Annotated in this window: 53 protein-coding genes and 1 tRNA gene (1 of these 54 only partly in view); 33 read left to right on the top strand and 21 right to left on the bottom strand. The window is 41.9% G+C overall.

Translation table 11 applies throughout. From position 1 onward, the window contains the following. From ACR5KR_RS33770 to pyrE, 3 genes are all read right to left on the bottom strand, one after another. A protein-coding gene (locus ACR5KR_RS33770; RefSeq protein ID WP_448265591.1) for an IS110 family transposase crosses the window boundary here: on the bottom strand, positions 1-68 show its start. It extends 1,327 nt beyond the left edge of the window; only the first 68 of its 1,395 coding nucleotides appear in the window; its start codon is at positions 66-68; the stop codon falls past the left edge of the window. 486 nt (positions 69-554) lie between these two features. Beyond that, positions 555-884, bottom strand: coding sequence for a hypothetical protein (locus tag ACR5KR_RS33765; RefSeq protein ID WP_445629516.1), 330 nt, complete (start codon positions 882-884; stop codon positions 555-557). A 16-nt stretch (positions 885-900) separates the two neighbouring features. After that, positions 901-1,524: an orotate phosphoribosyltransferase gene (gene pyrE / locus ACR5KR_RS33760; protein ID WP_094347288.1), complete on the bottom strand. Its 624-nt coding sequence runs from the start codon at positions 1,522-1,524 to the stop codon at positions 901-903. A gap of 106 nt (positions 1,525-1,630) precedes the next feature. Between pyrE and ACR5KR_RS33755 the strand changes: the two genes are divergently transcribed. Further along, the gene (locus ACR5KR_RS33755) at positions 1,631-2,065 is read left to right on the top strand and encodes a hypothetical protein (RefSeq protein WP_448269707.1); all 435 of its coding nucleotides are present in this window, start codon (positions 1,631-1,633) and stop codon (positions 2,063-2,065) included. A 161-nt stretch (positions 2,066-2,226) separates the two neighbouring features. Here the strand turns inward: ACR5KR_RS33755 and ACR5KR_RS33750 are convergent. After that, positions 2,227-2,299 (bottom strand) — tRNA-Ile (locus ACR5KR_RS33750). A 295-nt stretch (positions 2,300-2,594) separates the two neighbouring features. Here ACR5KR_RS33750 and ACR5KR_RS33745 point away from each other — a divergent pair. Both ACR5KR_RS33745 and ACR5KR_RS33740 read left to right on the top strand, forming a co-directional pair. Beyond that, entirely contained in the window at positions 2,595-3,296 is a 702-nt protein-coding gene (locus ACR5KR_RS33745) for a hypothetical protein (protein WP_322692395.1), read from the top strand. 124 nt (positions 3,297-3,420) lie between these two features. Continuing rightward, positions 3,421-4,818, top strand: coding sequence for a hemolysin family protein (locus tag ACR5KR_RS33740; protein ID WP_448269705.1), 1,398 nt, complete (start codon positions 3,421-3,423; stop codon positions 4,816-4,818). Positions 4,819-4,879: 61 nt separating this feature from the next. On the opposite strand, the gene queC is transcribed toward ACR5KR_RS33740, so the two are convergent. After that, the gene (gene queC / locus ACR5KR_RS33735; protein WP_448269703.1) at positions 4,880-5,557 is read right to left on the bottom strand and encodes a 7-cyano-7-deazaguanine synthase QueC; all 678 of its coding nucleotides are present in this window, start codon (positions 5,555-5,557) and stop codon (positions 4,880-4,882) included. A gap of 338 nt (positions 5,558-5,895) precedes the next feature. Between queC and ACR5KR_RS33730 the strand changes: the two genes are divergently transcribed. The 7 genes from ACR5KR_RS33730 to rdgB all read left to right on the top strand — a co-directional run bounded on the left by ACR5KR_RS33730 (position 5,896) and on the right by rdgB (position 13,378). Continuing rightward, the gene (locus tag ACR5KR_RS33730; protein ID WP_445629512.1) at positions 5,896-6,978 is read left to right on the top strand and encodes a Gfo/Idh/MocA family oxidoreductase; all 1,083 of its coding nucleotides are present in this window, start codon (positions 5,896-5,898) and stop codon (positions 6,976-6,978) included. Positions 6,979-7,691: 713 nt separating this feature from the next. After that, complete coding sequence (locus ACR5KR_RS33725) at positions 7,692-8,324, top strand: DedA family protein (protein WP_322673702.1); 633 nt, start codon at positions 7,692-7,694, stop codon at positions 8,322-8,324. A gap of 239 nt (positions 8,325-8,563) precedes the next feature. Continuing rightward, on the top strand, positions 8,564-9,730 hold the full coding sequence (locus ACR5KR_RS33720; protein ID WP_445629511.1) for a ParM/StbA family protein: 1,167 nt from the start codon (positions 8,564-8,566) through the stop codon (positions 9,728-9,730). Positions 9,731-9,735: 5 nt separating this feature from the next. Then, positions 9,736-10,215 carry a plasmid segregation centromere-binding protein ParR gene (locus ACR5KR_RS33715; protein WP_322713195.1) on the top strand — a complete coding sequence of 160 codons (480 nt, stop codon included), beginning with the start codon at positions 9,736-9,738 and terminating at the stop codon, positions 10,213-10,215. Positions 10,216-10,450: 235 nt separating this feature from the next. Continuing rightward, complete coding sequence (locus tag ACR5KR_RS33710; protein WP_448269701.1) at positions 10,451-11,149, top strand: hypothetical protein; 699 nt, start codon at positions 10,451-10,453, stop codon at positions 11,147-11,149. 128 nt (positions 11,150-11,277) lie between these two features. Beyond that, positions 11,278-12,714 (top strand): phosphoglucomutase/phosphomannomutase family protein, encoded by a 1,437-nt coding sequence (locus ACR5KR_RS33705; protein WP_448269699.1) that lies wholly within the window; start codon positions 11,278-11,280, stop codon positions 12,712-12,714. An 82-nt stretch (positions 12,715-12,796) separates the two neighbouring features. Then, positions 12,797-13,378, top strand: coding sequence for an RdgB/HAM1 family non-canonical purine NTP pyrophosphatase (gene rdgB, locus ACR5KR_RS33700; protein WP_445629504.1), 582 nt, complete (start codon positions 12,797-12,799; stop codon positions 13,376-13,378). Positions 13,379-13,517: 139 nt separating this feature from the next. Here rdgB and ACR5KR_RS33695 read toward each other — a convergent pair whose 3' ends face one another. The 3 genes from ACR5KR_RS33695 to thiD form a co-directional block, all read right to left on the bottom strand. Then, a complete protein-coding gene (locus ACR5KR_RS33695) occupies positions 13,518-13,856 on the bottom strand; it encodes a P-II family nitrogen regulator (protein WP_012410794.1) in 339 nt (112 codons plus the stop codon). A gap of 363 nt (positions 13,857-14,219) precedes the next feature. Next, on the bottom strand, positions 14,220-14,822 hold the full coding sequence (locus ACR5KR_RS33690; RefSeq protein ID WP_445629502.1) for a hypothetical protein: 603 nt from the start codon (positions 14,820-14,822) through the stop codon (positions 14,220-14,222). Positions 14,823-15,021: 199 nt separating this feature from the next. Next, on the bottom strand, positions 15,022-15,855 hold the full coding sequence (gene thiD, locus ACR5KR_RS33685; protein ID WP_445629501.1) for a bifunctional hydroxymethylpyrimidine kinase/phosphomethylpyrimidine kinase: 834 nt from the start codon (positions 15,853-15,855) through the stop codon (positions 15,022-15,024). A gap of 511 nt (positions 15,856-16,366) precedes the next feature. Here thiD and ACR5KR_RS33680 point away from each other — a divergent pair. Then, positions 16,367-16,528, top strand: a complete 162-nt coding sequence (locus ACR5KR_RS33680) for a hypothetical protein (RefSeq protein WP_445629500.1) — start codon at positions 16,367-16,369, stop codon at positions 16,526-16,528. A 231-nt stretch (positions 16,529-16,759) separates the two neighbouring features. Next, positions 16,760-19,645: a choice-of-anchor D domain-containing protein gene (locus ACR5KR_RS33675; protein ID WP_448269694.1), complete on the top strand. Its 2,886-nt coding sequence runs from the start codon at positions 16,760-16,762 to the stop codon at positions 19,643-19,645. A 336-nt stretch (positions 19,646-19,981) separates the two neighbouring features. On the opposite strand, the gene ACR5KR_RS33670 is transcribed toward ACR5KR_RS33675, so the two are convergent. Further along, a complete protein-coding gene (locus tag ACR5KR_RS33670) occupies positions 19,982-20,410 on the bottom strand; it encodes a hypothetical protein (RefSeq protein ID WP_445629498.1) in 429 nt (142 codons plus the stop codon). Positions 20,411-20,528: 118 nt separating this feature from the next. On the opposite strand from ACR5KR_RS33670, the gene ACR5KR_RS33665 reads away from it, so the two are divergent. Together ACR5KR_RS33665 and ACR5KR_RS33660 are read left to right on the top strand one after the other, a co-directional pair. Next, positions 20,529-22,379 (top strand): S8 family peptidase, encoded by a 1,851-nt coding sequence (locus ACR5KR_RS33665; RefSeq protein ID WP_445629497.1) that lies wholly within the window; start codon positions 20,529-20,531, stop codon positions 22,377-22,379. Between the two features lie 108 nt (positions 22,380-22,487). Continuing rightward, on the top strand, positions 22,488-22,721 hold the full coding sequence (locus ACR5KR_RS33660) for a hypothetical protein (protein ID WP_445629496.1): 234 nt from the start codon (positions 22,488-22,490) through the stop codon (positions 22,719-22,721). Here ACR5KR_RS33660 and ACR5KR_RS33655 read toward each other — a convergent pair. Together ACR5KR_RS33655 and recA are read right to left on the bottom strand one after the other, a co-directional pair. After that, positions 22,708-23,031 carry a thioredoxin family protein gene (locus ACR5KR_RS33655; protein WP_185580382.1) on the bottom strand — a complete coding sequence of 108 codons (324 nt, stop codon included), beginning with the start codon at positions 23,029-23,031 and terminating at the stop codon, positions 22,708-22,710. The genes ACR5KR_RS33660 and ACR5KR_RS33655 overlap by 14 nt on opposite strands. A gap of 206 nt (positions 23,032-23,237) precedes the next feature. Continuing rightward, positions 23,238-24,317: a recombinase RecA gene (gene recA / locus ACR5KR_RS33650; protein WP_292865143.1), complete on the bottom strand. Its 1,080-nt coding sequence runs from the start codon at positions 24,315-24,317 to the stop codon at positions 23,238-23,240. A 613-nt stretch (positions 24,318-24,930) separates the two neighbouring features. Here recA and ACR5KR_RS33645 point away from each other — a divergent pair. Next, complete coding sequence (locus ACR5KR_RS33645) at positions 24,931-25,524, top strand: restriction endonuclease (protein ID WP_445629495.1); 594 nt, start codon at positions 24,931-24,933, stop codon at positions 25,522-25,524. A 17-nt stretch (positions 25,525-25,541) separates the two neighbouring features. Here ACR5KR_RS33645 and ACR5KR_RS33640 read toward each other — a convergent pair whose 3' ends face one another. Together ACR5KR_RS33640 and ACR5KR_RS33635 are read right to left on the bottom strand one after the other, a co-directional pair. Then, positions 25,542-26,528: a DNA-methyltransferase gene (locus ACR5KR_RS33640; protein WP_445629494.1), complete on the bottom strand. Its 987-nt coding sequence runs from the start codon at positions 26,526-26,528 to the stop codon at positions 25,542-25,544. A gap of 50 nt (positions 26,529-26,578) precedes the next feature. Further along, positions 26,579-26,821, bottom strand: a complete 243-nt coding sequence (locus ACR5KR_RS33635; protein WP_445629493.1) for a helix-turn-helix domain-containing protein — start codon at positions 26,819-26,821, stop codon at positions 26,579-26,581. A 292-nt stretch (positions 26,822-27,113) separates the two neighbouring features. On the opposite strand from ACR5KR_RS33635, the gene xseA reads away from it, so the two are divergent. From xseA to ACR5KR_RS33610, 5 genes are all read left to right on the top strand, one after another. Then, complete coding sequence (gene xseA, locus ACR5KR_RS33630; RefSeq protein ID WP_448270417.1) at positions 27,114-28,382, top strand: exodeoxyribonuclease VII large subunit; 1,269 nt, start codon at positions 27,114-27,116, stop codon at positions 28,380-28,382. Continuing rightward, complete coding sequence (gene xseB, locus ACR5KR_RS33625) at positions 28,375-28,602, top strand: exodeoxyribonuclease VII small subunit (protein ID WP_099102361.1); 228 nt, start codon at positions 28,375-28,377, stop codon at positions 28,600-28,602. Before xseA ends, xseB begins: the two co-directional genes overlap by 8 nt. Before the next feature lie 319 nt (positions 28,603-28,921). Continuing rightward, positions 28,922-31,180 carry an ATP-binding protein gene (locus ACR5KR_RS33620; protein WP_448269691.1) on the top strand — a complete coding sequence of 753 codons (2,259 nt, stop codon included), beginning with the start codon at positions 28,922-28,924 and terminating at the stop codon, positions 31,178-31,180. Next, positions 31,177-31,650 (top strand): response regulator, encoded by a 474-nt coding sequence (locus ACR5KR_RS33615; RefSeq protein WP_445629491.1) that lies wholly within the window; start codon positions 31,177-31,179, stop codon positions 31,648-31,650. The genes ACR5KR_RS33620 and ACR5KR_RS33615 overlap by 4 nt, the downstream gene beginning before the upstream one ends. 833 nt (positions 31,651-32,483) lie before the next feature. Further along, on the top strand, positions 32,484-36,629 hold the full coding sequence (locus ACR5KR_RS33610; RefSeq protein WP_448269689.1) for a PAS domain-containing protein: 4,146 nt from the start codon (positions 32,484-32,486) through the stop codon (positions 36,627-36,629). A gap of 3 nt (positions 36,630-36,632) precedes the next feature. Here the strand turns inward: ACR5KR_RS33610 and ACR5KR_RS33605 are convergent, their stop codons facing one another. After that, positions 36,633-37,640: a chemotaxis protein CheB gene (locus ACR5KR_RS33605; protein WP_448269687.1), complete on the bottom strand. Its 1,008-nt coding sequence runs from the start codon at positions 37,638-37,640 to the stop codon at positions 36,633-36,635. A gap of 393 nt (positions 37,641-38,033) precedes the next feature. Further along, positions 38,034-38,237, bottom strand: coding sequence for a hypothetical protein (locus ACR5KR_RS33600; RefSeq protein ID WP_448269685.1), 204 nt, complete (start codon positions 38,235-38,237; stop codon positions 38,034-38,036). A gap of 201 nt (positions 38,238-38,438) precedes the next feature. On the opposite strand from ACR5KR_RS33600, the gene ACR5KR_RS33595 reads away from it, so the two are divergent. The 5 genes from ACR5KR_RS33595 (at position 38,439) to ACR5KR_RS33575 (ending at position 42,220) form a co-directional block, all read left to right on the top strand. Continuing rightward, entirely contained in the window at positions 38,439-38,954 is a 516-nt protein-coding gene (locus tag ACR5KR_RS33595) for a YfbM family protein (RefSeq protein ID WP_448269683.1), read from the top strand. Positions 38,955-39,094: 140 nt separating this feature from the next. Then, on the top strand, positions 39,095-39,853 hold the full coding sequence (locus ACR5KR_RS33590) for a sucrose-phosphate phosphatase (RefSeq protein WP_448269682.1): 759 nt from the start codon (positions 39,095-39,097) through the stop codon (positions 39,851-39,853). After that, positions 39,853-40,485, top strand: a complete 633-nt coding sequence (gene ruvA / locus ACR5KR_RS33585; RefSeq protein WP_099101282.1) for a Holliday junction branch migration protein RuvA — start codon at positions 39,853-39,855, stop codon at positions 40,483-40,485. The genes ACR5KR_RS33590 and ruvA overlap by 1 nt, the downstream gene beginning before the upstream one ends. 185 nt (positions 40,486-40,670) lie before the next feature. After that, positions 40,671-41,846 (top strand): 8-amino-7-oxononanoate synthase, encoded by a 1,176-nt coding sequence (gene bioF, locus ACR5KR_RS33580; RefSeq protein ID WP_448269680.1) that lies wholly within the window; start codon positions 40,671-40,673, stop codon positions 41,844-41,846. A gap of 245 nt (positions 41,847-42,091) precedes the next feature. Then, a complete protein-coding gene (locus ACR5KR_RS33575; RefSeq protein ID WP_445629485.1) occupies positions 42,092-42,220 on the top strand; it encodes a hypothetical protein in 129 nt (42 codons plus the stop codon). A 132-nt stretch (positions 42,221-42,352) separates the two neighbouring features. Here ACR5KR_RS33575 and ACR5KR_RS33570 read toward each other — a convergent pair whose 3' ends face one another. After that, on the bottom strand, positions 42,353-43,345 hold the full coding sequence (locus ACR5KR_RS33570) for an NAD-dependent epimerase/dehydratase family protein (RefSeq protein WP_448269678.1): 993 nt from the start codon (positions 43,343-43,345) through the stop codon (positions 42,353-42,355). A gap of 317 nt (positions 43,346-43,662) precedes the next feature. On the opposite strand from ACR5KR_RS33570, the gene ACR5KR_RS33565 reads away from it, so the two are divergent. Continuing rightward, positions 43,663-44,379: a molybdopterin-dependent oxidoreductase gene (locus ACR5KR_RS33565; RefSeq protein WP_448269677.1), complete on the top strand. Its 717-nt coding sequence runs from the start codon at positions 43,663-43,665 to the stop codon at positions 44,377-44,379. Between the two features lie 68 nt (positions 44,380-44,447). Here the strand turns inward: ACR5KR_RS33565 and ACR5KR_RS33560 are convergent, their stop codons facing one another. From ACR5KR_RS33560 to fusA, 4 genes are all read right to left on the bottom strand, one after another. Then, complete coding sequence (locus ACR5KR_RS33560) at positions 44,448-44,633, bottom strand: hypothetical protein (protein ID WP_448270448.1); 186 nt, start codon at positions 44,631-44,633, stop codon at positions 44,448-44,450. A gap of 59 nt (positions 44,634-44,692) precedes the next feature. Then, a complete protein-coding gene (locus ACR5KR_RS33555; protein WP_448269675.1) occupies positions 44,693-45,574 on the bottom strand; it encodes a GNAT family N-acetyltransferase in 882 nt (293 codons plus the stop codon). Positions 45,575-45,923: 349 nt separating this feature from the next. Then, positions 45,924-47,006 (bottom strand): acyltransferase family protein, encoded by a 1,083-nt coding sequence (locus tag ACR5KR_RS33550; RefSeq protein ID WP_448269673.1) that lies wholly within the window; start codon positions 47,004-47,006, stop codon positions 45,924-45,926. Positions 47,007-47,542: 536 nt separating this feature from the next. Further along, positions 47,543-49,546 (bottom strand): elongation factor G, encoded by a 2,004-nt coding sequence (fusA, locus tag ACR5KR_RS33545; RefSeq protein ID WP_448269672.1) that lies wholly within the window; start codon positions 49,544-49,546, stop codon positions 47,543-47,545. Positions 49,547-49,712: 166 nt separating this feature from the next. Here fusA and ACR5KR_RS33540 point away from each other — a divergent pair, with 166 nt between their 5' ends. The 7 genes from ACR5KR_RS33540 (at position 49,713) to ACR5KR_RS33510 (ending at position 56,379) form a co-directional block, all read left to right on the top strand. Continuing rightward, positions 49,713-50,312 carry a macro domain-containing protein gene (locus ACR5KR_RS33540; protein ID WP_448269670.1) on the top strand — a complete coding sequence of 200 codons (600 nt, stop codon included), beginning with the start codon at positions 49,713-49,715 and terminating at the stop codon, positions 50,310-50,312. A gap of 131 nt (positions 50,313-50,443) precedes the next feature. Then, positions 50,444-51,007, top strand: coding sequence for a hypothetical protein (locus ACR5KR_RS33535; protein ID WP_448269668.1), 564 nt, complete (start codon positions 50,444-50,446; stop codon positions 51,005-51,007). A gap of 27 nt (positions 51,008-51,034) precedes the next feature. Beyond that, positions 51,035-51,808 (top strand): nucleoside phosphorylase, encoded by a 774-nt coding sequence (locus tag ACR5KR_RS33530; protein ID WP_448269666.1) that lies wholly within the window; start codon positions 51,035-51,037, stop codon positions 51,806-51,808. 452 nt (positions 51,809-52,260) lie between these two features. After that, positions 52,261-52,824, top strand: coding sequence for a retropepsin-like aspartic protease family protein (locus tag ACR5KR_RS33525; protein WP_445629477.1), 564 nt, complete (start codon positions 52,261-52,263; stop codon positions 52,822-52,824). Between the two features lie 125 nt (positions 52,825-52,949). Beyond that, positions 52,950-53,807 carry a GH25 family lysozyme gene (locus ACR5KR_RS33520; RefSeq protein ID WP_445629476.1) on the top strand — a complete coding sequence of 286 codons (858 nt, stop codon included), beginning with the start codon at positions 52,950-52,952 and terminating at the stop codon, positions 53,805-53,807. Positions 53,808-54,364: 557 nt separating this feature from the next. Continuing rightward, positions 54,365-55,729, top strand: a complete 1,365-nt coding sequence (gene miaB, locus ACR5KR_RS33515) for a tRNA (N6-isopentenyl adenosine(37)-C2)-methylthiotransferase MiaB (RefSeq protein WP_445629475.1) — start codon at positions 54,365-54,367, stop codon at positions 55,727-55,729. Between the two features lie 29 nt (positions 55,730-55,758). Further along, positions 55,759-56,379, top strand: a complete 621-nt coding sequence (locus tag ACR5KR_RS33510) for a hypothetical protein (protein ID WP_448269663.1) — start codon at positions 55,759-55,761, stop codon at positions 56,377-56,379. Positions 56,380-56,475: 96 nt separating this feature from the next. Here the strand turns inward: ACR5KR_RS33510 and ACR5KR_RS33505 are convergent, their stop codons facing one another. Further along, positions 56,476-57,453 (bottom strand): bestrophin family protein, encoded by a 978-nt coding sequence (locus ACR5KR_RS33505; protein ID WP_448269661.1) that lies wholly within the window; start codon positions 57,451-57,453, stop codon positions 56,476-56,478. Positions 57,454-57,671 lie beyond the last annotated feature (218 nt).

The raw sequence follows: 57,671 nt of genomic DNA, 5'->3' as shown, positions 1-57,671 counted from the left end.
GGATTAAGCTTGGATGCGCCACCTAGAGATTGGCGATTCGGAACTGAAGACTTCTGTTTTTTCTTCATTTTAGTTCCCCTAGTCTCAAGCAATATCAAAGTTGAGAGTGTGCCTTGACCCAGGTTGACGGAATTATACAGTCTTCTAAACGGGATAGCGTCTCAACGCTTCACCAATGCCATCGCCGTCACAACCTAGAACCACGCTTTTGTACGGGCGAAGATGCACCATTGAGGGAACGGTCTTAACTGTCAAGACACAATGCGAGTATAAACTTTTTCCCTACTTTTTATTCCGTTTCTTTCATCCATCGCGGACATATCGTCCATCAACCGCTTTTGTTACTACAGGAAGCCGGAAAAAGTAATACCAATTTGAAAAAAAAATGCGACAAATAGACCATTTGTAGAGACGCGATTCATCGCGTCTTTACCCAAGAATGTGTTGCAATCATTAATTGAATTGGTATAATTACTACACAAACCCTCTTGAAACGTTTTTCAGGAGGGTTTTTTTAATTTATTTAGAGCGATCGCGCAAGCTCATTGCATTGGTTAATTCAAAGCATCAGCGATCTTAATCCCAAGGTGCTGCAATGCTTTTTCTTTGACAAATTCAGCTGCACTACGAGCCGATTCCGCCAAAATAGTATCGGTGTTTGGAGTCAGCTTCAGCGCTCCTCCCAGATATCCCAAAGCTTTGCAATAATAATCATTCAAGTTGGTAGATGCCAGTCTCTTTACAGTTTGATGATCGCCACTCTGAAAAGCTGTTAACGCTTTGTGGTGTAAATCATTTTCTGGCTTTCCTAGTACTTCAAGAATTGCGCTCACAGCTTTATCGACTTTTTCTTGTGTAAGTTCTGTGGATACTGTTGCTTGCATATTTATCTCCTTTTGTTCATGAATTTGCAAGTTGTCGGTAGCGTTCTTGAACTTCCTGAATCGAAAACAAAGTTTCAAACTTCAACCCCGCTGACTGGTACAACTCACCTCCCCCTTGTTGTCGATCTACCAGTGAAATTACTTGATTTACGGTATAACCTGCATCTTTAAGACGCTCAACCGCTTTTAGAGCAGATTGCCCAGTTGTGACTACATCTTCCAAAACTACTACTTTTGCCCCTTCTGGTAAACTGGGGCCTTCTATATAAGCTCTTGTCCCATAACCCTTGGCTTCCTTGCGAATAATCAGCGCTGGTATTGGGCGGTTTTCATAAACAGAAACTATACTCACTGCTGTCACAATTGGATCGGCTCCCATTGTTAAACCACCTACAGCCTGTGTATCTACAGGTAATAAAGGAAATAGTAATCGTCCGACTGCCAAAGCGCCTTGAGGATGGAGTGTTACCTGTGTCTTATTGACGTAATAAGAACTACGCAGCCCAGAAGATAGGAGAAAATCACCCTCTTGATAAGCAAGTTGGCAAAATAAATCTAGTAACTTGTGGCGTAAAGTGGTCAAATCAGAAGTGGTTGCCCAAATATCTGAGTGGGTAAGAGTTTCAGTAGGATACGTCATTACAAAACATTAAAAGTTGTGCTACACCAAAGGTTGAACTCATCAGAGTTCTGAACTTCAGCATAAATTAAGATTCGCTTAAAGCAAAAGTTGAGGAGTCAAAAACGTGCGTATAAAATTTAAAACCTTTAGTGGTTTATTGGTGCTGCTTGCTGCTGGTATTGCTTTTCCCTCTATTGCATCTGCCCAAACGGCAACACCCAATTCTGAAACGATGAATGATGTATTTGAAAGAGCTTATTTTCGTCACGATCGCAATTTCTACGAAAATAGTAGCAGCCTCAAGCGTCAGCTAGACTCATTTTTCGGATCTGGTTCTAGTTTCGGTGGTTCCTTCCCAGAAAATGAAATTGCCCGCGATGCTAATTTGGTTAATACTTTATATCATGATGCCCTGACTCAGCAAGTAGGCAACGATCCTTATATTCGTACTCCTGATTTACCAAATCCTTATGACACATCACTGCTCGTGTCTCCTCGCTATAGCAACAAACTCAAAGTAGGAACTGAATTCAGGTTTGAAACATTACCATCTCGGTAAAATTGGGGATTGGGGAGTAGGGGGCAGGGGAGCAGGGTGCAGGGGGGCAGGGAGATGAGGGAGACAAGGAGACAAGGGAGACAAGGAGATAAATAAAACTCCTAACTCCTAACTCAGCACTCCTAATGCCCTTCTATTACTAGTAGTTTTTGATGATTCAGTGCGCCCTGCTGGAATCGAACCAGCCTGAAGACGAATTATGAGTTCGTTGCCTCCCCAATCGGCCAAAGGCGCTTGTTTTTGGGTTGTGGGTTGCTACGAGAAAATTACTTCAACTCTTAGGTCAACCTTATTTGCTAATTTTAGAGCGAGCAAAATACCTCACGCACTGAGTTTAGCCAATTCTATGAATATAGCACAAATTTACCACGTGTGAATACTGGACAATAGTTTATTAGATTTTTATACTACATAATTTGATCATAGATATAGTGCAAACTAATATTGATTAAGTTCCTTTAAGGATTGAGGTCAAAAGCTTCACTATTCTTAAATAGACCAGCATTCTTATTGTGATAGCTTGTCAGCGATGAAAATAAATTCTACTGTACTTCTTACTTTGATTTTGTTAATTCTGATGATGGGAGCAGGTTCTGTGAGCGCGTTTTTGGGCTTTGAACTGGGGAGTTCAGCACTTAAAGGCGTGACTACACCAGATGGGCGTCCTACAACCAAATTTGCCAGCAATAAGGCAAATAGCTCTCAACAGGGAGGGCTAGTGCTATTAAAAGAGGAAGAAATTCTGAAAATAGTCAAAGCGCGAATTGAGGGTAAGACCAAAGCTGCTAAATCGGAAAAGCCCGAAGAAGATGATGAAGAAACCAATAGCAGCAAGCAGAAGCCAGAGGAAAAACCCCCAGAAGTAGTTGAAGAAAAGCCCCTACCAGGTTTTCCGGTTACTGCCCAAAGTCAGGGTGTAACAATGACTGTACAATCTGCTCGCTACTCTGGTGGTGATTTACTACTGAAAGTGAAAATGCAGAACAAAGGTAAGGATTCTGTGCGCTTCTTGTATAGTTTTTTAGATGTTACCGATGACAAAGGACGAACTTTGAGTGCAAGTACAGAGGGTTTACCAACAGAATTGCCTGTAAATGGGCCAGCATTTTCAGGTACAGTGAGCATTCCTACAGCTTTACTTGATGATGTCAAGAAAATATCACTTGCTCTGACTGATTATCCCGCTCAACAATTGAAGCTAGAGGCATCGAATATTCCTGTAGAAAGGTAGAAGAGGCAATTTTAGATTTTAGATTTTAGATTTTAGATTGGAGATTTGGTACTAAGTAATTTAGCTAATCCCTAATACCCAAAACTTAATCCAAAATCCAAAATCCAAAATCCAAAATCCCTAAATGGAGGGCGTGAGTTTTACACGAGCTTTGGTGGTGAGTGGTTTTCCTAATTTAAGTTTGATAGAAGTGGCGCTGCGGTTGTTGTCAGTGTTACTACTGATTGCCATAAATGCCTTTTTTGTAACGGCGGAGTTTTCGATGGTGAGCGTGCGGCGATCGCGTATTCACCAGCTAGTTAAAGCTGGGGATATTCCCGCGATCGCTGTAGAAATGTTACAACGCAGTATTGACCGACTGCTATCTACCACCCAGTTAGGCATTACCCTCTCTAGTTTGGCACTGGGATGGATTGGCGAAAGTACGATTGTTGTGCTGGTGAATGCCTGGTTAAGATCCTGGCCTTTACCCAGTGGGATGACTAACTTCCTCGCCCATTCCCTATCAATTCCGATCGCCTTTTTCTTAATTGCCTATTTGCAAATTGTGATCGGAGAATTATGTCCCAAATCCTTAGCCATGCTGTACTCAGAACAGCTAGCGAGATTTTTGGGACCATTGGTAAAAGCGATCGTGCGTTTTTTTGGCCCCTTCATCTGGATTCTTAACCAATCAACTCGTTTTTTATTACGGATTTTTGGTATCCAATACACAGGTCAAGGCTGGCGACCGCCTGTAACTCCCGAAGAATTGCAACTGATCATCTCTACAGAATGGGGGTCTACTGGTTTACAGCGTGCAGAGCGAGAATTGCTCAATAATATCTTTGAGTTTGGGGATGTCATGGCACAAGATGTGATGATCCCGCGCACCAGTATTATCACACTGCCAAAAGATGCTAGCTTCCAGACATTACTCAGGGAAATGGCTTCTACTGGTTACTCTCGCTATCCGGTGATTGGTGAATCTTTAGACGATGTTCGCGGTATTGTTTATTTTAAAGATTTGGCACAACCTTTGGCAGTCGGAAACCTCAGTTTAGAGACACAGATCCAACCTTGGATGCGTCCCGCCCGGTTTGTTCCAGAACACACGCCCTTGAGTGAACTTTTGCCCATGATGCAGCAAGAGAAACCCGCTATGGTGATGGTAGTGAATGAATTTGGCTCTACTGTGGGACTAGTGACAATCAAAGATGTGATTGCCGAAATTATTGGCGATCCCAGCGAACCTGAGAGCAATGACGACTTGCTGATTCAAATGTTAGATGAGCATAAATTTTTAGTGCAAGCACAAATCAACCTTGAAGACCTCAATGAAGTTTTGCATCTCAATTTGCCCCTGACCAGAGAATACCAAACACTAGGTGGCTTTTTGCTGTATGAGTTACAGAAAATTCCAGCCAAAGGCGAAATCTTTTGTTATCAAAATCTCGAATTCACTGTGATATCAATTGTTGGCCCACGCCTGCATCAAATTCAACTACGACGGTTAGAAGAAGAGGGGAGCAGGGGAGCATAGGGGCAGGGGAGCAGGGGATAATAACTAATGACAAATGACAAATGACAAATGACAAATGCCTCTACTGTGCATACGCCACTGGATCGACAAGTCCCAATTCGGCAAAAGCTGCTAGCCGTAAGCGACAAGAATCACACACACCACAGGCGACATCTCCACCTGTATAGCAAGACCAAGTTAGTTCCCAAGGAACTCCCAATTGATTCCCCAGTTGGATGATTTCGGTTTTTTTCAGGTTGATTAGGGGTGCAACAATCTTAATTGGTTGTCCCTCACGCCCTTGTTTGGTTCCCAGGCGAAAAACTTCTTGCATTGCTTGGATATAGTCGGGGCGACAATCAGGATATCCTGAGTAATCTAGGGCATTAACGCCGATATAGACACGCTCTGCTGCGATCGCTTCGGCGTAACTAAGAGCAAAGCTTAAAAAGATGGTATTACGAGCTGGAACATAAGTGACAGGAATATTTTGAGACATTTCATGCAGCGATCGCTCCTGGGGTAAATCAATGGCATTATCAGTAAGGGCCGAACCGCCCCATTGTCGTAAGTCAAAGTTAACTACCTGATGTTTTGCGATCGCAGCTTTTTGAGCCACACTGAACGCTGACTGTAACTCTCGTCGATGTCGCTGCTGGTAATCAAAGGAAATAGCATGACATTCACAGCCATCAGCTTGAGCTTTGTACAGAATTGTGGAAGAGTCCAATCCCCCAGATAACAAAATTACAGCTTTCATCTCGGTTGTAAATTTTGGATTTCAAATCACTCCATCAAACCTTAACAAGACGCCAGAAAGCGATGCTAAGGAGAATTTATACTTAAGTCTTACTGAAACGTTTAAAGTTAATAAAAATACATATATTTTTGTAGAAAGTGCAAAATCCAAAGCAAACTCGAAATATCTATACAAAAGATATTTAGATTACGGGAACCGATCGCAAACTTTGAAATTCTTCATAAACATAGGCTCTATGTTACCATCTGGATGGTTTTAGACGGATCGTAACCGGCTTTCGAGTATAAACGCCAACGGCCGTAGCGTCTCTAAATTTGGTGGTTGAGGAGAGAATAATAGTGCAAAATAGCATGTCAGTGGCAGAACCGAATCCATATACACAGCGCAACCAGCCACGACCAATCCGCATAGGCGTGATTGGAGTGGGTAACATGGGACAACACCACGCTCGCGTGCTGAGTTCAATGAAAGATGTTGAACTAGTCGGAGTGGCAGATATTAACGTCGAGCGAGGATTAGAAACTGCCAGCAAGTACAAGGTGCGTTTTTTTGAAGATTACTGCGATCTGCTACCCCTTGTGGAAGCAGTTTGTGTAGCTGTTCCCACCCGTCTGCACTATGCCGTGGGCATTAACTGTCTGTTAGCGGGAATTCATGTTTTGATTGAAAAACCGATTGCAGCCAGCATTTCTGAGGCAGAGTCTTTAGTAAATGCCGCAGCTGAGTCTGGGTGTATCCTGCAAGTAGGTCATATTGAGCGTTTTAACCCAGCTTTTAAAGAACTGAGCCAAGTTCTAAAAACAGAGGAATTACTGGCGCTAGAAGCCCACAGAATGAGTCCTTACTCAGATCGAGCAAACGATGTTTCAGTTGTGCTGGATTTAATGATCCATGACATCGACCTACTTTTGGAATTAGCTGCTTCTCCAGTCACAAAATTGACTGCTAGTGGTACTCGCTCCCTAGACTCTGGTTATTTAGATTACGTAACCGCCACCTTGGGGTTTGCCAATGGTATTGTTGCTACTCTGACTGCTAGTAAAGTTACTCACCGCAAAATTCGCCGAATTGTCGCCCATTGCAAAAACTCATTTACTGAGGCAGATTTTCTCAAGAATGAAATTTTGATTCACCGACAAACGGCTACCAATTCTCTCACCGACCACCGACAAGTACTTTACAGGCAAGATGGTGTAATTGAAAAAGTCTACACCAGCAATATTCAACCCCTAAGTGCAGAATTAGAACATTTTGTCAACTGCGTACACGGTGGCAATCAACCTTCAGTAGGTGGCGAACAAGCTCTCAAAGCCTTGAGACTTGCAAGTTTAATTGAGCAGATGGCGCTGGAAGATCGAGTTTGGAATCCCTTAGACTGGCAATCGGAACCAAGGGTACAATCTTTGACCCCCACAGTCTAGAAGAACAGGGGATGAGGGGGATGAGGGGGACAAGGTGAAATTTTCTCCCTTCTCTCTTTGTGCTACCCCACAGCCCCAACTTCAGCAGAAAACCTAGAATATGTTTTTAAATTTGCCATCAAATCTTTAGATCCTTCCTAGTCCCTTTAAAAAAGCAGGCTAAGGGGGATCTAAAAAATTAGAAAACAAAACCTAGTGGTTCGTTTGATTAATTTTGTGAGCTTTGTAGTGAGCGATAAATCGTTCAATTTCAAAGGCTAGAGCTACTTACGAACTTTTATAACTCTCAACATTAATGAAACAGACACCTAGCTTCCACTTGTCTGACTCTGTTTTTCAGTTATGATGCCAATTTTTAGTGCAGCCAAATTCCCTTGACCCTGCGAATTTTAGATTTTAAATTTTGGATTTTGGATTGTTTTTGGTTCAAGCCCCGCCCCGCTTCAATTTTAGATTGAAGATTGAGGATTTTTTAATCCAAAATCGCTTGACTGAGCGACTTGTGCCGACTTGTGCCGAGCGAAGTCGAGGTAGCAAAGCCGAGGTAAGCGAAGTCCAAAATTTCTTGTCCCTTGTGGGCGGAATCAATCTAAAATCTAAAATCCAAAATCCAAAATCGGATTGACTCTAGTAAGCGGGAATAATTACCCTTTAAAAAAGCTAAAGCTGAATTTAGCAACAAGACTAGTCCAGCAATTTTAGGAATTGACTCAATGCTTGAATGGATAACTAATACTATCAACTATTTTGGCTATTGGGGAATCGCCTTACTAATGTTTTTAGAGAACCTTTTTCCCCCCATTCCTTCAGAATTGATTATGCCACTGGCTGGATTTACAGCAAGTCCATATCAACCAGGAGAGGCAAAGCTGAATATTATTGGTGTATTTTTCGCAGGACTTTTGGGTTCTGTATTAGGCGCACTTATTTGGTACTATCCAGGTAAGTTTTTGGGTGAAATCCGTTTGAAAGCTTGGGCTGACAAGTATGGGAAATGGCTAGCTATATCCAGTAAAGATATTACCAAGGCCAAAGAGTGGTTTGACCGACAAGGTAGAACAGCAGTATTAATTGGTCGTCTTGTGCCAGGAATCCGCACCTTGATTTCTGTTCCCGCAGGTATTAGCAATATGCCTTTGCTACCATTTTTGGTTTATACAACCTTGGGTAGCGCTGCTTGGGTGGGTTTGTTAACATACTCAGGATACATATTGGGTAGTCAGTATGAACTTGTGGACAAGTACCTTGCTCCTGTATCTAAAATCGTACTTGGCGGTTTGGTTCTAGCATTTGTTTTCTGGATATTCAAGCGCCAGTTAAGACGCACTAGACGCACTAGAAGATGAAACACGGACGCTTTTGGTTTGAAAGCAGTGAAAGCAGGGGTTACATCTGGCCAAAATTCGCCTACACTATGCCAAATAATACTAGATGTGCGTTGGCAGAGCTTACCAGAGGTATCGCCGGAATTAATTTTTGGCGTATTTCTAGCTACACTTGACGCAACCTAGAATTTCTGGTTGCTCGCATTTTTGTAAGATGAGCATGACAACTTTTTACAGTTAAGTTTGAACTAGGAGCTTTCATGACAGACCAACCTTCCGCCGCTACCCCGATCAATGCTGCTGCTATACCTATGAATAGGCAGCCGTTAGCATCGACTCCTCTCAACGCTGTTAATAATAATCCTCCTTCCACTAGCAAACCAGTCGGTGGTTCTGGGAAAACCATTCTCAGTGTTGATTTAGGTAGAACTTCCACAAAAACTTGTGTGAGTCGCGAACCTGGCAGTGTGGTGTTCGTACCTGCCAACGTCAAGCAGATGTCAATCGAACAAGTACGCGGTGGTGTTTTTGAAGCCAGGGCTACTGACCCCTTAATGGATTTGTGGCTGGAGTATCAAGGAAATGGATATGCTGTTGGTCAACTAGCAGCCGATTTTGGGGCAAATCTAGGAGTTGGACAATCTAAGGTAGAAGCTGCACTGGTAAAAGTTTTAGCAAGTGCTGGCTACTTCAAACTCAGAGACGATATCTCTGTTGTACTAGGTCTGCCTTTTCTTTCCTTAGAGCAATTTGAAAAAGAAAAAGCACAGTTGATTAGCCAAGTCGGTGGGCCTCACGTGTTGAACTTCCGAGGCGAATCTGTGTCGCTGAACGTCAGTAAGGTATGGGTCATGCCAGAAGGCTACGGTAGCCTGTTATGGTCTGAAGCTCAACCCAAGAAAAACCCTGGTAGTCCCGATTTTACAAAAATATCGGTGGCGATCGTCGATATTGGTCATCAAACCGTCGATCTTTTGATGGTAGATAACTTCCGTTTTGCCAGAGGTGCTTCTAAGAGCGAAGACTTCGGAATGAATAAGTTTTATGAATTGGTGTCTGCCGAAATCGAGGGAGCAGATAGTCAATCTCTAGCACTGATTTCCGCTGTCAACAAACCCAGAGGTGAACGCTTTTACCGTCCTAAAGGCGCTAGCAAGCCCACCAACCTAGATGATTTTCTTCCCAACCTCACAGAGATGTTTTCGCGCGAAATCTGTAGCCGTGTGCTAGCCTGGTTGCCAGAACGCGTCACCGATGTGATTCTTACTGGTGGGGGTGGTGAGTTTTTCTGGGACGACGTTCAACGTCTGCTCAAAGAAGCAAAGATTAATGCTCATTTAGCAGCACCTTCCCGTCAGGCGAATGCTTTGGGGCAGTATATTTATGGAGAGGCACAATTATCCTCCAATCGCGCTGCTAGGGCATAAAGCTGATGTTCCAATGGTCAAAAAAGGTAGTTAAATCCGTCACGTTCAACCCAGAGCTTGCTGATGAAAGCTTGTTAGCGCAAGTAGAAAGTTATTTGGAAAAACAACCAGACAAGACTTTCAGCGATCTCTGTAAAGAAGCCTTGTGGCAATCTTTATGTGTACCGGAAACTGTACAACCTGCTCCACAAACGGCAGTAACCACACCGATCGATCAACAAATTGGTGAACTGCAACGTCAAGTGGCTGGACTTGAGGAACGTTTTTTTGCCAAGGGATCTAATCGTTTGGAGGCGATGGAACATCATCTACTGCAACTTTCTCAACAAGTTGCACAACTGGCGCTCATAGTCAACGATCGCTCGTTCGTTCCGTCTCCAACTCAATTAGAGGTAGTAAATAATACTTCTTATACTGTTGCTACCCCTCCTCAAGAGGTTGACCCCGTAATCAGTCGCCTTAGTCAGTTTCTCGATGATTTTTAAGGAAAAATCAAGTTTGTGAGCAGTTTTTGCTCATGTTAACAATCCTTAATAGTATTAACTATTAAGGATTATTAATATTTATATTATATAAAAAGAGATTTATGTAGGTGGAGCGATCGCTCATAATAGTGAATCATCATAGGAATCTCAGTTTATCTGTTCTGGTATTCTTGTTATGTGATGCCAAAGCCTAATTTACAAACAAATTTTGGCTAACTCTTACTTAGATAACATTATGGCTAATTCTTACACTAATATTATTGTAAAAGGACAAAATCAAGAACTTTTAGTTAATTATCTTGAGAGCTTAAGAATAAATGCTTATGTTTCTCCTTTTATTAAGGATATCGCAATTGTCTATGCTGAGATAGCAGAGAATGATTCTAAGGAACTTTTTAGTTTAGCTTCTCTAATATCAAGTCAGTTTAATAACTATACTTTAGCAGTATTAAATCATGATGAAACTGTTTTTCATTATGAGCTATATGAATGTGGTAAGTTAGTAGACCAGTATATCTCTAATCCAAGATTTCACGATTTGGAAGCTGAAGATATTCCAAAAGGAGGAAATGCACAAAAACTTTGTAGCGCTTTCGAGGTAACAAAAGCTGTTAAGAAGGTTAAAGCAATTCTAGAAGAACATGGAGAAGGAATTTATCTATTTTCCTCAGAACGCCATAAGAAATTAATCAAGGCACTTAAAATTCCTTTTTTCTGGGCAACCGAGAGTGTAGGAGGATATATTTATATTCAGAAAGGCGCTATTACCCCCATGAGAGAGAAAGAGCCTACACCAGAATTTGCCCTCTCTATGTTGAAAAAAACTAAAAGTGTGAATAGTCAAAATATTTTTCAGATCGAAGCCAAATCCCCCTTAGAAACTCTCTTAAAAGGTAAACAATACAATTCCCCACTGTCCAAGCTTCACCAGTAGCTATAAATACGCAAATTTGCTCGCCTTTTTGTTGAATATTATTTAGTACATATTTTTACTAGATTCTTTTTTTACTCTGCACACTGTATAAATGCTAGAATCCTCAAGTAGACAGTTAGGATACCTAGATGCCAGTTGTAGCTAACTCAATCAAGTTTGGTACAGACGGCTGGCGGGGCGTTATTGGTGACGAGTTCACCTTTGAACGTCTAGCCCTGGTCGCGCCAGTTGCCGCAAAAGTATTATATGATACATATTTTTCTACAGTGGGTAGCCGGACAATAATTGTCGGTTACGATCGCCGATTTATGGCTGAAGACTTTGCTCGTGCTGTCGCCGATACTGTCACCGCTGTCGGCTTTGATGTGCTGTTGAGCGAAACTTATGCCCCAACCCCAGCTTATAGTTGGGCAGCAAAAGAACTCAATGCTTTAGGGGCGCTGGTAATTACAGCCAGCCATAACCCTGGCACATATTTGGGTTTAAAAGTCAAGGGCTATTTTGGTGGGTCAGTACCGCCAGAAGTCACAAAAGAGATAGAAGCGCAGTTGTCGGTTGGAGTACCACTAGCAGCTACCCCAGGCAAGCAAGAAAAATTCGATCCCTGGCCCAGTTATACCCAAGCACTAGAAAGTAAAGTTGATATCGCTAAACTTCGAGAAGCGATCGCATCTGGCAAATTGACGTTATTTGCTGATGTAATGCATGGCGCTGCGGCTGGCGGATTGGCGAGACTACTAGGCAATCAAGTCAAAGAAATCAATAGCGATCGCGATCCCCTATTTGGTGGCGGTGCGCCCGAACCCTTGCCTAAATACCTTTCAAAGTTATTTGAAGTCATCAAGACTCACCGAGAAACCGATAAATCGGGTTTAACAGTGGGGTTGGTATTTGATGGAGACTGCGATCGCATTGCAGCAGTAGATGGAGAAGCTAACTTCCTAAGTTCCCAAGTATTAATCCCGATATTAATCGACCATTTAACCCTGCGGCGCGACTTTAAGGGTGAAATAGTTAAAACTGTTAGTGGTTCAGACTTGATGCCGCTTGTAGCAGCACTACATAATCTGTCAGTCTTTGAGACAGCAGTTGGTTATAAATATATCGCTGACAGAATGTTAGTAGCAAAAGTGTTACTGGGTGGCGAAGAATCAGGAGGAATTGGCTATGGCAGCCATATTCCCGAACGCGATGCGCTGCTGTCAGCTTTATACGTCCTAGAGGCGATCGTAGAATCTGGTTTGGATTTAGGTGAGTATTATCGCTACTTGCAGAAACAAACAGGGTTTACCTCAGCATACGATCGCATTGATTTACCCTTAGCAAGTATGGAAGTGCGATCGCGTCTTTTGCAACAACTGCAAACCCAACCGTTAACGGAAATTGCAGGGAAAGCAGTGATTGATTGCCAAACAATTGACGGCTACAAGTATCGTTTAGCTGATAAAAGCTGGTTAATGATTCGTTTTAGCGGGACTGAGCCAGTTTTACGCTTATACTGCGAAGCCTCAACAATTGAGCAAGTGCATCAAACTCTTGCTTGGGCGAAACAGTGGGCAGAGTAAAATTAGTGAGGAGTTGAGAGTTAGGAGTTAAGAATTAATAACTCATAACTTATCACTCCTAACTCCTAACTGATAACTTTTTATGACATTACTTGTAGTAGCCACAGGAAATCCTGGTAAGTTGCGGGAAATGCAAGCTTACCTAGAAAATTCCGGTTGGGAATTAACCCTTAAACCTGAAGAGTTGGAAATTGAAGAGACGGGCGAAACTTTTGCCGCTAACGCTTGTCTAAAAGCGTCACAAATTGCTAAAGCTACAGGAAACTGGGCAATTGCTGATGATTCAGGCTTACAAGTAGATGCCTTAAATGGCGCACCAGGGGTGTATTCTGCACGTTACGCCAAAACGGACTCAGAACGGATTGCTAGGTTATTGAAAGAATTAGGCAATGAGGTAAATCGACAAGCTCAATTTGTTTGTGCAGTAGCGATCGCTCGTCCCGATGGTGGGATCGTATTAGAATCTGAAGGTGTTTGTCGCGGCGAAATTCTCCACGCACCTCGTGGTGATAGTGGTTTCGGCTACGATCCAATTTTTTATGTGCAAGAGTTGCAACTAACTTTTGCTGAAATGACACGGGAGTTGAAGAGGTCAATTAGCCATCGAGGCAAGGCTTTTACAGCTTTACTTCCGCAACTGGAGAGAATTAAGAGACGCGATTAATCGCGTCTGTACAAAAGTTAAGAGTAGAGACGCGATTAATCGCGTCTGTACAAGAGTTGGGAGTTATGAATTCTGCTAAATCTTCATTCATTAGTCCAGACTCACAACTCATAACTTTTAACTCTTAACTCATAACTTTTTAAACTGCTTCTGTGTTCTTTTCGCCAGTGCGAATCCGAATCACTTGCTCAACAGGCGAGATGAAAATTTTACCATCGCCGATTTCACCAGTTCGGGCAGCAGCAATAATTTTGTCTACCACCATATCAACCTGATTGTCGTCAACTACGATTTCCACTTTGAGTTTTTGGAGAAACTCAACGGTGTACTCAGAACCACGATACCGTTCAGTTTGACCTTTTTGCCGTCCGAACCCCCGGACTTCAGAAACAGTCATGCCAACAATACCAGCGTTAACTAAAGCAATTTTCACCTCATCTAGCTTAAATGGGCGGATAATAGCTTCTACTTTTTTCATCTTCTTGACTCCTGACTTCTACTAGCTTCGTTTATATATCTAACCAGATCCGCTGTCCGAAGCTGTAACTAGCAGTGCTTTTCCTAAAAAATATGTAATAATTACAACTTTTTTTAAGTGTAAGTGCTTTACTTGAGGGTTTATGACATAACAAGCGGCAAGGATTTATTAATTGGATAATCTTTGAGGTTCTAACATCAAGAAGTTGCTGTCAATTTAGCATTTTATGTAGCTTTTATAACCTAAAAATAGATTGTTTCCACCATTTAGCAGATTTGTTTGGATATTTAGAGAACGATCGCAGCCAAATTATTATACGCTAGCCCGAAAGCCTGCTACTGCTGCTGACTGTGGGAATGTCAACTAACGTTTCTGGTGTTCAAACAAGGGGCGCACAACGAAATATCCAGCACTAAAAGCAGTCAGCATGATTAACAAGATGGTAATAATTAACCACCAGCCATTGAGTCCCTTGACATCTGGCTCAGTAGTGGAATAATAACTGACTTGTTGCTCTTCGATAAAAACTGGTTCTGATATCGGAAAATTCATTGCCATTACAGGTGCAGAAAAGTCTTGGCGGCTTTTTTTAGCTGGTTGTTTGGACACAACAGATGGACGCGAACGAGAAACCTGCTGAGGTGAACGCGCTTGTGTTACTGGCTGTTTGGCGGTACTTTTAACGTCACCAGAAGCTTGATTAGCTTGGGGATAATTAGCTGTAGTATGGGCGACAAAATTTTGCAAACGAGAAAAGGACTCAACTACTTTGGTAATTTCTTGGCGTAATAGTTGATTTTCTTGTACTAGTTGCTGGTTTTGGGTAGTGAGTGCGTTTAGCCTCGCCTGTGCTGCTTGCAACTCTGTTGACAATTCCCTGTATACAGATAGTGGTACAGAGGGAGAATAGGCTTGAGTTGTCGGTGTTGGCGAATTTCTGTGAACAGAACCTATGGTTGTTCGCATCGGGGGCTTGGTATTAAAAATTAAAGTAATTAGATCGTACAGAGATGCTAACAGAGATAGTCACCCCTGAAACTATGCCCAAGAATAATAGAAAAATACCGAAAGGGCAAAGATTTTTTATTTGGGCATTGGAGATGAGGTACTGAGAAAACTTTTCTCTAGTCCCCATCCCCAATGCCCAGTCTTCAATCCCTAATCCCTAGTCTCTAGTCTCTAGTCCGCACAATGGGAAGAAGTGTCCCACAGGGCCTTGTCCTTCGCCAATATCTAGGGCGTAAGTGAGTGCGGTAGTCACATATTCTTTTGCCTGTTGCACTGCCTGCCACAAATCTTTTCCTTTAGCTAGATTAGCAGCGATCGCAGCCGATAGTGTACAACCAGTACCGTGGGTATTTTTTGTCTCTACTTGCTGGCAAGTCAAAACTTCCAACTTGTCCCCATCAAACCAGATATCAACGCCACGCAAATCCCCCTGCATACCTCCGCCTTTGACTAAAACAACCTTTGTCTTTAAAGTCTTGTAAATAATTTCAGCAGCAGCTTGCATATCCTCTAAAGAATTAATTTGTAAACCGCTCAAAATCTGAGCTTCATAGCGATTGGGCGTAATCATAACCGCTTTGGGAATCAAGGTATGGCATAAAGTCTTTACAGCATCATCATCAATCAATTGTGCTCCCGTGCGTGACACCATTACTGGATCGACTACTAAATTATTGATTTGTAAAGCTTCCACTTGCTGGGCAACAGCAAAGATAATTTCCTGATTGAGCAACATTCCAGTTTTGGCAGCTTGTACGCCAATATCCTCAACTACTGCCTGAATTTGCGCCACAACAGCCTCTGTTGGCATAGCATCAACCCTCTTCACTCCTAGAGTGTTTTGTGCCGTGACGCAGGTTATAGCACTAGTACCGTGGACACAGTGAAAAGCAAAGGTACGTAAATCAGCTTGAATTCCGGCACCGCCACCGCTATCTGAACCAGCAATGGTTAAAGCAACAGGTATTCTGGAGTTTATTTCAGCGTTCATATTATGAAGATTAAGTAAGTTGGTGTCATCACAAACTATCTCAAAGATTGATGAACTAGGCTAAAATCCTCTTTCTTCCTGTGCGATCGCCACCACAACCTGACTTGAGAGTTCTGAATTATTTAGAGAAACTTCATCAAATCCTTGCACAAAGCACTTTTTATGCTCATATCACTCTAGAAATTAATCGAACTCCACCAGACATATCCATAATTTTTTTAATCTTGTTGTAAAAAAATTTACTATATTACGGGCTTTCACTGATATCAAGTGCTATTTGTAAAGGTTAGTTTTAATTAAGTTCACAACGCTCAGTTACACCGCTTAAAACAGGTTCAACTAAGTTGTTACATTAGTCCCCTTAAGTTAAAGGGTCAACCTCACTAAAGTTTCAACCAATTTAACTTCGATCGATTTTTAAGTCCCCAGTTATCAGCTAAGGGTGAATTTTACCATGCAGATTTGGCAACCTTCTGACCTAAAACAACGCATAAAGTTCAGAGGAATTACTATGCCAAATACGATCGTTTTATTAAAAAAAACAGATGCTAAAGCTGGTTTACAAAGAGCAGCAATGTCTACAATGGGCTACGCCTACGCAGCTGCTAAAGATGAAGTCTGGAGTAGAAGTATCTACGCGCTAATCGTCCAATTAATCTCAACAAAACTCTGACGATTGACGGTATTGATATTCCTGATTTAACCATTAACGGTTGACAGGAGAAAAGTTTTTCAGGTTTATAACAGCGTTTCTACAATCGACGCGATTTGAAGTCGCGATCGGATAACTGCGACTGTCCTTAACAGTGCAGATAGATGACTCATTCAAATCACTACTTAACAACTGAAGAAAGTTGCTGAGATTGTACTACCAATTTCCCTTACACATATTCGGAGTAAACAGATGGCTGGCAATACATATTATGTTTCTGCAACAGGCAGTGATAAAAATAATGGCTTAGACAAAGAATCTGCATTTCTTAGCTTGGGTAGAGCTGTGTATGAGATGAAAGCAGGCGACACTCTCTACGTCATGAATGGAAATTATCAAATGAAAGGGATTACGCTTTTTAACTTGAATGGCTCACCAGATAACTGGACAACAATAAAACCTTATCCAGGGGCTAAACCTACCATAACAACAACGGGAAGTGGCATTAATATATTCAGTTCATCCTACGTGCGGATTGAAGGACTTAATATAAAAGGCAATCGGGAAAACGTCACTCTCGAATATGCCTTGCAAGAGAAGGATAACCTGAATAACCCCTTGACCAATAGTAATGGTATTGCTGTTAATGCATGGAAAAACGCTGATGGTGTAGGTGGTACTAATCCCCATCATATTGTCATCACTGGTAACACAATCCGTAACTTTCCAGGTGGAGGCATAGCATTCAGTAATTCAGACTATATAACTGTTGAGAAAAACATTGTGTCTGGAAACGCTTGGTATTCACCTCACGGCAATCAGGGAATAACCTCTCTTAACAGTTTTAATTTTGATAACAATACCACTGACTACAGAATGATTTTTCGAGACAACATTGTCTACGATAACCAAAGTTTAATTCCGTGGAAAAATGGAGGCACTGACAAAATCACTGAGGGACATGGGATCATGCTTGATACTACCGATATCAGCAAAGATAATGTGGCCTATACAGGTAAGGCATTAATTGCAAATAACATCACTTACAACAATGGAGGTGCAGGTATTAATGTTTTCAAAGCTAACAATGTTGATGTAATCAATAACACAGCTTACAAAAATGCCCAAGTCCTTCCAGATTCTGGAGAGATTGGTGTTACTTACTCGGAAAATGTACGTGTCTACAACAACATTTTATATGCAAACGACAATCAATATGCTAACAGAATTAAGTATGACACAAATGTCACCTTCGATCGCAATCTTGTTTATAACTCGAACCTCTTCCAAGCTTCAGATAATTTAAACGCTACAGGGTTACAGAATCTTTTGGGTCAAGATCCTCAATTTGTTGATGCAGACAATGGGAATTTTGCACTCAAACCTGGAAGTGTTGCGATTGATGGTGGTTCTAATGCCTTCAATAGTATCACTAAGAGGACTCCTCAAGATGGTGATGGGAATGGCAGTACAGTCATTGATATTGGTGCATACGAAGCTCCCCGCAGCTCCACCAAAACCCCAGAAATTCAAGTTCTCAATGGCAATGTTGACATTATAGATGGCAACACCGCCATTAACTTTGGCGAGACTCTTGTTGGTGAACCGTTGATTAAAACCTTTACTATCAAGAATACCGGTATAGCTGCACTCAACCTAAGTAATCTTAAACTTCCCGACGGATTTAGTTTGGTTGGAACTCTGCCAACGAGTGTGGCTGTTAATGCTTCCACCACCATATCGGTGGCACTCAATCCCACTGGACCCGGCATCTATAGTGGCAGCCTCAGTTTAAACAACAACGACATTAATGAAAACCCCTTTGACTTTGCCATTAGTGGCACAGTTTATACCCCGGAAATTCAAGTTCTCAATGGCACTGTTGACATTACAGATGGTGACACCACCGCCATTAACTTTGGTGAAACGACTGTTGGTGACACCTTAACCAAAACCTTTACTATCAAGAACACCGGTACAGGCGCACTCAAGCTGAGTAAACTTGAACTTCCAGATGGATTTAGTTTGGTCGGAACTCTTCCAACAAGCGTGGCAGTTAATGCTTCTACTACCATATCGGTGGCACTCAATCCCACTACATCCGGTAGCTATAGTGGCAACTTCAGTTTAAAAAACAACGATATTGATGAAAGCTCCTTTGACTTTGCCATTAGTGGCACAGTCAGACCCGCTCCTGTCCAGGGAATTCAAGTTCTCAATGGCACTAACTCCAATGACACCTTTACTATCCGACGAGGCGATGGCAATTACAGCATCACTGACTTTGGTGGTGTAGGTACTAGTTCAAACCCTTCGGCTGCGGTAATTGCCAAAGTAGATACCCTGCAATTTATTGGGACTGAATTAACTGCAAGGAATCTGCAATTAACTCAAAATGGCAGCAATTTAGAAGTCAGCTTTGGAAATGTGGCTAATACTAAAGTCACTCTGCAAAACTTTAAGTTAGAAAACTTAGACAACTTAGCCGCATCGACAACAAAACCTGCCATTGGCAATATTATCTTTGACGGAGAAGACAGTGTTACCAAAAGCTTTGATGTAATTAATGCCAACTCCACTCAACCGTATATTTCTACAGCAAACACTGTTACTTTCCTCAATGACTTGGACAATAACATCAGCGGCTTTTACGCTTCCAACGATGTGATTAATGGTCAAGGGGGTAATGATACCATCAATGGCAGCGGTGGTGACGACCTACTGCGGGGTGGTACTGGCAACGATCTTCTCATTGGTGGACAAGGTAACGATACTCTTGTAGGTGGTATCGGTGCTGACTCTTTCCTCTACGATACCAATTCCATCTTTAATAGTGCGGTTGTGGGTATTGATACTATCGCTGACTTCAATCGCTCTCAAGGTGATAAGATTATCCTTGATAAGACTACCTTTACTGCTATTACTTCTGTTGTGGGAACGGGTTTTAGTAACGCCAGTGATTTTCAAATCACCAGTTCAGGGGCACTTAGCAATGCTGTAATTGTTTACGACCCTATGACTGGACAGTTATTTTACAATCAAAATGGTAGCGCTGCTGGTTTCGGCAGTGGTGGTCAATTTGCACAACTTACTGGTGCGCCCAATCTTACTGCCTCTGACTTTATCATTCAAGCATAGCTAGGTCGGGTCAACTGAGTAAAAGTGTAATCCAAATATGAATCGAGTTTTAAGGCGGCTTTCAATTAGATAGACCACAGCCATAGGGGCACCATAAACATAGGAGTGAAAAAGAATGTAGAGATGTAGCACGGCTACGTCTCTATAAGGATTTTGGATTACGTATATTGAATTTATGAAGATGTTTAATAAATGGTAGTCAAGTAAAAGCCATTCCAAAAAACATCTTTCCAATAAAAATGTCGTTGTCCATGAATAATATCACCACTAGCGATCTAACTTTTTGACCATAAATAGCCGTATTATTTGGAACTTATAGTTTTAATATAACTACTGCTATGGTTGCGATCGCAAGTCTTGTAATACTCCCTGCAAAAATTTCCCCCATTCTGCTGCCAAAGGAATTTCTGTAAACGGAACCCGCACTGAGTTAGTAGATTCAGAAAATAGAAATTCTAATTCTATAGAACGACCTTTCTCCGGCGGATTGTTTACATCTACTGGTTTTTCATCTACTAAAACCTGGATTTGTTTGATATCAAGCAAAGAGAATGTTTCTAGTTTAATAGGCCCTTGAGGCGTGGGTTTTCCCCAAGTTATATTGTTGTCTTTTTGACCTAATACAGCATAAATATCATACTTGGCTCGTTCAAATTGCTCTGCCCAAGTGCGATAGGCTTCGACTTTTTGATACTCCTTCGAGCCTTGCCAAGCCAACCAGAAAAACATTACTAACAGCGGCAACCACAAAAGACCACGTTCCATCGTTAAAAAAATCCTCAGTTTTGAGTGAAACTTGTAACTAAAAGTGCAAAATCTACCAACAAGGGGTGCAGATAAGTTATGGTATGAGCAAACTGGCAAAAAGCGGTGATGAGTTAATATGAGAAAACTTATATTATGGTGCTTGTTTGTCATTGGGCTGGGAGCTGCCATATTTGGTTTCCTGAATTTCCAGGGATTGGCAGCTAAAGGAGAGTTTGAGACGATTTTGCTTGATTTCCGCGAAGATATTCCATCACTTGTAGTGGAACAGGATTTGCAAGCGATCGCCAAACAATACAACGTTACACCCCAATTAGACAACAAGTTTTCCAAAAAAGATAATGTGTATATTATCAAAGGCGATCGCCAACGGCTCCAAGAACTGAAAAAATCTCAGTTTGCCCAAGCGACAGAATTCATTGAACCAAACTATATCTACAACAAGATTCCCCAACCAGGTAAAACCGCTTGGCTAGGTGAATTTTTAACACCCCAAGAAGATGAAGAAGCAAGTCCTTCATTAACTGGCCCTAATGACCAATATTACAGCAAGCAGTGGAACTTGCACAAAATCGGTATTGAAGGCGCATGGAGTCAAACCAAAGGCAGTGGCATCACAGTCGCAGTCATTGACACCGGGATTACCAAGGTTCGGGACTTGTATGAGACAAAATTCGTCAAGGGCTATGATTTTGTTAACGACCGAGAAGAAGCCACAGACGATAATGGTCACGGTACTCATGTTGCCGGAACTATTGCTCAAGCCACAAATAACAAATATGGCGTCGCTGGAATTGCCTATGAAGCCAGTCTGATGCCCTTAAAGGTACTCAGTTCTTATGGCGGTGGTACCGTTGCCGATATTGCCGAAGCGATTAAATTTGCTGCTGATAAAGGCGCAGATGTGATTAATATGAGCTTGGGTGGTGGCGGTGAAAGCCAGTTGATGAAACAAGCGATCGAGTATGCTCATAGAAAAGGTGTTGTTATTATTGCCGCAGCCGGTAATGAAAACGCCAATGGAGCAAGCTATCCAGCTCGCTATCCCTACGTCATCGGTGTTTCGGCAATTGGCCCAGATGGCGAAAGAGCGCCCTATTCTAACTTTGGTGCAGGGGTAGATATCTCTGCTCCTGGTGGTAGTGAAGCTGGTAAAATTCTCCAAGAAACCATCGATGAAAAGGGCGAAGGCGTATTTCTCGGTTTTCAGGGTACAAGCATGGCTGCTCCCCACGTTGCTGGTGTTGCGGCATTAATTAAAGCTGCTGGCATCAAAGAACCAGATGAAGTCTTAAAAGTCCTCAAGCAGTCAGCACGAGTGATTCAGGATGATGGTTTGAACTATTATGGCGCTGGACAACTCAATGCAGAAGCAGCAGTCAAACTAGCCTTTAGCGGACAAATTAGTTTCCCTGATTTCTTCCGGTGGTTACGGGATAGCGGCTATCTTAACCCCGGCTTTTGGATTGATGGTGGTGCGGTTGCACTGTTACCCAAGATTTTAATGGTAGTTGGTTCCTATCTGCTGGCTTGGTTTTTACGTGTTTACTTCCCCTTCACTTGGAGCTGGTCTTTATCCAGTGGACTAATTGCCGGTAGTTCTGGGTTATTCTTCCTCAAAGGAATCTATATTTTTGATCTTCCCCAATGGCCTTTCCGGGTTTTGGGCAGTTCAATTCCTGAGTTAGGCAATACTCTCCAGGGAACTGATGCATTAAATCCCTTATTTGCTAGCGTACTAATTCCCATTGCGTTAATGGCATTGCTGCTGGGACATCCTAGTTGGAAATGGTTTGCCATTGGTTCAACTTTAGGTGTAGCAGCGTGCTTAACTACAAGTGCGTTTTTCGAGCCGACAGTTTGGGGATTGGGAAGTGGTAACTTAGCACGTCTCTTCCTCATTGCTAATGCCCTAGTCTGTTATGGACTCGTTCGTTTAGCATTAAAAAACGAAGAGAAAATTGCGTAAACGAAGAGTGGGGAGTGGGAAAGAATTCTTAATAACTCCCTACTCCTAACTCTTGTACAGACGCGATTAATCGCGTCTCTACTCTTAACTCAGCACTCAGAAACTTTTATGAGCATTACAATTACAGGTACAATCGAACGTCGTGATATTGGTACAGGCGCATGGGCGTTAGTTACAGAAGAGGGCGTTACTTACGAAATCCTCAGAGGGGCTGACAAAGACCTACTCAAAGCCGGACAAAAAGCAAAAGTTAAAGGACAGGTGCGTGAAGATATCATGACAACTGCCATGATTGGCCCTGCCTTAGAGGTCAAATCTTTTGAGGTAATTAGTTCTGATTAGCTGTGGAATCTAGAACTTCTTGCAGACGACTTCTAAACTCCCCTTTGGGATGACCTCCTTTCACTTCACCAACAATCTGAAATTCCCCCTCGGGAGAATTGCAGATAATGTAAGTAGGCCATCCCATTTCTGATTTATCGGGATATTGAGTCAACAAAATCTTGCGATACTTGCGGTAAGCAGTCGTATCTTGCATTTTTACATCGATAAATTCTAAACCCAGTTCTTCAGCCACCTTTTTGTCATAAAAAGACATTTTGTGGCAGATGCCGCACTCTTCTGAAGAGAACTTAATTACAGCTAAACTCATGGGTTGGCTACTCTTTGATTATAAACAAAGTTTTTGAGCATAATGCCATGAAATATTACCATATAGCTGGTCATTAATGTCAATCTAAGGCTGAAACCCCGATCTAGTATTTTTTCCTTATCCAAATCTCGATAAAAATAAGGTGCGTTAGCTTTCTTTGTAACGCACCATCTATTAGCAATTGCAGATTAATAAATCCGCATTCTTTATTCTTCTGGCTCTAAATCGACTTCTTCCTCTTCATCTTCGTCACTGGCTTTAGCTACGGAGTTAGCAGAAACAACAGCGCCTTTATCTAGCTTTTCACGCACCAGTTTCTTAATTTCTTCAGCAAATTCAGGCTTTTCTTCTAGATACTTAATGGCGTTGTCTCGTCCTTGAGAGATATTATCGCCGTTGTAACTATACCAAGCTCCTTTGCGAACAATGATGCCAGTTTCTTCTGCTAAGTCAACAAGACAACCCAAGGTAGAAATGCCTTTACCAAAAATAATGTCAAATTCCGCTATTCTAAAAGGCGGCGCTACTTTATTTTTGGCGACTTTGACTTTAACGCGATTACCAAATTCATCAGTACCTTTTTTCAAGGTTTGAATTCGGCGAATATCCAAGCGCACCGAAGCGTAAAATTTCAATGCGTTACCGCCAGTAGTCGTTTCTGGGCTACCGTAAGTAACACCGATTTTTTGCCGTAACTGGTTGATGAAAATTACTGTACAACCAGATTTACCAATATTGCCAGTAATTTTACGTAGGGCTTGGCTCATTAACCGCGCTTGCAGACCAACGTGAGCATCGCCCATATCGCCTTCAATTTCAGCACGGGGAACCAGCGCTGCTACTGAGTCTATGACTACAATATCAACCGCAGCAGAGCGAACAAGTTGATCGACAATTTCTAAAGCTGATTCGCCAGTGTCAGGTTGGGAAATCAACAAATTGTCAATATCTACACCCAATGCAGCAGCATAAGTAGGGTCTAGGGCGTGTTCAGCATCAACAAAGGCAGCAATACCGCCATTTCTTTGCACTTCGGCGAGCGCGTGTAGCGCTACTGTAGTTTTACCAGAACTTTCCGGCCCATAAATTTCAATTACCCGCCCCTTGGGTAAACCACCACCCAATGCTAAATCTAGGGTAAGCGCTCCACTGGAAATTGTTTCCACCCGCATCCGGGTAGCATCGCCCAAGCGCATGATTGCTCCTTTACCAAAGCTGCGCTCAATCTGGTTTAGCACCATAGTCAGTGCTTTTTGCTTGCCAGAAGTATCGGTGTTGATAGCCATTCCTGCCTCTAATGCCTCTTAATATATGGTTTTAAGGAGTGTTGGTGTCGGAGTTTGAGTAGAACAGATATACTATTTTAACCAGAAAATTCTGGAATAGGACTTCTCAAATCAAAAAAGGGGTGTGACAAGATCGTAACTCGATCGCTACCAAATTAGGGTAGCTCTGCACAATGATACCAACTTACATTCAGAGATAGCTTCTTTTTGGCTGGGTAAGCAAGGGTTTTCAAAGAAAAATTATTTAAGCAACACAGGCAATGGTATTCAGCATATCATCGATAGGATATAAGCATCATCGGGTAAGGGACTTCCAACTAAAAAAATACCCATCGCTTTGGTAAGCAGAGGAGGAAAAATCTAAGAGCTAATTTGTAAACTCAAGTAAAGTACTTGTCTTGCAAGGATTTCAGGAATTTGAGTCAAAAAAATACTTATTCGCTGAAACTCAGACCTAGTAACGAGTTGAGTATCCTTCAGATTTTCTTTACGAATCAGCTCTAACGATCGTCTTCGCTCTTAAAAATTGAATAATTTAATTTCTGGAATTCCCTAAAAAGAAGATATAAATGGCTTCTAGGGTGGTGGCAACAAAGTCAAGTGAGAGTTAGTGATGAAGATTGTTCAAGAAGTTTCTTTAATTAGTGTTGGAAGTTTTGAAGAATCAAACGATTGGTGTATCATTCGCACTGAAATTCGTGATGCTATCTCTCTAATTGTCTATCCTCCCGGTACATCCAGCTTTACAATCAATCCAACAAGACATGGGAATGGTGTCAAGCCAATTAAAGAAGCTTGCATGATTGCGTTAAGAGATCGGTTTGGATGGAGTCTTGAAACTCGAATTAAATATGCAACTAAATCACCAGGAAAGGTTGATGCAACAAAGATCATTGACAATTATCTTTTCGCTCTTGAGTGGGAAACTGGTAATATTTCCTCAAGCCATCGAGCAGTCAATAAAATGATTCTCGGATTACTACGTGGTATTTTTCTAGGTGCTGCCTTAGTACTCCCTAGCAGAAAACTTTACCCTTACCTGACGGATCGAATTGGGAACTACGAAGAGTTAGAGCCATACTTTGATGTTTGGCGGGCAGTTCAAATCCAAGAGGGTTTTCTTGTAATCTTTGTAATTGAACACGATCGCTTAGATACCAATGTACCAACACTTACTAAAGGTACTGATGGTCGTGCCTTGGTCTAAAGTTTCCTGCATACATTCTACGTAGAATAAGGAATTGGAAGTTGTAACGCAGTTGTGTTGCTTTGTTTTAATTTCTTGCTTCCTCTTGCCGATTCCCATTGTTCTATGATGCCATTAGCTAGATCGGTTAATCGTTCTAGCGCTGGATGTGTATCCCCTATTTCTGAGCCAATCCAGTAACGTTGTAGTTTTTCTGCTGCGTAAAATGTAGTGCCAGAGCCTCCAAATGGATCAACCACAATTTGACTCGGATTAGATGCCATTGCAATAATTCGTTCTAGCATAATGGGGGCAAGTTCGTTGGGAACTCGTTTTTTGTGCCGACGATGCCGAACTGGTGGAATGTCAGTCCATATTTCCTCTGTCAATGTCCATAAAACCTCATTAAATTCGGTTTCAGAAGCATCTTTCCAAACGTCTTCTGGCGCATCCCAAACATCCATTAAGTTGATACCTTTCTCATTAAGTTTTTTGCGATGCCCACCATAGTCACGAATTTCTCCACCACAATGTCGGCAAACTTGAATGGGTGTGTAGACTTTGTTAAAGACTGCTGGTTCTCCTTTGGTGTAGTAAATTAGTCCGTAGTGAGCAGGAGACATCTTCTTACCTCTTGGAAAAGATTTTGGCATTCTACAAGCAATCCAATGCCGAAAACACATCCCTTGCCTATTGAGGTATGCACCATACTCTATGCACCATTTGGGTAAATTGAATATAAATAGACTTCCACCTGGTTTAAGGACTCGAATGCTCTCACTAAGCCACTGTTGCGACCATATTAAATATTTATCTGCCTCCATTTGATCGCTTACACCTTCACCATATTCTTTACCAAGGTTAAAAGGTGGGTCAGCAAATACCAGATCCACAGACTCATTAGGCAATGCTGAGAGGAGTTTAACACAATCTCCCTGATAAAGAATTCCATACTCACTTTTATAAATCTGTTGCAATCCTTGTTGAGTTGCAACATCAGTCGCAATCAGTTGAAAAGGGAGCATTGATTTTACCTTTAGTATTTTATTGTAGCTTGAGTTTACAAACTATATTGTCAATTGTCAATAGAGTTTTTCTGAGAGGTTGTACTACGGGGTTGATAGGGTTTTCCAGTAGGCTGATTCTTGTATCTCTCTACTTCAGCAACTTCTATGTAATAATAACGCCCTAGTTTGCAGGCTATAATCTGACCATTCTTAATTAAGTCGTGTACTCGTTGACGGGTTATACCAAGTAACTTGGCAGTTTCAGCTACAGAGACTAATTCAGAACTTTTGTTAGAAGCAGAGTCTGTCATACATGTTTTCTTGAGCAAGATTTACATTTTAGTCGGTAAGCGCAATGATGTTGACATCCTCACAGACAAGGGAGGCGCGGTGATTCTGGAGTAATAAGTAATGAGTAAATACCCATTTTTCATCCACTCATTACTTCAAAATCATTACTTGAAAGCATTACGTGAAGCACGGGGTTTCAAGCCCATTTTTCTGATGATGTCTACAAAAGATTGAAGCGTTTACTCGGTTAAACTTCGGGTTTCATTAAAAATGCTAGAATCGCTCCAGCACAAATGCTTTCAGGCATCTTTGATGACTCTCGACCTTCCCGACTCTCTGATTCTCGATACTGCGCTTTCGGTTTCTGGATTAACTGACTATATCCGTTTGCTGTTAGAGCAAGATGAACAATTGCGGCAAGTTTGGGTAACTGGCGAAGTTTCCAGTGCTAACAACCATCGCAGTGGGTTGTTTTTCACGCTGCAAGATCCCGATCGCACCGCCGGCATTAAGTGTGTAGTATGGAATAGCCAATTGCCAAAACTCTCCCAAATGCCTGTTCCTGGCGAACAGATAATCATTTTGGGCAGCATTCGCGTCTATCCGCAACGGGGAGAGTATCAGTTATCAGTTTGGCAAACTCTACCTGCTGGTGTTGGTTTACAGGCGCTGCGCTATCAACAACTCAAAAATCGCTTGCTGGCTGAAGGGTTATTCGACGCGCAAAGAAAGCGATCGCTCCCCACTCATCCCCAAACGATCGCTGTTGTCACTTCCCCAACGGCTGCTGCTTGGGGCGATATTCAAAAAACCCTGAAGCAAAGGTATCCAGGTTTACATGTTTTATTTTCTCCCGCGACCGTACAAGGCGACCAAGCTCCAGAATCTATCGTCAAAGCAATTGAGCGGGTGGAAAGAAATGGACGCGCCGAAGTGCTAATTTTATCGCGTGGTGGTGGCGCGGTTGAGGAGTTGGCTTGTTTTAATGATGAACGAGTAGTGCGATCGCTTGCTAATTGTTCTATTCCGGTAATTACTGGGATCGGCCATCAACGAGATGAATCTTTAGCAGATTTAGTCGCAGATGTCTGCGTGCATACACCAACTGCGGCAGCAGAAATGGTTGTACCAGCACTTTCAGAGTTGTATACTGAGCATCGGCAGCGAATTGTCGCTTTACATGAGGCGGTGCATGACTTTAGGGAAAATGCTGAAAATAAACTGCAAGTATTACGGAACCGTTTGCGACGTTTGCGGTTAGATCGGCAAGTGCAGCAGGAAGTGGAAAAGCTTGCTTGGAAGCGTCAGCATTTGGTACAAATTACCACGGGGCGATCGCAGCAAGCAACTCAGCATTTAGAGTTATTGCGGCAAAAGTTGGCTAGTCTTGACCCGAAAGCGGTGTTACAGCGTGGTTATGCGGTGGTGAGAAGGGAAGATGGGGCGATCGCTCGTTCGGCAGCAGAGTTGGCTGTGGGGCAAGAGTTAATGATTCAATTGGGGCAAGGTGGGGTTAAAGTGAAGGTTATGGAAGTGAACGAACCGCACAGACGCAGAGGACGCAGAGAGATTAATGGTTAAACGTAAGGGTGCTTCTAGTTCTGAGGAAGGTTGGAATTATGAGGCGAAGGTTGCTGAAATCGAGGGAATTATTACTCGCATTGAGGCGGGTGAATTGGAATTGGAAGCTGTGTTTGACCAATTTGCAACTGCTGTAGAGTATTTGCGTCAGTGCGAAGGTTTTTTGCAGCAGCGACAACAGCAGGTAGATTTGTTGATTGAAACATTAAGCCAAGAGTAGATGCCGGAGACTCTAGTTTGAGTCTAGGCTAGTAGTGTGAATATAGGAGTTCGCTTTTAAGTGAGGTACAAAATACAGGACTCAAAATCTCAAATATAACGCAATACAGTTCAGAATGAGCAACAAAACACTTGTAGAAACGGCGATTTATCGCGTCTTTTAGAAACGGCGATTTATCGCGTCTTTTAGAAACGGCGATTTATCGCGTCTCGAAAACCCAAAATTGTTGCCAGTAGCCCTTAACTCAAGCGTATTGAGATATAAAGAGTTTCTGCCTCCTTGAAACCAGAGTTCTAATCAGGAGTTGCATAAACAGAGAATGACTGATGAGATCATTGATTTGACAAATTGCGATCGCGAACCGATCCACATTCCCAGTTTGATCCAGCCTCACGGGGTTTTACTGGTTTTGCAAGATCCTACCCTGGAAATCCTTCAGGTGAGCAGTAATACTCAGCAAGTTATTGGTCGTCAACCTGATGATTTGCTGGGCAAGTCGCTATCAGATTTACTCAATGTCAAGCAAATTAAACTAATTCAACAATGTCTGGCAGAGGATTTTGAGAGCGTTAATCCCCTAAATATAATCATCAAACATCAAAATAAATCCATTCATTTTGATGGCATTGTCCATCGTTTAGATACTATTATTATTCTGGAATTGGAGCCGAAAAAAGCGAAGGAAAAAACAGGCTTTTTTGACTTTTATCAACAGGTAAGAGGAACCATTACCCGCATTCAGAAAGCACCAACGCTGCTAGAAATGTGCCAAATTGTGGTGACAGAAGTCCGGCGGATCGCTGGCTTCGATCGCGTTATGGTCTATCGATTCGATCGCGAAGGAGCAGGCAGTGTCATCGCTGAAGATACCAATCAGGAAACGCCCTATTTGGATTTACACTATCCGCCCTCTGACATTCCCAAGCAAGCCCGACAGCTATACACCTTGAACTGGCTGCGGCTAATTCCAGATGCTAGCTACCAGCCTGTCACCTTAATTCCAGCGAACAATCCCTTGACAAATCAACCGCTCGATCTGAGTTTATCTATGTTGCGGAGTGTTTCTCCAATTCATCTAGAGTACCTGCAAAATATGGGCGTGACTGCCTCTATGTCTATTTCTTTGATGCACGAGCAAAAGCTTTGGGGATTGATTGCCTGTCACCATTCGTCACCCAAATATATTTCTTACAATATCCGCACCATCTGCGAGTTCATTGGACAGGTAATGTCTGTGGAACTGGCAAATAAAGAAGCAAGTGAAGATATTGATTACAAAAGTCAATTAAAGTTATTACAAACTCAATTTGTCGAAGGCTTGTCTCAGGCTGAGTATTTCCTGGATGGGATGGTGCAAATGAAATCTCAATTACTCAATCTGGTCAGCGCCACAGGAGCGGTGATATGTAATGGCGACCAGTATATTCAAGTGGGTAAAACGCCATCACAGTCAGAGGTTCGCGCCTTACTTGATTGGATTAAACCTCAACTGCATCATAACTTGTTTGAGACGCGATCGCTTACGAAAAATTACCCTGCTGCCTCCTTCTTTAAAGCGATCGCTAGTAGCGTGTTAGCTCTGGAAATTTCCAAAGTTCATCACAATTATATTCTCTGGTTTCGTCCAGAGGTGATTCAAACGGTGAATTGGGGCGGCAACCCCAACAAGCCTGTGGAAGTTTTCTCAGATGGCAGTTTAAGAATGTCTCCTCGCAAATCCTTTGAATTATGGCAAGAAACGGTGCAAGGAGCTGCCCTACCCTGGAAACCCTGTGAAATTGAGGTGGTTACTGAACTGCGAAGCCTGATTGTGGGCGTTGTGTTACGGCAGGCAGACAAACTGGCATCGATGAATTTTGAATTACAACGGAGTAACGAAGAACTTGATTCTTTTGCCTACGTTGCCTCCCATGACCTCAAAGAACCGCTGCGGGGCATTCACAACTACGCTAACTTCTTAATGGAAGACTATGCAGATGTACTAGATAATGATGGAATTGCTAAACTGCAAACCTTGGTGCGGCTGACGCAGCGAATGGAAGACCTGATTAATTCTCTCCTCCATTTCTCGCGGTTGGGACGCGCCGAACTGATCAGGCAATCAGTGAATCTGAATGAGTTAGTGCCCCAGGTAATCACCATTTTGACCATTTCCCGACCGCAGAGCGAAGTTGAGTTTCGCATTCCTCAACCCCTTAAGAGCGTTCAAGGCGATCGCGCTCAGATCAATGAACTGTTTAGCAACCTGATTAGCAACGCGATTAAGTACAATGATAAACCTGAGAAATGGGTCGAAATAGGTTTTATTGAAGGCGATGGCGAAAGCAAAGTTGCTTCTAATTCTGTAACTTTCTACGTTCGTGATAACGGTATTGGCATCCCCCAAGAACATCTCGACAAAATCTTTCAAATCTTCCGCCGCTTACATGGACGGGATGACTTTGGCGGGGGGACTGGCGTAGGGTTAACCATTGCCCGCAAAATTGTGGAACGTCATGGTGGTAGAATTTGGGTGGAATCTACACCTACTGAAGGTAGTATGTTTTACTTTACCCTGTCGGCGGAGGCAAATACATGACTCAAATTTCAGCCTCCCCGATCCTGGAAAAGCCACTACTTTTAATTGTCGAGGATAGCAATGAAGACTTTGAGGCACTGCAAAGATTTCTAGGGCGCTCTGCCATTGCGATCGCTATTCAAAGGTGTGTGAATGGAGAAGAAGCCTTGGCGTTTCTTTATCGCACTGGTAGCTATGTGGAGCGCAAAAGTGCCCTCCGTCCCGGTTTGATTGTGCTTGACTTGAACCTACCCGGAACCGATGGACGAGAAGTCTTACGCCGGATTAAACAGGATGACAACTTGAAAATGATTCCGGTGGTGGTGTTTACTACTTCTAACAATCCCAAAGATATTGAAGTATGCTATCAATATGGTGTCAACAGCTATATCGTTAAACCAATCAATTTTGCTCAACTGAAACGAGATATTCAGATGCTTGTGGAATATTGGTTTGAAGTGACGACACTGCCTGATTATCCCAAGGATTAGTCATGAGTCAGAGATCGTGCATTGTCTTAATTGTTGATGATTGCCAGAAGATTGAGAACTCTATCTACGGTATTTAGTGCGTGACCAGGAGTATTCCCATAGTATTTTAGCTCGACTTTATCCACGATTAAGAACTCGGTTTTCTGTATCCGGCAAAAACCCTAGCTTTTTAGCAAATAGTTTTTCCACATTACAGATTATCGATGAAGTTAAAAAGTCAAACTACTGTCCCATAAAAGTTGCATTCAAAAATAGAGCATTTTGCGATCGCACTTGCAGAATGTGGATTATATCTTATATATAGGAATCATATTTGATTTTTGAACAAGACTCAGTACGGTATCCCTTCTTTCCTATTCCCTGCCCAAGCAAGTAAATTTAAGAATCAAACCGGATTGCTATATATATTACTTATTGAGTATATTTGCAATTGTGATAATGGCGATCGCATTCAGTTTATAACCGAATTTAAACACAAGAATATTAGAAGATTAAAATTCCCTAATTATCAGCTTTACAGCGATTTTATTTCTGCCAAATGATTGAGGATTGCTATTACGATCTTCATAGAAAATTTGTATTATTGAATGAATATTTATAGATGATTCTCTGGCAAAAATGATATAAATTTTATAAGTGAGTTAAGAATTAAATTATACATTAGAGCGAGCGAATAAGTTAACGCAAAGCAGATGTAAAGAGCGAGCCAATAAATTTATCAAATATGCTAAAATCCTGGGATAATCAGGGTTTTAGTATTTCTTTAAAAATGTCAATTTTCTATGCCAACCTACAGAATGTGGGTTAACATCTACTCGATTAATTAATTCACAATGTCTCAGCAACAGCGCGCTCTCTTAATTGTCGATGATTCCCCAGAAGATCGAGAACTCTATCGGCGGTATTTACTGCGCGATCGCGAATATTCGTACACTATCCTAGAAGCAACGCTGGGACAACAAGGGTTAGAACTTTGGCAGCAACATCAGCCCGATGTAGTGTTGCTTGATTATCGATTGCCCGACCTAGACGGACTGGAATTTCTGGCACAATTGCAACCCTCGACCCAACAGCCTTGCCTACCCGTGATTGTCGTCACTGGGCAAGGTAATGAGGCGATCGCAGTTAAGGCAATTAAAGCGGGCGCACAAGATTATCTTGTCAAAGAGCAAATTACCCCAGAAGGGCTGCAAATAGCAGTAAATGGGGCAATTGAAACAGTGCAGCTACGCACCCAACTACAACAGCGTATTGAACGAGAGCGCGTAGTCTCACTTATTACCCAAAAAATTCACCAATCGCTAAATCTGGATGAAATTCTTCAGACAACTGTAACCGAAGTGCGAGAATTTCTGCACACCGATCGCGTCTTGGTTTTTCAGTTAAAACCTGATGGGAATGGGACAGTAGTAGCAGAATCGGTTGGGGAAAAGTGGCGATCGCTGCTTGACTCTACTATGTACGATCCCTGCCTCGCCGAGAACTACCTTGCATGGAATCGACCAGGAATAAGCTACGATACCGCCATTGTCGAGAATTATATCCAACGCTATCGTCAGGGTTACGTAACGGCAATATTTGATATTCAGGATAGCAGTATTGATGCCTGCCACGTTGAATTGTTGGCTCAGTTTCAAGTGAAAGCTAATCTGGTCGTGCCGATTATTTACGATGACCACTTTTGGGGGTTGCTAATTGCTCATAACTGTGCAGTTCCTCGAAGGTGGCAACCCTTAGAGATCGACTTGCTCAAAGAACTGGCGATTCAAGTTGGCATTGCAATTCGGCAGGCGGAACTCTATCAGCAGGCGCAGAATGAACTGACCGATCGCAGACGAGTAGAAGCAGAACTACGGGAGAGCGAAGAATGGCTGCGATTGGCACTGTCAGCTTCTCGGATGGGAACGTGGAACTGGAACATCCAAACCGGAAAAATTTCCTGGTCGGATAACCTGGAAGGCTTATTTGGACTGGAGCCAGGAGAATTTGACGGTTCATTCGAGATGTTTACCGCGCGAGTCCATCCTCAAGATCGCGATCGCGTGCTGACAGCCGTTGAACTGGCGATCGCCACCGGAGAAGACTATGACATTGAATTTCGGGTAGTATATCCCAACGGTACAATTCGCTGGGCACTAAGCCAGGGTAAGGTATTTTACGACCAACAGGGGCAACCAATTCAGATGGCTGGTATCGATCTAGATATCACCGAACGCAAACAGTCAGCCGAAATTCTGCGCGAGAGTGAGGAACGTTTTCGGCAGCTTGCAGAAAATATTGATGCGGTGTTCTGGATCAAAGAAGTGTCGGAAAATCGAGTCAGCTATGTTAGTCCTGCATATAAACGACTGTGGGGATTGAACCCGCAAGAATTGTATCAAGAACAACAAGCATGGATCGATCGCATCCATCCAGAGGATCGAGAATCTACAGACAGAGCGTTTCATGAAAAAGCTGTCGCAGGTAAATTTGATGAGGAATATCGGATTATTTTACCCAATGGTAATATTCGCTGGGTTCACGATCGCTGCTTTCCCCTGCGAGATGAAACCGGAAAAATTTATCGGTTTGCCGGGATTGCCGAAGACATTAGCGATCGCAAACAGGTAGAGCAAGCCCTGCGAGACAGTGAAGAACGCTTCCGCACCTCAGTTGAAAATATGCTGGACTGCTTTGGAGTATACCGTGCTGTACGGAATGAGCAGGGACAGATTGTCGATTTTGTGACTGAATATGTCAATAGTGCGGCTTGTTTCAACAATCAAATGACTTATGAGCAGCAGATTGGACGGGGATTGTGTGAATTACTACCAGGGCATCATGAAAGTGGATTGTTTAATGAATACTGCCAGGTAGTAGAAACAGGACAGCCGCTCATCAAAGACAGCTTAGTTTATGAGGATGTGTACGGAAAACAACGCTTAGTTAGAGCCTTTGATATCCGCGTGGCTAAATGTGGAGATGGATTTGTTGCCACTTGGCGAGATATCACCACTCGCCAACAAACCGAAGAAGCCCTGCGCCAGAGTGAAGAATTTAAAAACCGCATTTTAGACAGCAGTTCTGATTGCATCAAAGTATTAAGCCTCGACGGGCGGCTGCTGTACATGAATACAGGTGGACTGTGTTTGATGGAAATTGATGACTTAAATTCCTATCTCAATACTCAATGGCTCTGTTTCTGGGAAGGCAGTTATCGGCAACAGGTAGAGTCGGCACTTGCTGCCACTAAAACAGGCGAAGTCAGCATTTTTCGCGGATACTGCCCAACTGCAAAAGGCACTCCAAAATGGTGGGAAGTGGTCGTTAGCCCGATCTTGGATGGCTCTGGGCAACTGGAACGAATCTTGTTGATTTCACGAGACATTACCGATCGCAAAAAGATAGAACTCCTGTTGCAGGAGAGCGAAGCCCGGTTGAAATTGGCGTACAAAGCTACACAATCGGGATTATGGGACTGGGACATTACCCGCAACAGAGCTCATGTATCTGAAGAATATATCAATCTGTTTGGGCTTGACCCAAGCACAAAGGAAATCACCTATGAACTGTGGTTAAGCCTTTTGCACCCAGACGATTGCGCCTCAGCTGATGAAACGGTGACTCGCACCATTCAGCAACAACAAGACCATTATGAAGATGATTTCCGGATTATACATCCTGATGGCATTCGCTGGTTAGCGGCTAGAGGTCAGGTTTTCTATGATACTGCGGGCAATGCAATCCGGATGGTAGGCAACGTCCAGGATATCACCGATCGCAAACAAGCTGAAATCGAACGCGATCGCCTATTTCAACTAGAACAAGCAGCCAGAGCCGAAGCCGAACGCGCCAATCGGATCAAAGATGAGTTTCTGGCTATTCTCTCCCATGAATTGCGATCGCCTCTCAATCCAATTCTCGGCTGGACAAGACTGCTGCAAACTCGCAAATTTAGTGAAAAGAAAACGGCTGAAGCTTTAGCTACCATCGAACGCAACGCCAAACTACAAACTCAACTGATTGATGACTTGCTCGATGTAGCCAAAATTCTGCGGGGCAAACTCAGCATCGAAGCGGCTCCGGTGAATTTGGCATTTGTGATTGAATCTGCGCTCGACACAGTAAATACAGCAGCCCTTTCCAAATCAATCGTGTTGCATTCAGTACTGCCGAATGTTGGGCAAGTCTCTGGAGATTCCAACCGCCTTCAACAGATCGTTTGGAATTTACTTTCCAACGCGATCAAGTTTACTCCCAAAGGCGGACGGGTAGAAACCAGATTAGAGCGAGTTGACGATTGGGTAAAGATTATCGTCAGTGACACAGGTAAAGGCATTAACCCAGATTTTCTCCCGTATATTTTTGAGTCATTCCGTCAAGAAGATGTCTCAATTACTCGCAAGTATGGCGGGTTGGGATTGGGGTTAGCGATCGTCCGGCAGTTGGTTGAGGCGCACGGTGGCACCATCACGGCTGATAGTCCAGGTGAGGGCTTGGGAGCCACCTTTACAGTCCAGTTGCCACTGCTGAATGTGGAACCGGAAATCAAGCAGACAGATGAGTTGCCACAACCAGCACTCGAACTCACCGGGATTCGAGTCCTCACAGTTGATGATGACCCCGATGCCCGTCAGCTATTAACAGTATTGCTTGCTGAATACGGCGCGCAAGTTCTGACTGTTGCTTCTGGGGCAGAAGTTTTAGCAAACCTAGAATCCTTTCAACCCGATGTCTTAGTCAGTGATATTGGGATGCCGGAAGTCGATGGTTATTCCCTGATTCAACAGATTCGCGCTTTAACTCCCGAAAAAGGGGGAAAGATTCCCGCGATCGCTTTGACTGCTTATGCTAGAGTTGAGGATTCCCAACTAGCGATCGGCAATGGCTACCAACTGCACGTTACCAAGCCCCTCGATCCAGAAGAGTTAGTTGAAGCTGTGGTGGCACTTGCACGCGGTAAACTAAACCATCCCATTCCTGAAAATGATTCGGTTTAACCTTCAATCAACATCTGTGTTTGGATTGACCTTCAAAAGTACTTCTCGAATAATGGCGGAGGACTCCTTGGCAGAGTGTTCCTCCTCTTTGAATCGTGCCGCCAAGGTTTGATTGCGAACCTCCATCCTTGAAGCCATACGATGTGATAAAGAAGCTTTCTCTTCCAATGCCCTCAAAGCGATCCATAGTGCATCCTCTACCTTCTCAGACTGCGTAGCCAGCAAAGTTTCTGCTGAATAAGCATGACCCGTGCGGCAACGGAAGCGCAACAAATTTCCCTCTTCGAGTTCCCAGAGAATACCGCCGCAGTCAGGACAGGCAAAGTTTGATGGTTTACCAGGTCGATCGCTTTCGTTTTCTACTGCTTCCAAATCCAATTGTACTATTTTAGATTCAAACTCCATCTCGCTAGGTATGGGGTTTTCCGGTTGTACTTCCATTGGCGTATTAACTAGAGCTACTAAAGTAGAAGGAATATCTGAAAGTGGCAAAATATGGTCAATATCCTCTACGTTCTCGATCGCATTACGTGGCATATCAGGATACAAAGCATCGTCAGGATTTTGGACAATTGCTACACCACGCCGCATTTTTACAGCCATTAGTCCTGCCGTGCCGTCGTCAAGCAGACCTGTTAATAGCACAGCAATCACTTGCTGCCCATAAGTTCGCGCTGCACTGCGAAATAATGGATCGATAGCAGGACGACAACGGTTTTCTTTTGCACCCCGCGTCAAACGCAAATATCCTTTTTCTACCAGTAAATGGTAGTCAGGCAAAGCAACATAAATCGAACCAGGAACAATAGCTTCGCCGTTCTGAGCGTGAGACACTGGTAACTTGCCAGCACGACTTAATATTTCTGGTAGAAAACTCTTGCTGTAACTTGATACATGAAGGACTATAATTACAGCAGCATTGAGATCGGGCGGCAAATGTTTGACTAGATAAGTCAGCGCCTCAACCCCACCTGCTGATGTTCCAACGACGATAATATTGTGTTTAAGCATTAATGTAACGATCTCACTAACATGGCAGAGTGGGCAGCAAAAGCACATATACCGCCAGTCTTAACATTAACGCAACCAAAGAATTTGCTCACCTAGCTTTGAAAGGATTATATTCCAATACAGTTCAGTTAAGAAAAATTGTAGGTTGGGTTGCGCTTTGCTTAACTCAACAAAGTCCTGCTCAGAGAGTTTTTGCGTAAGTCTTAAGGGTTTTAAAATCACGCAAAATTATTTTCCGCGATTGAAAAAATATAAACTGCGGAAAACCATTTCCACAGAAATATATTCTAAGGGTCGTAGCAATGCTACTTCTATACATTGTTTTTCGGTGCTACGTCTTTGTAGACATCGCTCAAATTTAAACATTAGTTGCCAAAATTCGAGCGTTTGCAGCTAATGTTCTTCCATGTATAAGAAAGGTTTAAGTATTTCCAGCAAATATATAATTAATTGTTGCAAAGGCTTAATACTTTGCAACACATGCTCTTCCATGTATAAGAAAGGTTTAAGTATTTCCAGCAAATATATAATTAATTGTTGCAAAGGCTTAATACTTTGCAACAAATGCTCTTCCATGTATAAGAAAGCTTTAAGCATTTGCAGCAATCATTGTAATGAACTTATGAATCTATTTGTTACTGAAAAAATCGGTTTAAAGCTTGAGACTCAATATCTTGACTGGAGGTGGAGCCTCTAATAAGCCATTCCTATGCAGAGCATGGGAACGAGATAAATCGGAAATCAAAAGGCTATATTTTAGGAGATCAAAAACAGTAGCTTAATCTTGTAATAATTAATATGGGAATGATAGGACACTATAGACGTATCTCACCCAATCGACTTACTGAATTACAAAATAATCCAGAGTCTATTGTTACTTTTTTATTTCCTGGTGACGAGGCGGACGAGATATCTGAATCAGATGGGCGCTATCTCAATATTGACAAGACATGGCATGGTCTTCATTTTTTACTTACTGGATCGGCACTCCCAAACGATCCGCCTTTAACAAATGTTGTCATGGGCGGTACTCCACTAGGCGATCCAGAAAACCCAGATTTTGATTTTGGCCCAGCCCGCTTCCTCTCACCTCAAGAAGTACAAGAAGTAGCGAAAGAATTAAGCAAGATTTCCAAGACCGATCTGGAAGCCCGCTTCGATCCTTCAGCACTTTTGACAGCAGATGTTTATCCATATGTATGGCAAGAAGGGAAGGAAGCGCTAGAGTACATAACCGATTACTATATCTACGTGGTAGAGTTCTTTCAAGAAGCAGCTAAGTGTGGTGATGTAGTGTTGTTATACATATCCTGAGCTTTACATAGAATACAGTTCAGTTAAGCATTAATCTTTGAATTTAGTGTCTGATACGATATTTTCTTTTCAACAAAGAAATCTCTTGCAAAAGTCCCTTCACGCGGTAGAATAACGAAATTTTGCAAGAGGTCTTAATCATGAAACCATTTCTTTTTGTAACCGATTTAGATGACACCCTCGTGTATCGGACTGTAGGCGATGACAGCGCTTTACCAGAACTAAATCAACTGCTGAGTCAACATCGCCAAGAATACGGTACGAAAATCGTTTATTCTACTGGGCGATCGCCTGTACTTTACAAAGAACTCCAAGCTCAAAAAAATCTTTTGCAACCCGATGCCCTCGTCCTATCTGTGGGTACAGAAATTTACCTAGATGGTACTGATACTCCAGACTCAGATTGGTCAGAAATCCTCTCTCCAGGATGGGAACGGGAAACTGTATTATCTATTACGAAAAAATATCCGGAGTTAGTTCGGCAACCAGATTCCGAACAGCGCCCCTTCAAAGTGAGTTGTTTTTTAGAACAAGAAGTATCTGCGAATGTTCTACCACAACTTGAAGCTGAGTTACAAAAATCTAAATTAAATGTAAAGTTAATCTACAGTAGCGGAATAGACCTTGACATTGTACCCCTGACCAGCGATAAAGGTCAAGCAATGCAGTTTTTGCGCCAGAAGTGGAAATTTGCAGCAGAACAAACAGTTGTCTGTGGTGATTCGGGTAATGATATTGCTTTATTTGCTGTAGGCAACGAACGGGGAATCATTGTGGGGAATGCCCGAAAAGAGTTACTCCAATGGCACAATGAGCATCCCGCAGACTATCACTACCTGGCTTCATGTTTTTGTGCAGGTGGAATTATCGAAGGCTTAAATTATTTTGGTCTCTTGTAATGATTAGTTATTTAAAAGGTATAGTCGCTGGTATCCAAACAATTGGCGCGAATCGCGTGATTCTGACTCTGGAAGTGAATGGCTTGGGGTATGATTTGCAAGTTCCCCAACGCCTAGCAAACCAGTTACCAGAGTCGGGAGGAGTAACGCAAATTTTTACCCATTTGCAAATTCGTGAAGAAGTGCCCTTTCTTTATGGCTTTGCTTCCCCAGCCGAACGCGATTTATTTCGTCACTTGTTGACTGTCACAGGGATTGGTGCGGCCTTAGCGATCGCCCTCTTGGACACTCTGGAACTACCAGATTTAGTCCAAGCAATTATCGCTGGCAATACACAAATCTTAATTCAGGCTCCCGGTGTCGGTAAAAAAATCGCCGAACGCATCTGTTTGGAACTGAAAAGCAAATTAGTCGAGTGGCGCAAATCAGCCGGGTTCTTCGTCGCCACAGGCGGGCCAGCACCAGGAATTCTCGAAGAAGTGCAAATGACCCTCTTCGCCTTGGGATATACTGCCCATGAGGTCAGTCACGCGCTCCACGTGGTCAGCGAAGACATCGGACTACCCAAAGATGCCTATGTCGAAGACTGGATTAAACAAGCGATCGCTCATCTCAGTAGCGAACAAGTTTAATTGTCATTTGTCATTTGTCATTAGTCCTTAGTCATTAAGTCCTTAGTCACTTGTACTGAGCGAAGCCGAAGTATTTGTCTTTAGTCATTAGTCATTAGTTATTTGTCATTAGTTATTCTCCCCCTGCCCCCTGCCCCCTGCCCCCCTGCTCCCCCTGCTCCCCCTGCCCTCTGCCCCCTGTCCCAATGACCGACCCTTATGCCTGGCTAGAACAGTCCTTAGCAACAATTCATCGGGCGGACTGGTATCGTTCGGTACAACCGATCGGTGGTCGTTCGGGTGCAACGGTGGTTTTAGCTGAGCAAGAGGTAATTAATTTTGCCAGTAATGACTATTTGGGATTGGCTGGAGATGAGCGGTTGATGGCGGCGGCGACTGCTGCGATCGCTGAATTTGGGACAGGTAGTACTGGTTCGAGATTACTCAGTGGGCATCGGGAGTTACACAGGGAGTTAGAGTCGGCGATCGCATCTACCAAACAAACAGAAGATGCCTTGGTATTTAGTTCCGGGTATTTAGCAAATTTGGGTGCAATTACCACCCTTGTGGGCAAACGCGATCTAATATTTTCTGACCAGTACAATCATTCCAGTCTGAAAAATGGGGCGATTCTTAGCGGTGCAGCAGTGGTGGAATACCCACACTGCGATCTGGCAGTATTAAAAACTCAGTTGAGTCAACAGCGGCAAAATTACCGACGCTGTTTGATTCTTACTGATAGCGTTTTCAGCATGGATGGCGATTTGTGTCCGTTGCCTGCACTGTTGGCGATCGCTGATGAATTTAGCTGTATGCTGCTAGTGGATGAAGCTCATGCTACTGGGGTACTAGGAAAAACTGGCGCTGGGTGTGTCGAACATTTTGGATGTACGGGAAAGCCGTTAATTCAAGTTGGCACTTTGAGTAAAGCTTTAGGTAGTTTAGGCGGGTATGTAGCAGGAAGTAACGCCCTAATTGATTTCTTACGGAACCGCGCACCCAGTTGGATTTATACCACTGGGCTTTCACCTGCTGATACAGCCGCAGCCTTAGCAGCAATCAAAATAGTGCAACAAGAACCGCAACGCCGTGCCAAATTGTTGCAAAATATACATCACTTAAAAAATTTACTGCAACAGTTACCTAACCTGAAATTGCTGCCTTCTGAATCACCTATATTATGTTTTCAATTGCCCAGTGCAACAGATGCACTCAAAGCTGGAAAACAGCTAAGAGATGCTGGCATTTTTGCCCCAGCAATTCGCCCTCCCACAGTACCCACAAGTCGAATCAGAATATCTTTAATGGCAACTCATGAAGCAGCACATATTGAAAAATTGGTAGCAGTGCTGAAGGATTGCAATATAATTCGTAATTCGTAATACTCATCAAGGCATGAGAAGCAAGCTACGTAATCAATACTACTCGCTTTGTGCATTTTGAACTCAGAATTTGGTTTGGGGAAAAGGTTACTGGGGTTGGGTTAAAGGTTTTTTCTTTCCCTTTTCCCCTTCCCCTTTTCCCTTTCACCGACAAGTATTGGCTACGTAATTCGTAATTACATACTTATTGATAAAGTCTTAAAACCTCCGATAATGAAAATAGCGCATACCACAATAGGACACTTATGAATCCAGATACCCATGAAGGCGGTACTCAGAAAACCTTGATTTATCAGCACCTACAAAACTTGCAAGAACAACATCAAGACGAGTTAGAAAATATAGTTCGGTTATTGGCAAGCATCACCATCTAAATCAGTTTTAATTCCCCAGACACTTAGTTAAGGTATCAAGATGTCAATAGAGCAAGCAGCCATTCGTCGGTGACGTTGACGGACAGCTTTAATCAAGCCGATCGAACGATTTACTAGTTCTTTACCCCTGATTTACTCTAAAAAATAAGTTCCTAACTCTTTTATTCTCTCTACCCAACCTTTCATCTCATCAGCCAGTTTATACTTCCATTGAAGTTGAAGTACTTCTCTAGTATGAGAATCATCAAATATAACTTTGTCATTGTTTTCAAAGACGGGCGGAATAAATTCTACCTGAGCAGCCTGAGCAAACATTTTTGACACCTGGCTAATACTAAAATTTTCAGGTGCAGCCAGGTAATGTCCTCCTTTGGAGCCAAATCGCGCTACGGCAATGTAGCAGTCTGCTAAATCTTCAACATGAATCCACGCCGTCATAAAATCTGGTGGAAATGGCTGATAGCCTTGGTGTGGTTTCCCTGTAATGAACTGCTGAATGGCAAAATCCCAGAAACTACCACGAGTTGGTGCTGAACCATACACTGATGAAGGATAGACAATCGAGGCGTTACCTCCATTACTGATATATTCTTCTACTAGCCCATCTTTCAACACATTTACACCTACTAGTAAGTCAAGACATACTAAATATTCGGGCCGTGTATATCCTTTTGGCGGAGGTATTTCTGTTATTCGTCCTCCATTGGCGGTAATCAAAGAGAAATTCCCACTGGTTGTAATTACATGAATATCTGGCGAAACTGCACGAGTACCGTATAAAGCGGCTTCTAATGCTATACGATCTAAAGCGAATTGAGCTTCTTGGGTTGATTCTGGAGGCATGTGCCACGCTACATTAATTACTGTTGTAATATCATGCTTGCGAATTGCTTGTGCAACATCATTGCTGGAAATTTCTACCTCTTGAGAGCGGATTATTTCCTTGCAAAAAGGTTTTATACCCTCAATATCAGTATTCGGACGCACAAGTGCCAATACTGCAAAATCTTGTGTTTGAGAAAACTTTTGGCACAGCGCTCCGCCAATATACCCGGCTGCACCTATAATCAAGACATTTTTAACGGAAGAGCTTTTTTCGGATGAAAAGTCTTTGTTATTTGACATATTTGAAAGTTGTAGCTAATTAAGGTTTTTTATATTTTTAAAAAAGCGCTTAAGATAAATTAAATATCCGTAGTCTAGATAATAAAGTAAAAACTGATATCAGTAGCAAATAAATGCGTAAAGATTTTTATGTGTGTAACTAACTTACAATCTTTAGGTTGGCGATCGCAAGCCAGATAAATGCGAAATATTAACTTTTACCTTTGCTTTAACCCTTGAAGTTCCTACTGTCATACTGTTTACAATTGCTCATTCCTTACTTGCCCTGAAGGTAGGAAGCATCCGTTTAGTGAAATCTATGTTTCTGTAGAGGTTTTATGAGTCTGATTCTTCCCAAACGTACCCTATCCCGTCGTCGGTTACTGCAAGTATCTGGACTTTCAGGAGTAGGCTTTCTTCTTGGTGGCTGTGGAACAAATTTGTTCTCAGATAATCTGCGGCAAATATCTGAGCCACTAAACCAAAGTCTTGAAGCACTTCTGCTAACTCAAAAACCTATACCTGAATTTCCTGTCAGTGCCATAGAAGCAGATAAATTGCTGGTTAATACTTTTGATTTTACCCCGCAAATCGATCCGGCGCAGTTTCGCTTAATCATTGATGGTGAGGTGAATAATGCGATGCAATTGAGCATGGCAGATATTCAAAAATTACCCTTGACTTCAATGGTAATTCGCCATGTTTGTGTTGAAGGCTGGGCTGCGATCGTTCAATGGGGAGGTGTGCGATTACGAGATTTAGTAGCGCTGGTACAGCCGAAATCAAACGTCCGTTATGTCTACTTCAAATCTGCTGATGGCTACTATGAAAGCTGGGATCTTGCTTCTGTTGTACATCCCCAAACTCTCATGGCTTATCAAAAGAATGGACAACCCTTATCAGTTGATAATGGTGCGCCCATACGCCTAGCATCCCCAATTAAACTGGGCTACAAGCAAAGCAAGTGGGTAACTCAAATTACATTCGTCAGCAATTTATTACCTACTAAAGGCTATTGGGAAGATCAAGGCTATGAGTGGTTTGCAGGGTTATGAGGCAGGCAAAAAGCTAATCTAAATCGGGTTCAACGCCTAGCGATGTCTAGCGACAAGCCACTTCGTGTCTACGCAATTGTGCAATCAACCGTGCTTGGATAATTTGGTGGACGAAAGGTTTCGTCTAACAGACGAGGTTGCAATAAATGAAACCGATCGGGCAAACCAGGCTCCTCTGGATCTTCGCTAGGAAGATCGTACATGGTTGGCAATACATCTTTAGGCGATCGCGGCGGATCGGTTTGATACATCATAAAGCAATCCTGATGATGAAACTCTCAGTTCTATTATGATTTAATTGTTTTTAAGTAACTCAACACCTTGCAGAACGCGGCAGCATAAATTTCTCGCCTTCTGCTGCAAATTTACCACGAACCATCAGCACAGTTTCATCAAAAGTATGGGTGAATGCTTGCACATCTTTAACATCCAGAAGTTCTGGACTAAAGTAAATCACTACTTCTTTAATGGGTTGAGGTATCTTACTAAGAATATTCTTCAAAGAGCATATCTGCGTTGTCACTAAATCGAAAAGATGAAGTCGGGTATCTTCTATCTCCATACAGGCAATTAAATCTAAATCTTCTGCATAATATAAGGGACGACTTCCTTCATTGACACAGAACACAGGTTTTTCGTTGACTACGCCAACTATATTAGAGACAGGAATGCGTGTTTCCAAAAGTCTGTGTAGCAATGTGTAATCTTTAATATTTGCAAAATCCAGTATTCTGAAGCTATCAGTGCCACCTGTGGAGTTACACTTAACTTTAAAGATATGTTCTTCGACAACACGAAAGCCAAAAGGTAAGTAAAACTCTGGTTGTGGTGTCGTCAGTATCAGGGTTTCGTAAAGGCGATCGCGATCGCAATACCCTAGCACTTCCTCCATCACTTCACGGTAATACCCTCTCCGGCGAAATTCTGCACGGGTAGCTACTCCATGAACTCCTCCGACAGTCAGCCTTTGTCCCATAATTTGCATAGGAATTTCTAATACTCCCACATGGGTAATAGCGATATCATCATGAAAGCGAATAAAGGGAGTTGAAGCTGTTTCCCAGGATGCACCAAGTTTTCTGGCACATTCTGCTAAACTGCTGATTCCGGGAAATGTGACTTCCATTAAGTCAAAAAGTTTATCACTTATGCTGGGATCGTCAGAGAATGACTGTTTAAAACGATACTTGCTCATAGTCAAGTATTACTATCAATTACACAATTTACTACAAAATAAATTCTAGCAAATCCAGAAGAAGGAAAATATAAATAGATAGTAGGGTGTAAGTGTTGCGCCTCCAACGTTTACCCCAATATTTCTCAAGCCTGAGTCTCTTCAAATAGCACTAAGCCATACTTCTCGTCAGTAGGCAAAAAGCCAATTTGTTGATAAACGGCTTGTGCTGCTTGGTTATTATCATTTATAAATAGGATGGCACATTTTACTAAGAGCGATCGCGTTGCGAAAAAAATGGATAAAGTCGAGCTAACAACGAGCCTGCTATCACACTTTAATCCTTAACTGAAAAATATTAGGTGCAAACTTATACTTTTGAGTTTTTCAGAGTTTCCACTACTGCATAAGTTGAAAAATCACCCAAGAACAGCTGACGCATAATTGAATAATTGATGATAATTTTGTAGATAATATATGAAATCAATAATGCACCTATTACTCTAATTCCTTCAGATGCCAATATTGGGTAATTTTTCATAGTTATTTGTATTGGCTGATGCAAATACATAATGAGCATAGAAGCACTACCAAGTTCACGTAGGGCATTTCCTATATAAGATTTATTATGAAGTAGTACCGCCAATTGCTGTGTAATAATAATACCAGACAAAGCTATGACTACATTAAAAATTAATACACCATAAGTGGTATTTTTCATATTAAAATTAAAATACAGTATAGACCCAGTATCTAGTAAAAAGGCAGCCAAAAATATTATTATTCCTAATATCAATATCCTCCAATTAATTAATAATGATTTAGCTGCCATGTGTCCTAACCAGTAAAATGGAAGTGCCATTGCCACTACATTAATATTCCAAGGAAAAATAATATTTTTAAAGAAGTAATAATTAATCATTGCTAAACAATAACAGCCAAGAATAATTTTTATCATCAGCCAATTATTAGATCCAAACTTTATATAGAGCAGGTTATATAACTGCTGCGTAAAAAATAAACAAGTTACAAACCAAAATACACCAAACCAAAGCACCAGATTCGCTCCACCATACAATTGTTTCCAAATTATTATCAATATAGGTATTATAAGTTTATCTATCGCCAATAATTTTTTTTGCTGCAAACTGTCCATTATCAATGGTAAATGCTGAAGCAAAGTAAATAAAAAAAGAAATGAAAAATATGGTACTAAAAGATGAAATATTTTTTTCTTAAAAAAAGCAGAGTAGTCAGTTTTTTCTCTATAAAGATATCCACTGATAAAGAAAAAAAGCGGCATATGGAACCAGTAAATATATTTCGATACTGGGTTGACTATATGTCCTACAACAACTGTAATTATGGCAAGACCTTTCCAACAATCAATCCATTCAATTCTTGGTATTATTCTTTCTTTCGTTATACGATCGACTATTTCTGGTTTTACCATTTTAATTATTTATGATGACAAAATTAAGGCGATCGCCATAGATTTTTTGAGATAAAAATAAATTTTGTCTCACAGATATTATTTTATAATTAATCTGGACAAAATCGTTATAAGTTGTAAATCATAAGGCTAACAGTATTATGATAAAAATTAATTACTAAAAATATACACTAAGATTATTTCTTCCCTTAGATATACTTATTTAGATTATGATAAACTACTGACGACTTAGCGAAGTAAAAATTTCTATACAATTGCAAAAATAGCTCTTATTGCAAGGAGACTTAGTAAATAAGTATTTAGTATTAAAAAAACATCTCTCTATTGGCAGAAATTTAAGTCTCTTCACAACTTTTCAAACACCCTCTTAGAGGTTGAATGAACAAGTATTTAGCTGTGACTTTAGGCACTTTTAGATCCCCCCTAGCCTTAAAAAGAGGGGAACCAAAATCAAAATCTCCCTTAAAAAGGGAGATTTTGAGGGATCTAAAACTTTTGATACGGATAAGCTGGAAATACTAATTGCTAATGTGGCTTCAAGACTGCCGATAGCAGGCAAACTCCATTGAAAAAGTAGCCATCCCAGAAGTAAGCGATCGCAATTCTGTAGAATACCCAAACATTCGTGCCAGCGCTACTTCTGCCCGAATCACCGTGTATCCCTGCATTGTCTCAGAACCCAATAACAAACCGCGACGCGAGGATAAGTCACCTTGAACCCTTCCCATAAACTCGTTGGGTGTTTCCACCTCTACAAGCATAATGGGTTCGAGGACGTAGGGTTTGGCTTTAGCGATCGCACCCTCAATAGCTTGATGGGAAGCTGACCGGAAAGCCAATTCTGAAGAGTCAATTGGGTGATAAGAACCACCATCCAAAACGACTTTCACCCCAGTTACCGGATAGCCTTCCAGCTGTCCTGATTGCATCGCCTCACGGCAACCCTTTTCGCACGCCGGGATATATTCTTTAGGAATCGCACCCCCAACCACCCGATTCTCGAAGACAAACGGCTGATCTGTGGGTTCAATCCACCCAGTAATATGGGCGTACTGACCGGGGCCGCCTGACTGTTTCTTGAATCGGTAGTCAAAAGTAGCTTGTTGCCTAATGGTTTCTCGGTACGCCACGGCGGGATTACCGACGTAAACCTCGGCATTATATTCTCGTTGAATGCGTTCGAGGTAGATTTCTAAGTGGAGTTCGCCCATCCCAGAAATCAGAGTTGCGCCTGATTCAGGATCTATACTTAAGCGGAAAGTGGGATCTTCCCTTTGAAAGCGATTGAGTGCCTTGGAAAGGCGATCGCTATCTTCCTGTTTCTTGGGCGTAATCGCCAGCGTAATCACTGGTTCCGGCACAAACATCTTCTCTAGAGATACCAGTGGTTCCTCAGAACAGAATGTATCACCAGAAGCACAATCCACACCCAACAGAGCCACAATATCTCCTGCTACCGCAACTTTTACCTCTTCTCGCTTATTGGCGTGCATTCTCACCAAGCGACCGATTTGCACTCGTTGTTCAGTCCGCGAATTGTAGACGGTATCGCCTGGTTTGAGCGTCCCAGAGTAAATCCGCGTATAGGTCAACTGCCCAAAGGATTCAACGGTGAGTTTAAATGCCAATGCCACCAAGGAAGCATCAGGGTTAGGGTAGACACTCACCGAATTTGCGGTTTTGACCACTTCTCTATCTATGGGAGATGGTAGATAGAGCGTAACTGCATCCAATAAGTTTTGCACTCCTTTATTTTTGAATGCCGAACCCAGCAATACAGGTGTGAATTCTAGACTCAAGGTTGCTTGTCGAATGGTTTCCCAAATTAATGTTTTGGGAATCTCCTCACCGGCCAGTAACATCTCTGTCATCGGTTCTGAGAACAACGACAAAGCATCTAGTAGTTTCTCCCGTGCCTGTTGTGCCTCATCTTTAAGAGCTTCGGGAATTGACTTTTTGATGTGGTTTTCGCCGTTTTCACCTTCAAAGTAGTCAGCAGTCATTTCTACCAGGTCAATCACTCCCTGGAATTGGTCTTCACTGCCGATAGGATACTGGAGCAACATTGCATTTAGTTGCAAGCGATCGCGTATTCCCTGTACTACACGAAATGGGTCTGCTCCCGTCCGATCCATTTTGTTGATGAACGCCAAACGCGGCACACGGTAGCGCTTCATTTGCCGATCCACCGTAATGGACTGGGATTGTACACCCGCCACAGCACACAGCACCATCACCGCCCCATCTAATACCCGCAGGGCGCGTTCCACTTCAATTGTGAAATCTACGTGTCCAGGGGTATCAATCAGGTTAATTTGAGTATCGTGCCACTGGCAGGTTGTAGCAGCGGAAGTGATGGTTATACCATGCAGCTTTTCTTCTGGCATAAAATCCATCGTTGCACCCTTACCGCCTCCCCGCACTTCCTCAATAGCGTGGATTCTGCCCGTGTAGAAGAGAATTCGCTCTGACAGCGTAGTTTTACCAGAGTCGATGTGGGCAGAGATACCAATATTTCGGATGCGTGTTCGGGGAATCATAAAATTTCCTTTTGTTCAAGCGACAAACAGCCACCAGTTATGTGGTGCTATACTTTGTATTATATATGTAGTATACTTAAAAGACAAGGCTGATAATACACAAAAACCGTTGATTGTTGCCCTAGCTGACGTTTAAAATAGGTATTCAAGCGGAGGAAATAAAAGCTTGAAATTGATATTGGTAGCTCCTGACTCTTTGTTGTGTGCAGCCTTTCAACAGAATTTTAATTACTTACCCAATGTAGAAATAGTGAATGACTATTTCGAGTGGTTGCCAGATTTTGATTGTATGGTCAGCCCTGCTAACTCTTTCGGCATGATGGATGGTGGAATAGATGCGGCAATTATCCGTTTTTTCGGCCCTCCCTTAATGGCAAGAGTCCAGCAGCGCATTCTTGAGGATTATTTGGGCGAACAGCCTGTGGGAACATCAATGATTGTGGAAACAGGTCATCACAAGCATCCTTTTTTGGCTCATACACCTACGATGCGAGTTCCCATGATTATTGCTGGGACAGATATTCCTTATATTGCAATGTGGGCAATGTTGCTGACAGTTCGCCAGCATAACCAACACGCTAGCCAAAAAATTAACACCATTGCCTGTCCTGGATTGGGTACAGGAATAGGACGAGTGCCATATACTGAAGCTGCTAGACAAATGGCATTAGCTTACGATCATTTTCTCTATCCACCCAAGTATCTCAATTGCATAGTTGCGGCTGAAAGACAACTTCAGATATGGGAAGGAGGAGATTTTAGGTAAAGCAGGACTTACGCATTTAAAATCTGAAACTTGGCGTGCTTCGCACATTCCCTCTTAATTTACGCCAACTGCTCCACTTACAGTATCCCCCAAATGGAGCAAGTGGCTTCCTTTAAATTTATAAGAAAAAAATGACTGGTCAAATTAGCGATCAATTAATTTATAAAAGTCAAATATTCTGTATTGCAGGTGTTGATGGCGTGGGATTATTTGAGCCAACGCAACACGGTTTTTCTCCTCAATGTGGTACAACAGCTTGTTGGCGAGGCTATTGTTGTACTTATAAGGTAATAGAAGAGACGCTTTACTTAAAAGAATTAATTATCTCTCTCAGCCTAAAAGAAAAACTTATGATAAAACACGGTAGAGGTAGAGATTTTATAGGTGTCTTCCCTTCTCTTCGACATACACATGTAGGCCATCCTAGTGCTATTTATGACGATCTCAATCATCTGGTGGAATTTACAGGAAGCTTATTAGCAGGTAATAATTTTATTAATAACCTATATGTTCATCTTGGCTTTCAATCTGCTTATAAATATGAGGAAGTTCATGAACTTATCTTTGAGAATGGTTATCTGATGCAAAGTATTGACCGCTCCGAAGAAATGGCAGAAATTCGCCAAAAGATTATTCCACCGTTTTATTTATATGACCAATGGCATCTGACATGGAGAGGTAAAAACGGTTCGTAGATAAGATAATCCAAAATCTAAAATTTAATGCCAAATCAACGCTTTTATCACATTGGCTTTGGACAAGACGATTTAGGTTCATCGCCTCCTAGCATTGCTTTATTATCTGGCGATCCAGAGCGATCGCATCTAATTGCCCAAACTTATTTCCAAGATGTCCGTCTATTGTCAGAAAATCGCGGACTCAATAGTTACATGGGATACTTACCTAATGGTCGCAGCATCTTATCAGCTACTAGTGGTATGGGCGCACCTTCATTAAGTATTGTGGTGAATGAGTTGGTACAAGTAGGAATCCGGCAAATTATTCGCATTGGAACTTGCGGATCGATCCAACTTTATATACCAGTTGGTAGTGTTGTTATTAGCAGTGCAGCATTATGTCGCCAAGGTGCAGCGAATGACATTGCACCTGTGGAGTATCCAGCCGCAGCCGATCCTTTTCTGACAGTCGCTTTAGTTAAAGCCGCGCAAGAATTAAAAGTTGAACATTACATCGGAATTACGGCATCAGTTGATACTTTTTACGAAGGACAAGAACGCACTGATTCAGCTAATCCAAATTTAATGCGATCGCTGCATGGCATTACAGAAGAATATCAGCGCTTGAATATCTTGAATTATGAGATGGAATGCGGCACGCTATTTAAAATGGCAGGTGTGTATAATTTTGCGGCTGCTGCTGTTTGCGGTGTAGTTGCTTCGCGTACTGATAGTGAAAATATCATCTTAGAACAAAAAGATATTGCTGTGAAAAATGCGATCGCAACTGCTGTAAATGCAGTAGCAACCTTTGAGTAAGTTAACAAATTTATCTTATCCAACTTCTTAGTATGTCAGATTTAATCTGCTCTAAATATTTTTATCATGTCTTTACCTAATCTTTAATTTACCAATCAGTAATTATATGTAAGATGTATTGAGTAAGATGCAATTTCATCTTTTTGATATATAGGACTAGTATTTTATTTTTGAAATTACTCGTAGAGGCAGGGAACAGGCAATAGGCAATAGGCAATAGTGAAGAAGAGGATTATAAGTGTACGGATTTTTTTCAGAAATCAAACCGGATTCCTATACATATATAAAAAATTAACTAATTTAAAACTAAAAAAGTCGTTATAAATGTCTATTTTAAATAGATATAATTTGAATCTTTATCTGAAAAACTTGTTATTTAACACCATGTTTTACAGGCGCCATGATGAGTTTAGCTATTAAGAGTAATCACAAAAATTGGAGCGCAGTATAACATGAAGAATGCTTGGAGGCGTTGGATTACAACCGTTAATCTAGCTGCAATTGCACTAATGCCGACGCTGATATTTTTAGCATTCTCTCATCGGGCAACAGCAGACGATCCAGGAGCGTGTTACATGATAACTTCTTCTGGTAAAACCGTTGGATTAGAAAGGATTTGTGGCAATATCATAGCCGCACCTTCAGATAACAAAGTTTTTCGAGTCTCAATCAAACGCCGTTTTGGTGGAACTCCTGTGATTGATGTCACCTTCAACGACAAAAAAACCTTTGAAATGATTGTAGATACAGGTGCTAGTGGAACCATTATCACTCAAGATATGGCAAATACACTTAAACTACAGGCTACAGGTACTATGCAAGCCCAAATTGCCGATGGAAGTGAAGTAGAATTCTCAACGAGTAAGGTAAAATCTATTGCAGTAGGTGGAGTTAAAGCCAATAATCTTCAAGTAGCGATCGCACCAAAAGCAAGCATCGGCTTACTAGGTCACGATTTCTTTGGCAACTATGATATTAGGATTCTGGAAACAGAAGTTGAATTTCATCACCGCTAAGTTATAACACCATCCAGATATTTGCGACTTGTAAAGATTTTACTTGTTGCATAGAAGATTTGCGAAAACAGCCGATATGACATTGTAGCTAGCCAAGTATTTTTACATACAAGGACAGACAACATATGTCAGTTGAAGGTATTGACGTTTCTGATTACAGCGAGAATATCGATTGGGAAAAAGTGAAAAGTCAGGGTATTCACTTTGCTTATGCCAAAGTGAACTACGGAACCTATAAGCAAGATACTCAGTTTGCTTCTTACTGGCCTGCCATAAAGAAAGCTGGTATTATTCGTGGGGCATATCTCTTCTTTCGTCCTTCCGAGGAGGTTGACCCGCAGGTAAAAATGTTTGCTCAAGCCCTAGAGATAGAACCAGGCGATCTCCCCCCAGTCGTAGATATTGAACAAGACTATTACAATCATGGACAGAACGATCATTGGGATGACTTGAGTTCCACAGAAAAGCTTAACAAAATTACCAACGTCTTAACTGCGGTGGAAGTTGCTACAGGTTATAAACCGATCATCTATACTGGGCCTAGCTTTTGGGACGATAAGATCAAAACCTCACGTTTTGCTGACTATGACCTATGGATTGCACATTTTGATACAAACACTCCTACTATTCCAGGTGGGTGGGAATTTCAAACTTTCCACCAATACAAAGGCGACCAGACAGGTTTTCCTGGGATAGCAGGTGATGTAGATCGGAATAGATTCAATGGTGCTTTGGATCGTCTTCAGGCTTTAACCGTTCCTGCTGTTTCACTTCAGGAAGGTCGCATCGGCCCGAAAGTCAAGAAGTTGCAGCAGGCTTTAAAAAAAGTTGCCCAAGACTCAACTCACCCAGAATTCGATCCAGGAGCGCCAGATGGTATTTTTGGCCCAACTACTAAAAAGGCTGTTATCGCTTATCAGCAAGCTAACAGTCTCACAGCTAATGGCATTGTTGCCCCTGGAGACAAATTAGCGATCGCCTAAGTTAAGCTTGATTGTGAAAAAAATCTTGATGGCTTGCACAAACGCGATTAATCATGTATCTAAGTTACGTTTAATGTAAATTAAGCTTTGAAACCCTTGTAATTTCATAGGTAATCCCAAAACCGAGAAACCCCTACGGAATCAGCAGCGTTTCTAATTCACATCAAACGTAAGTCATACAAACCCAAAAAAAGCATTTTTGACAACTAAATACTACTATTAAGTAACCGTCAATTAAATTATGGGAATGGTTTGTGGTTGCATTTCTACAAACCCTCCCCCAAATCAATCTTGACAGTCTACTTTTCTCGGTTCGCATACCCTAATTATCAGCAAGAGATTTCTTTGGCAACGATGACATCAAGATTCTGGAGAAAGAGGGCAAATTTGATCGCCGCTAATGCTTGTAGTTTGTCAATTTTTTAGATTTGTATATTGAAATTATTTCAACCTGCCCGTTTCTTTCAAGAGTTACTCAGCACTCCTGAAGCCGGTTAAGAGCGTTATAGAATAGAAATAAACCTGACATACATTACGCTGATTCAGCAGAATTGCCCATGACCACTTCTAAACGCCAATATCACATTACTACTTTCGGTTGTCAGATGAATAAAGCTGACTCAGAGCGCATGGCTGGCGTTTTGGAAGACATGGGCTTTGAGTGGTGTGAAGATCCGAATCATGCAGATGTGATTCTCTACAATACCTGCACCATTCGGGATAATGCTGAACAAAAGGTATATTCCTATCTTGGCAGACAAGCAAAGCGTAAACATGAGCAGCCTGATTTAACTCTTATCGTTGCTGGTTGTGTTGCCCAGCAAGAAGGAGAAGCGCTGTTGCGGCGAGTGCCAGAATTAGACTTGGTAATGGGGCCACAACACGCCAACCGTCTGAAAGATTTATTGGAGTCAGTATTTGAGGGCAACCAAGTTGTCGCAACCGAAGCAGTTCACATTATTGAAGATATCACCCAGCCGCGACGAGATAGTACAGTGACCGCTTGGGTAAACGTAATTTACGGCTGTAACGAACGCTGCACCTATTGCGTAGTTCCCAATGTGCGCGGTGTCGAACAATCTCGCACGCCGTCAGCTATCCGGGCTGAAATGTCAGAATTAGGACGGCAAGGTTACAAAGAAATTACTCTACTCGGTCAAAATATTGATGCTTACGGCAGAGATTTACCTGGAGTCACACCAGAAGGTCGGCATCTGCACAACTTTACAGATTTGCTTTATTACGTGCATGATGTACCGGGGATTGAAAGGCTAAGATTTGCTACTAGCCATCCCCGTTATTTTACTGAGAGATTAATTCAGGCTTGTGCTGAGTTACCCAAGGTGTGCGAACACTTCCACATTCCTTTTCAATCTGGAGATAATGAACTTTTAAAGGCGATGGCGCGGGGTTATACCCATGAGAAATATCGCCGGATTATCGATACCATTCGGCGGTATATGCCAGATGCCTCGATTAGTGCTGATGTAATTGTCGGTTTTCCTGGAGAAACAGAAGCACAGTTTGAAAATACCCTGAAACTGGTAGAAGATATAGGCTTTGATATGTTGAATACAGCAGCATATTCGCCGCGTCCGGGGACACCAGCCGCTTTGTGGGACAATCAACTGAGTGAAGAAATTAAAAGCGATCGCTTGCAACGGCTCAATCATCTGGGAAACTTGAAAGTAGCAGAGCGATCGCAACGTTACTTTGGACGCATTGAAGAAGTTTTAGTAGAAGACCAAAATCCTAAAGATCCAACCCAGGTAATGGGACGCACTGGCGGTAATCGTTTGACCTTTTTTAGCGGTGACATCAAAGAACTCAAAGGGCAGTTGGTGAAGGTAAAAATTACCGAAGTTCGTCCTTTTAGTTTGACGGGTGAACCAATTGAAGTGAGGCAAACTGTTTTTCACTAAGAAGCATTTAAAGATTATACCCCTGACTTATGATGAAGTTACCGCAAACGATTCCAGTTCTTCTTTTTGGGGCTAGCTTGGCTGTAATTTCCCCTCAACATTGTGCTGCTTTCACTGTTCAAGAAATAGCTATTCTTGCTAAAGCATCAAGCGATTTGCCAACGGTCAAATCGGCTGGACTGTCCCCCGATATGGATGTGCCTTGGTCGAAAGCCGTAAGAATTGTTGACCCTTTTGAAGGGGAGTTTCTTGGGGTTTTCGACCGCAATTCTTTAGGTGGCTATTTGTACCGTGAAGGTTCAAAGCAAGTTATTAGTTTGTGGACTCCTTCGAGCATTCGAGTACTCGTAACAGTAAATTCGGGTCAAGCAATGTCTTCTTTTTACACCGCCGGTCGTGTGTATCCCAGACCTGACTATCTTAGATTTGTCACGACTAAAAAAGTCGATAAATTTTTGCTTAAGGTTAGAGAAAAAATTTTTCAATTAGACGGTTCAACCGGCACATTTGCTGTCAATAAAGAATTAGCCGCTGCTTTGAAAAATGCTCCAGATGAGAACTTAGATATCAGACTAGTTTTGGAAGGAGGTCAAACTGTTGATAGCGAAATTGGTAAAGGGACGGTAAAAGCTTGGCGAATTATTTATTAAGCGATCGCATTTTTCAGCCAAGTATTTTCTATCTTTAATAAAGGAAAAATCTCTCCGTTATCATCAAAAGTTGCTCGATCAAATTTATTTACAGATTTAATAAGAACGAACATTGTTAGAAGTAAGCCTAATTAATTCTTCAACATTGTTGGAGATTGTATTGCAAATAGTATTTAAAGGCAAGTCATTAGGATCGAACCCAAAAGGTTCTTCGATTTCTGAGCCAATTTGTTCAATACTTAATAATGTAAAACTTACAAAAGCCATTACTATACCAGTCCACCAATTTAAAAAGCTTACAATTTCCAAAGGCAATATAAGACAAAAAATTAATAACAGTTGTCTGAGTTTAATAGTATATATCAAAGGCAGCGGCGTTTTTAAAATGCGTTCGCAACCACCTAAAATATCGACTAAATCATCTACACAATTATGTAGAGTCGTTAATTGATAGACATTTAGACAATTCCGGTCATGCTGGTACTGCAAGTAATCTCCTATCCAATAAGCAATTTGTAGTGGAGGATGATCGCTATGTTGGAGGTGTAAATATTGTTTTTCAGACATTAATGATGCCAACTGAGTATCTAAAGGCACCGATCTTAGATGTAACTTCATTGCAACTGCAAAAGCAGCTACTAACCGAAGCATTGCTTCTTTTTCTAATTTATCCTGTGGTGTCTTCTCTTTAACTATTATCGCAATTCCCCGAGTTAAGTTACGCGATGTATTAACTAAAGCTCCCCATAGTTGACGACCTTCCCAAAATCTATCATGGGCTGTATTCGTCCGAAAGACTAATAGTAATGTAAAGCCAATATTAAAGCTTAAAACAGCATTAGTAAGAATATTGCTAGAATCTGAAAATGCTATTGGTAATCCTAAATGAGCTAAAAATGAGATGAAAGTACCATATATAGTACAAAAAATTACCCAAGGAAGAATGATAGAGATAATTGACCTTTCAAGCCGAATAGTTACTTGAAGCCAGTTCAGTTTTTCGCCTTTGTAAAGATGATACTTTTCTTTTAAAGAGTTTTTAGAATTATTTTGAAAATAGTTAGGTTGTTTCATGTTGTTAAGGTTTCAGAATTACATCAATTAGCAAACTAACTTTTTTAGCTCAATATATCTTGTTTAAGCAAGATGTAGGTTTCCATATAGTCACCGTAATGGAACTATAATAAACATAAATTATAGTTGTAACATTGAAATTTATTTCTGTGAACCATCTTTAGATAGGGAAATTCAATATTGTCTTCCAATTCTTCACCACAAACCTGATTTTCTGC

It is taken from the genome of Nostoc sp. DSM 114159, assembly GCF_053470285.1.
The sequence above is the reverse complement of the archived record's forward strand: the minus strand, read 5'-3'. Positions and strand labels throughout refer to the sequence as shown.

Coding starts and splice junctions, on each gene's coding strand:
- ACR5KR_RS33765 (WP_445629516.1), bottom strand. CDS start 884: ATGCAAGCAACAGTATCCACAGAACTTACACAAGAAAAAGTCGATAAA.
- pyrE (WP_094347288.1), bottom strand. CDS start 1,524: ATGACGTATCCTACTGAAACTCTTACCCACTCAGATATTTGGGCAACC.
- ACR5KR_RS33745 (WP_322692395.1), top strand. CDS start 2,595: ATGAAAATAAATTCTACTGTACTTCTTACTTTGATTTTGTTAATTCTG.
- ACR5KR_RS33740 (WP_448269705.1), top strand. CDS start 3,421: ATGGAGGGCGTGAGTTTTACACGAGCTTTGGTGGTGAGTGGTTTTCCT.
- queC (WP_448269703.1), bottom strand. CDS start 5,557: ATGAAAGCTGTAATTTTGTTATCTGGGGGATTGGACTCTTCCACAATT.
- ACR5KR_RS33725 (WP_322673702.1), top strand. CDS start 7,692: ATGCTTGAATGGATAACTAATACTATCAACTATTTTGGCTATTGGGGA.
- ACR5KR_RS33720 (WP_445629511.1), top strand. CDS start 8,564: ATGACAGACCAACCTTCCGCCGCTACCCCGATCAATGCTGCTGCTATA.
- ACR5KR_RS33715 (WP_322713195.1), top strand. CDS start 9,736: ATGTTCCAATGGTCAAAAAAGGTAGTTAAATCCGTCACGTTCAACCCA.
- ACR5KR_RS33710 (WP_448269701.1), top strand. CDS start 10,451: ATGGCTAATTCTTACACTAATATTATTGTAAAAGGACAAAATCAAGAA.
- ACR5KR_RS33705 (WP_448269699.1), top strand. CDS start 11,278: ATGCCAGTTGTAGCTAACTCAATCAAGTTTGGTACAGACGGCTGGCGG.
- rdgB (WP_445629504.1), top strand. CDS start 12,797: ATGACATTACTTGTAGTAGCCACAGGAAATCCTGGTAAGTTGCGGGAA.
- ACR5KR_RS33695 (WP_012410794.1), bottom strand. CDS start 13,856: ATGAAAAAAGTAGAAGCTATTATCCGCCCATTTAAGCTAGATGAGGTG.
- ACR5KR_RS33690 (WP_445629502.1), bottom strand. CDS start 14,822: ATGCGAACAACCATAGGTTCTGTTCACAGAAATTCGCCAACACCGACA.
- thiD (WP_445629501.1), bottom strand. CDS start 15,855: ATGAACGCTGAAATAAACTCCAGAATACCTGTTGCTTTAACCATTGCT.
- ACR5KR_RS33680 (WP_445629500.1), top strand. CDS start 16,367: ATGCCAAATACGATCGTTTTATTAAAAAAAACAGATGCTAAAGCTGGT.
- ACR5KR_RS33675 (WP_448269694.1), top strand. CDS start 16,760: ATGGCTGGCAATACATATTATGTTTCTGCAACAGGCAGTGATAAAAAT.
- ACR5KR_RS33670 (WP_445629498.1), bottom strand. CDS start 20,410: ATGGAACGTGGTCTTTTGTGGTTGCCGCTGTTAGTAATGTTTTTCTGG.
- ACR5KR_RS33665 (WP_445629497.1), top strand. CDS start 20,529: ATGAGAAAACTTATATTATGGTGCTTGTTTGTCATTGGGCTGGGAGCT.
- ACR5KR_RS33660 (WP_445629496.1), top strand. CDS start 22,488: ATGAGCATTACAATTACAGGTACAATCGAACGTCGTGATATTGGTACA.
- ACR5KR_RS33655 (WP_185580382.1), bottom strand. CDS start 23,031: ATGAGTTTAGCTGTAATTAAGTTCTCTTCAGAAGAGTGCGGCATCTGC.
- recA (WP_292865143.1), bottom strand. CDS start 24,317: ATGGCTATCAACACCGATACTTCTGGCAAGCAAAAAGCACTGACTATG.
- ACR5KR_RS33645 (WP_445629495.1), top strand. CDS start 24,931: ATGAAGATTGTTCAAGAAGTTTCTTTAATTAGTGTTGGAAGTTTTGAA.
- ACR5KR_RS33640 (WP_445629494.1), bottom strand. CDS start 26,528: ATGCTCCCTTTTCAACTGATTGCGACTGATGTTGCAACTCAACAAGGA.
- ACR5KR_RS33635 (WP_445629493.1), bottom strand. CDS start 26,821: ATGACAGACTCTGCTTCTAACAAAAGTTCTGAATTAGTCTCTGTAGCT.
- xseA (WP_448270417.1), top strand. CDS start 27,114: ATGACTCTCGACCTTCCCGACTCTCTGATTCTCGATACTGCGCTTTCG.
- xseB (WP_099102361.1), top strand. CDS start 28,375: ATGGTTAAACGTAAGGGTGCTTCTAGTTCTGAGGAAGGTTGGAATTAT.
- ACR5KR_RS33620 (WP_448269691.1), top strand. CDS start 28,922: ATGACTGATGAGATCATTGATTTGACAAATTGCGATCGCGAACCGATC.
- ACR5KR_RS33615 (WP_445629491.1), top strand. CDS start 31,177: ATGACTCAAATTTCAGCCTCCCCGATCCTGGAAAAGCCACTACTTTTA.
- ACR5KR_RS33610 (WP_448269689.1), top strand. CDS start 32,484: ATGTCTCAGCAACAGCGCGCTCTCTTAATTGTCGATGATTCCCCAGAA.
- ACR5KR_RS33605 (WP_448269687.1), bottom strand. CDS start 37,640: ATGCTTAAACACAATATTATCGTCGTTGGAACATCAGCAGGTGGGGTT.
- ACR5KR_RS33600 (WP_448269685.1), bottom strand. CDS start 38,237: ATGCTTAAAGCTTTCTTATACATGGAAGAGCATTTGTTGCAAAGTATT.
- ACR5KR_RS33595 (WP_448269683.1), top strand. CDS start 38,439: ATGGGAATGATAGGACACTATAGACGTATCTCACCCAATCGACTTACT.
- ACR5KR_RS33590 (WP_448269682.1), top strand. CDS start 39,095: ATGAAACCATTTCTTTTTGTAACCGATTTAGATGACACCCTCGTGTAT.
- ruvA (WP_099101282.1), top strand. CDS start 39,853: ATGATTAGTTATTTAAAAGGTATAGTCGCTGGTATCCAAACAATTGGC.
- bioF (WP_448269680.1), top strand. CDS start 40,671: ATGACCGACCCTTATGCCTGGCTAGAACAGTCCTTAGCAACAATTCAT.
- ACR5KR_RS33575 (WP_445629485.1), top strand. CDS start 42,092: ATGAATCCAGATACCCATGAAGGCGGTACTCAGAAAACCTTGATTTAT.
- ACR5KR_RS33570 (WP_448269678.1), bottom strand. CDS start 43,345: ATGTCAAATAACAAAGACTTTTCATCCGAAAAAAGCTCTTCCGTTAAA.
- ACR5KR_RS33565 (WP_448269677.1), top strand. CDS start 43,663: ATGAGTCTGATTCTTCCCAAACGTACCCTATCCCGTCGTCGGTTACTG.
- ACR5KR_RS33560 (WP_448270448.1), bottom strand. CDS start 44,633: ATGATGTATCAAACCGATCCGCCGCGATCGCCTAAAGATGTATTGCCA.
- ACR5KR_RS33555 (WP_448269675.1), bottom strand. CDS start 45,574: ATGAGCAAGTATCGTTTTAAACAGTCATTCTCTGACGATCCCAGCATA.
- ACR5KR_RS33550 (WP_448269673.1), bottom strand. CDS start 47,006: ATGGTAAAACCAGAAATAGTCGATCGTATAACGAAAGAAAGAATAATA.
- fusA (WP_448269672.1), bottom strand. CDS start 49,546: ATGATTCCCCGAACACGCATCCGAAATATTGGTATCTCTGCCCACATC.
- ACR5KR_RS33535 (WP_448269668.1), top strand. CDS start 50,444: ATGACTGGTCAAATTAGCGATCAATTAATTTATAAAAGTCAAATATTC.
- ACR5KR_RS33530 (WP_448269666.1), top strand. CDS start 51,035: ATGCCAAATCAACGCTTTTATCACATTGGCTTTGGACAAGACGATTTA.
- ACR5KR_RS33525 (WP_445629477.1), top strand. CDS start 52,261: ATGAAGAATGCTTGGAGGCGTTGGATTACAACCGTTAATCTAGCTGCA.
- ACR5KR_RS33520 (WP_445629476.1), top strand. CDS start 52,950: ATGTCAGTTGAAGGTATTGACGTTTCTGATTACAGCGAGAATATCGAT.
- miaB (WP_445629475.1), top strand. CDS start 54,365: ATGACCACTTCTAAACGCCAATATCACATTACTACTTTCGGTTGTCAG.
- ACR5KR_RS33510 (WP_448269663.1), top strand. CDS start 55,759: ATGATGAAGTTACCGCAAACGATTCCAGTTCTTCTTTTTGGGGCTAGC.
- ACR5KR_RS33505 (WP_448269661.1), bottom strand. CDS start 57,453: ATGAAACAACCTAACTATTTTCAAAATAATTCTAAAAACTCTTTAAAA.